Genomic DNA, 56,430 nt, shown 5'->3' on the forward strand with positions numbered 1-56,430 from the left:
GTGGCGGCGGGGAGGCCTTCGCGGAGGGGGGCTGCGGCATCGACGGGGAGGTCGGCGCGGTAGGCGGCGGTGCCGATGGAGCCCAGTACGGCGATGCCCAGGGCGCCGCCGAACTCGCTGCAGGTTTCCATGACTGCGGAGGCCGAGCCGGCGCGTTCGGGGGAGACCGAGCCGACGATGGTTTCGGTGACCAGGGACATCACCATCACGAGGCCGGCGGCGAGCAGGCCGGCGCCGGTGAGGATGACCGCGAGCGAGGACTCGACCCGGACCTGGGTCAGTACGGCGAACCCGCCCGCCGCGAGGACGAAAGCGCCGCCGGTCACGTAGGCACGGTCGAACCGCTTGGCCAGCGTGGTTGCCAAAGGCGCCGCACCACCGACGACGAGCGAGGGGGCGAGCGACCAGAGGGCGGCCTTCAGCGGTGACAACCCCTGCACCAGCTGCAGGTACTGCGTCATGAAGATCGCATTGCCGACCAGCGCCAGCATGCCGATCGTGTTGGCGGCCAGCGAGCCGCTGAAGGCGCGGTTGCGGAACATCGCGAGCTCGATCATCGGGTACGCCGCAGTCCGCTGCCGTTGTACGAACAGCACCCCGAAGACCAGCCCGGCCACGATCGCCAGCACCGGCAACGACGCCGTACCGTGCGCGGCCAGCTCCTTGATCCCCCAGATGATCGGCAGTACGGCGGCCAATGACAGCACCGAACCAATGAGGTCGAACCGTCCCCCGGTCGGCGCCTTGAACTCGGGCAGCAGCACCGGCGCGAGGACCAGCAGCAGCACCATCGCCGGGATGTTCGCGAGGAACACCGAGCCCCACCAGAAGTGCTCCAGCAGGAACCCGCCGAACACCGGGCCGAGCGAGATCCCGCCCATCATCACCGCGCTCCAGAAGGCGATCGCCTTCTGCCGCTGACCGGCGTCGTGGAACATGTTGCGGATCAGCGCCAGCGTCGACGGCATCAAGGTCGCGCCGCCGATCCCGAGCACCGCCCGTGCGGCGATCAGCTGCTCGGGATTCTGCGCGTACGCCGCGGCGATCGAGGCGAGCCCGAAGGCGATCGCCCCGAAGATCAGCAGCTTGCGCCGGCCGATCCGGTCGCCGAGCGAGCCCATCGTGATCAGCAGACCGGCCAGCACGAACCCGTAGATGTCGAAGATCCACAGCTGCTCGGTCGCGGTCACCCCGAGATCACCCGCGATGTACGGAACAGCGAAGTACAGGACCGACACATCCATCGACACCAGCAGCAGCGGCAGTGCGAGCACGCCGAGCGCGATCCACTCCTTGCGTCCCGCGCGTTCCGTCGTACTCATAAACCCCTCCAAGGATCTGTCTATGGCGCACACTGTGTGCGCCGTACACAGACCATAGCGAGATCTGTCTATGATGTAAACAGTCCCGACCTGAGAGGTGTCCGAGCATGGAGCTACCGCGCGTACTGGAGCAGCTGTGGGGTCTCGAAGGACCGGCGCGGCCCGGACCGAAGCCGACGTTCCAGCTGAGCGACATCGCCGCGGCCGCGATCGAGCTGGCCGACGCGGGCGGGCTGCCGGCGGTCTCGATGAGCAAGGTCGCGTCCGCGCTCGGCTTCACGACGATGTCGCTCTACCGGTACGTCGATTCCAAGGACGACCTCTACACGGTCATGCTCGAGTACGCGTTCGGCGAGGCGCCCGTCCTGTACGGCGAGGACTGGCGCAGCCGGATGGAGTCGTGGGCGGCGGCGTTCCGGGACGGCCTCCGCGCGCATCCGTGGATCCTGCAGGTGCCGATCACCGAGCCGCCGCTGTCACCCAGCCAGCTGACCTGGATGGAGTCGGCGCTGCAGGCGTTCCACGACACGCCTCTGACCGCCGGCGAGAAGTTGTCGGCGATGCTGCTGGTGAACATCTACGTCCGTGGCGCCGTCCAGCTCACCATCCACCAGTTCACCGCGACCCCCGAGGAAGCCGCGGTGGCGGACCGGCGCTATGCCGAGCGGCTGCAGTTCCTGGCGACCGAGGAGCGATTCCCCGCGATCGCCGCGGGGCTGCAACGGCCGGCAGAACTGGAGATCAACTTCGAGACCGATGGATTCGCCGACGGCCTGGAAACCATCCTCGACGGCATCCAGGCCGGGATCGACAAGGGGTGACTCAGACGTCCAGTTTGTCGGCGACGCCGCGCAGTACGGTCGCGACCTGGCGGGACGCCTTGCCGTCGGGCTGGCGGCCGCGGCGGTAGTTCTCGCCGAGGTTGTCGAGGAGCTTGATCAGGTCCTCGATGACGAGCTGCATCTCCTCCGGCTTCGGCCGCATCGCCTTCGCCACCGACGGCGGCGGGTCGATCAGCCGGACCTGCAGAGCCTGCTCACCCTTGCGGCCCTCGACGACACCGAACTCGACCTTCTGGCCGGGCTTGAGGTTGGTCACTCCGGCCGGCAGCGCCTCGGCGCGGACGTAGACGTCCCCGCCCTCTTCCTTGCTGAGGAAGCCGAACCCCTTCTCGGAGTCATACCACTTGACCTTGCCTACGGGCACGGGAACCTCTTCAGAGTCAATCGTCGGAAACCGGACCGGACGGGCGGCCCGACCGGTTACCCAGGGTACGTGAACGGGACGCTCAGCGCCCGTGGGAAATTATCGGTACTTGTCCGGATCAGGCAGCCGCTCGTTCATCGAACCGGACCGGAACCCGCGGGGATCGACCCGCGCCGCCGTGAACCCTTCGGCCATGACCGCATCTACCAGGTCCTGGTGATCCACCCGAGCGACCAGGTCGTGGTCGATCTCGATACTCGCCGCCTCGCCCAGATCGCGGACGCGCACGTTCTGCACCCCGTACGGCGCCAGCCGCGACCGCAGTGCCGCCTCGGCCCGGTCGACCCGGGCCAGCAAGTTCGGCGTGATGCGGATCCCGTAGGCGATCCGGCTGGACAGGCAGGCCGCGGCCGGTTTGTCCGACGTCGCCAACCCCCAGCTGCGCGAGGCCTCGCGGATCTGCGCCTTGGTCAGCCGCGCGTCCTTCAGCGGGGTGATCGCACCCCGCTCGTGCGCGGCCCGGATCCCCGGCCGGAACCCGGCGATCGCATCATCGGCGTTCGTCCCGGTCGCGATCGCGGTGATGCCGAACTCGTCGGCGATCGGCTGCAGGGTCTCGACCAGTTCGGCCTTGCAGAAGTAGCAGCGGTCGCCCGCGTTGGCCTGGTAGCCCTCGCGCTCCATCTCGTGCGTATGCGGCGTCACATGCCGGACGCCGAGAGCGTCGGCGAACCGCGCAGCCGGCTCCAGCTCAGCATCCGGGAGGCTCGGCGAGATCGCCGTCGCGGCCACCACATTGGCCGGGCCGATCGCCCGGGCCGCGGCCGCCAGCAGGAACGCCGAGTCGGCGCCACCGCTGAACGCGACGACCAGCTTGTCGTAGCTCGACAACCGCTTCATCAGCGCTTCCAGCCGCTGCTCGAGCACATACGCCTCGAGCCAGGCAGGGAACTCGGTCAGATCAGTCAGTACGACGTCCGCGCCGTACGCCCGCAGCTCGTCAGCGGTGAACGGCCCGGTCGCAACCGCCACCGCGACCGCTCCGGCCGCCTGCGCTCCGTCGATATCGGCGGTGTGGTCGCCGACGAAGATGCCCGCCTGGTGCTCGCGTAGCGCCGTACCCTTCTCGGCTCCGTGCAGGTCACCGACCGGCTCGTCGACATCCAGCCCGAGGTGCTCCAGGTGCAGCTTCACGGATGGCGTGTGCTTCGCCGAGACCACCATGGTCCGGCCGCGCAGGGCCCGGATGGCGGCCAGCGACTCGGCCACGCCCGGCAACGGCAGGCTGCCGGTGATCGCGTGCGACGGGTAGTGCTCGCGGTACCGCTTGACCATCGCGTCGACCTGCTCCGGGGGGAACCAGTTCGCCATCTCCCAGGTCAGGGGCGGCCCGAGCCGGCTCACCACGAGCTCGGAGTCGATGGGGACGCCGGTCTCCGCGGCCAGCAGGTCCCAGACCAGCTGAATCCCCGGGCGCGAGTCGATCAGCGTCATGTCCAGGTCGAACCCGACCACGAGCTCCGGTACGTCGAAGGTCGCGGTGGCGGGCTGGATCTCGGCGGTTGACACGTCCCCAACCCTACGTCCTGCCTCTGACGAGGCGGTCTCGCATCCCGAAACGCGTCCTATGTCTAGTAAATCAGTTGGATTATAGGGATTGACCCTTTGGAGGAAACCATGACCGCTCAGCTCGAAGCACCCGAGATCACCGTGGCCAAGGCCGGTGGCGCGATCGGCGCCGTGATCGGCAACGTCCAGCTCGGTGGCGACCTGGCCCCGGAGACCGTGACCGCGATCCGGCAGGCGCTGCTCGACCACAAGGTGATCTTCTTCCGCGAACAGCACCACCTGGACGACGCCGGCCAGCTCGCGTTCGCGAAACTCCTCGGTACGCCGACGCTCGCGCACCCGACCTCGAAGAGCCTCGACGACGCGGCGAACGTGCTGCCGATCGACTCCGACTACGGCAAGGCGAACAGCTGGCACACCGACGTCACCTTCGTCGACCGGATCCCCGCGATCAGCATCCTGCGCGCGGTCACCCTGCCCCCGTACGGCGGCGCCACCACGTGGGCGAACACGGTGGCGGCGTACGCGAATCTGCCCGAGCCTTTGAAGGCTCTGGTCGATCGACTGTGGGCTGTGCACAGCAACGTCTACGACTACGCCGGTCACGCGGACGAGGGCCGGATCGGCGGGGTGGATGTGAAGGTCGAGACGCATCGCAAGCAGTTCCAGTCGAAGCTGTTCGAGACCGAGCACCCGGTCGTGCGAATACACCCAGAGACCGGTGAGCGGTCACTGGTTCTCGGTCACTTTGTACGGCGGCTCGTCGGGCTCAGCAGCGCTGAAACGACAGCGTTGTTCCAGCTGCTCCAGAACCGGATCACGAATCTCGACAACACCGTCCGGTGGCAGTGGCAGCCGGGGGACCTCGCGATCTGGGACAACCGTGCGACCCAGCACTACGGGGTCGCCGACTACGACGACCAGCCGCGCCGACTGCACCGCATCACCCTGGCGGGCGACGTACCGGTGAGTGTTGACGGTGTCCGCAGTACGCCGCGCACGGGCGATGCGACGCACTTCTCCTCACTTGACAACTAACGCCACATTGTCCGACCTCTTGACACTCTGGATGCTTTTGTAAACCATCAGGGACATGGACTCGTTCGCGGACCGGACCAAACGGCGGCTGCACGACGAGCTGCTGGATGCTGCGTACGACGCGATCGTTGCGGGTGGGTACGACGGACTCCGGATGGCCGAGGTGGCCCGCCGTACCGGGGTGTCCCGGCAGACCGTCTACAACGAGTTCAGCGACAAGTGGGGACTGCTGCAGGCGGTCACCACCCGCGAGACGGAACGGTTCCTGCTGCAGGTGAACGCGGCACTCGCCGAAGCGCCCGACCCGATCGCCGGTTTGCAGGCCGCGGTCGAGCGGGCGCTCGCACTGGCCGGGGAGAACCCGCTGGTGAAGGCGATGCTGGGACAGCCGGGATCGGACCAGGCCAGTCAGCTGCTGACGACACGGGGGCAGCAGCTGCTGGAGGTGAGTCACCAGGCGCTGGATGCCCACGTCCGTGAGCACTGGCCAGAGGTGCCACCAGAGGACGCGACCAGCTGCATCGACATCGCTTTGCGCGTTGTCCTCAGCCACATCATCACGCCTGGGCCCCCACCCTCGGCAGTGGCCGTGCAGCTGGCTCGCGTCCTCAGTCCCTTCTTAGTCCAGTCCAGGAGGCAGTGATGACGAATCCGTTGCACAGGCAGGGTTTCAACTCCCTGAAGTCAGGTGGCTTCAACTGGGACGCACTGCCGCTACGGCTGTTCGACAAGGGCAACCGCAAGTTCTGGAACCCCCGTGACATCGACTTCACCCAGGACGCCAAGGACTGGCAGGAGATGAGTCCGAACGACCAGGACAACGCACTGATGCTCTGCTCACAGTTCATCGCCGGCGAGGAGGCGGTCACCGAGGACCTGCAGCCGTTCCTGCAAGCCATGGCGGCCGAGGGCCGGTTCGGCGACGAGATGTACCTGACGCAGTTCTGTTTCGAGGAGGCCAAGCACACTGCGGTCTTCCGGCTCTGGCTGGACGCCATCGGCGTCACTGAGGACCTGCACCGGTACGTCGAGACCAATCCGGGCTACCGGGCGATCTTCTACGAGGCCCTCCCCGTGGCACTCAAGTCACTGGCCGACGACCCGTCACCAGCCAACCAGGTACGCGCCTCCGTCACCTACAACCACGTGGTCGAAGGGACGCTCGCCCTGACCGGGTACCACGCATGGAACCTGCTGTGTACGGCGCGCGGCGTACTGCCGGGCATGCAGGAGCTGATCCGCCGGATCGGTGACGACGAACGTCGCCACATGGCCTGGGGCACGTTCACCTGCCGCCGGCACGTGGCTGCCGACGAGTCGAACTGGAAGGTCGTCACCGACACCATGGAGGAGCTGCTGCCGCATGCGCTCGTCCAGATCCAGTGGGCCCTCGACAACTCCCCCGAGCTCCCACCGGAGATCAACCCGACCGCACTGATGACCTACGCCGGCGACCGGGCCACCCGCCGCCTCGGCGCCATCGAGTCCGCAGTCGGCGCAGACGTGGCCGGCATCGACCTGGACTACTCCCCGGAGCGACTGGAGGACGTCTTCGGCGACGAGGACTCAGCCGCGCTCGCCGCGGTCCGCTAGGGCTTTCGCACTTCGGTGTCGGCGGCCGTCACCAGGCGGCCGTCGGCAGCGTGCACTTCGAGCGGCTTGAGCGGTTTGCCGTCGCGGCGGTCGAGCAGCTCGGAGTGTGGCTCGCCGGGTTCGAAGGCGAACGCCTCACCCCACTGGCGCAGTGCCACGATCACCGGGAAGAGCGCTTCACCCTTCGCGGTCAGCGCATAGTCACTGTCCAAAATCCCCTGCTCCACAAGGCCTTTCAGACGCGCGCTGAGAATGTTCTTCGCGATTCCCAGGCTGCGCTGGAACTCACCGAACCGGCGGCTGCCGTCGAAGGCGTCGCGCACGATCAGCAGCGACCACCAGTCGCCGACCGCATCCACCGACCGCGCCACCGGACAGCTCTCCTCGTCGAACCGCGTCCGCTTGACCATCACCACACCTCCTTGGTTGCAAAATGCTACCACTCGGCCTTACGGTTGCAACATGAAACCAAGACTGTATCTGGCGGTGTCCGCCGCGATCGCGGTGTCGACCGTCTACTTCGCCCAGCCGCTACTGGTCACGATGGGACAGGACCTCGGCCTGTCCACGAGTACGGTCGGGCTGTTCGTGACGGTCACCCAGATCGGCTACGTGCTGGGCCTGTTCTTCCTGGTCCCGTTGGGCGATCGGCTGCCCCGGCGCCGGTTGATCCGGACCCAGTTCGTCCTGCTCGCCGGCGCGCTACTGATCGTGGGCTTCGCCCAGAACGCCGTCATGCTGCTGATCGGGCTCGCCGCGGTCGGTGGGCTCGCGGTGGTCACCCAGTCGGTGGTCGCGTTCGGCGCATCGCTGAGCGCCCCGGCCGAACGCGGCCGGACCGTCGGTGCGATCACCACCGGCGTCGTCCTCGGCATCCTGCTGGCCCGCACCGCGTCCGGGGCGCTCACCGACGTGGCAGGCTGGCGGGCGATCTACCTCGTGGCCTGCGCCTTCTGCCTGCTGATCGCCGCAACCCTCGTCCAGTCCCCGCCGCAACCGCGCACCGATCTGTCGTACGGCGCCTTGCTCCGCTCGATCATCGACCTGTGGCGCGAGGAACCGCTGTTCCGGGTCGCCGGGCTGCGGGCCTTCTTCATCTTCGCCTCATTCAGCACCCTGTGGAGCGCTGTCGCCCTGCCGCTGACCGACCAGGGCCTGTCACACACGGCGATCGGCGCGTTCGGGCTGATCGGCGCCGCCGGTGCGATCGTGTCCGGCCCGGCCGGACGACTGGCCGATCGGGGCCATGGGCAACGAGTTACGTCGATCGCCGCCCTGTTGCTGGTGGCCAGCTGGGCCGTCATCGTCTGGACGCCGAAGTCCCTGCTGGCACTGGCGATCGGCGCCGTCGTCCTCGACCTGGCGACTGGCGCGATCCACGTCACCAACCAGAGCCGGATCTATCCGCTCCGCCCCGACGCAGGCAGCCGCTTGATCGGCGGCTACATGATCTTCTACTCGATCGGCAGCGGCCTAGGCGCGATCGCGTCGACCTGGCTCTACGTTCGCGCCGGCTGGACCGGTGTCAGCGTGCTCGGCGCAGCATTCGGTGTCGGGGCCTTGCTCACGGCAGTCCCAACAGGCCGACTGACTTCTCGCGCATCTCGATCTTCCGGATCTTTCCCGTCACAGTCATCGGGAAGTCGTCGACCAGCAGCACGTACTTCGGGATCTTGAAGCGGGCCAGTTTGCCGGTGGCGAACTCCCGCACGGCGTCGGCGTCGAGTGGGTCCGCGCCGGGCTTGAGTTTGATCCACGCGCAGAGCTCTTCGCCGTACTTCTCGTCCGGTACGCCGATCACCTGGACGTCGGCGATCGCCGGGTGCGTGTAGAGGAACTCCTCGATCTCGCGCGGGTACACGTTCTCGCCGCCGCGGATGACCATGTCCTTGATCCGGCCGACGATGTTCACGTAACCGTCGTCACGCATCACTGCGAGGTCGCCGGTGTGCATCCAGCGCGCCTGGTCGATTGCCTCGGCGGTCTTCTCCGCTTCGTCCCAGTAGCCGAGCATGACGGAGTAGCCACGAGTGCACAGCTCCCCCGGCTCACCGCGCTCGACCACGAGACCAGTGGCCGGGTCCACGAGCTTCACTTCGACATGCGGCATCACCCGCCCGACAGTCGACGTACGGCGGTCCAGGTCGTCGTCACGCCGGGTCTGCGTGGACACCGGCGATGTCTCGGTCATGCCGTAGCAGATGGCCACTTCAGCCATGTGCATGTCGGCCACACACCGCTTCATCACCTCAACCGGGCACGGCGATCCAGCCATCACCCCAGTGCGCAGCGTGGACAGGTCGTAGTCGCTGAAGTTCGGTAACCCCAGTTCGGCGATGAACATCGTCGGTACGCCGTACAGCGCCGTACACCGCTCGTCCTGCACAGCCTGCAATGTCGCAGCGGGGTCGAACGCCGGACCGGGGATCACCATGCACGCACCGTGCGTTGTGCAGCCCAGGTTCGCCATCACCATGCCGAAGCAGTGGTAGAAGGGCACGGGGATGCAGAGGCGGTCCTCTGCGGTGAAGGCGATCGTCTCGGTGACGAAGAAGCCGTTGTTGAGGATGTTGTGGTGGCTGAGGGTTGCGCCCTTCGGGAAGCCTGTGGTGCCGCTGGTGTACTGGATGTTGATCGGGTCGTCGAAGGCCAGCTCCTCGGTGCGCTGCTGCAGCTCCTCGTCGCTCACTCGGTCCGCTGCGTCGCGGAGGCTGTCCCAGTCGCCAGTGCCGATGTAGACGGTCTCTTCGAGCGCTGCGCAGTCCGGACGCACCTCGTCGACCATGGCTCGGTAGTTGCTGGTCTTGAACTCGGTGGCCGAGATCAGCAGCCGCACACCGGACTGGTTGAGCGCATAGGCCAGCTCGTGCGTCCGGTACGCCGGATTGATGTTCACCAGGATGGCGCCCACAGTGGCGGTCGCGTACTGCGTGATGGTCCACTCCGCGCAGTTCGGCGCCCAGATGCCGACCCTGTCGCCCTTCGCGATCCCCCGCGCCAGCAGGCCCTTGGCGACCCGATCCACCTCGGCACCCAGCTCGGCGTACGTCCAGCGCCGGCCGGTCTGCACCTCCACCAGCGCGTCCCGGTCGCCGTACTGCTCGATCGTCCGTCTCAGGTTGGCGCCGATCGTCTCGCCCAGCAACGGCACGTCGGAGACTCCCGAGGCATAGCTAGCGGACATTCGCGCCTCCTGATAGGTCGTTGCGCTGAGTCTAGGACTGTCAGCGGAAGAGCTGCAGGGTTCGGTGCCAGGGGTTGGCGCGCAACCGGGGGTTCAGGAGAGCCACGGCCACGCAGTACTTGCTCACGCTGATCGGCCGAACCCCCAGCTCACGCAGTACGTCGTCCGCCGCGCCGGCCCGGCCTGCAGTCTTGCTCTCGACCAGTACGACGTCCGGCCGCACCTGCACGCTGTGGCGTGGCGCTGAGAACCGCAGGTCGGTGTCACAGGTCAGACGGGCGTGTCCGGTCGGATCCACCAGCGTGCTGCGCCGATAGGTCGTGGCGAGCGCCGGACCGAGCCGTGGCTCCGGCGGTACGCCGTACTCGGTCTGCAGCCGCTCTGTCAGGAAATCCCAAGCCTGCGGCGTCAACCGGGCGCGGTCCGGGAGCGGATAGTCCACGCGGGACTTGATCGTTTCGGCCCGGGCGCCCTTGAGCTTGATCTCCAGACTGCACTCGCCACTGTCCAGGTAGGCACGCGTCCTGAGCTTGTAGCGACGGCGTCGGCCCTGCAGGTGCTGTCGGTAGAGCTCATGGTCGGCCGTGTCGAAGTAGACCGACTCGTAGCGGAAGCTGCAGCGGCCGTCGATCCACAGTGCGGCGAACGTGGAACGCAACCGCGCTGTCAGCTCAACAAAGGTCTCCAGCGGCACGAGGTACTTGCGGTCGACTCTGACCTGCAGCGCGGCCTCCGCCAGCACCTCGGGCAGTGTGATCACCGGAAACGGCTCCAGCGCACCTGCCATCGCTGCGGCAGTCCTGGTCGTGCTCATGCGGCGAACTGATGGACGGGCGCCGGTCGTGCCGCGCGGGACACCTTGGTCCGGCTCCGGTACCGGACGTCGACCACAGTCGTGTCGGTGACCAGGTCAAGATCCAGTACGACGAAGTACTTCACCTCGGCCCCGAGTAGCTGCTCCAGGACCGGCCGGATCTCGCTCACCTGCGGGTAGGCGCGGTCGAGCACCACCTTCTGCCGGTGCGAGCGGCTGATCAGTCGCGGGTGGTCGACGGTGTACATGACCGCTACCAGCAGCAGACTCAGCACCGGAGCCAGCCACACCGGTCCGGGGTGCAGGCCGTTGACCAGCCCCATTGCGAGCGCCACGAAGTAGTACGCGACCTCCTCCTGGGTGATCGAGTCGGAGCGCAGCCGGATGATCGACAGGATGCCGAACAGTCCGAGTCCCAGGCCCGCACCGGCCCCGCTGTCGGCCAGCATCGCGGTCACAGCCAGTACGCCGATGTTCAGGGCGACGTAGGCCAGCAGCAGATCGCGTCGGTGGTAGCGCCGGAAGTAGATGCCGTAGGCAAGTAGCGCGACGGCCAGCAGGTCAGCCGGTATCGCGATGGCCAGACCACTCATGGTTCCTCCTTGGGGGACTTGGTGATGTCTCCACCCTGGTCCGCAACCGTGAGACCGGTCTGAGCCGCTGATGAGAGGGTTCTAAGGCAACAGCCGGTAGCCCATGCCGCGAACAGTCTCGATCCGTTCCTGGCCGAGCTTGCGGCGCAGGTAGCGGATGTAGACGTCGACCACGTTCGAGCCGGGGTCGAAGTCGAAGCCCCAGACCTGTGAGAGCAGCTGCTCGCGGGACAGCACCTGATCCGGATGCCGGCAGAACATCTCCGCGAGCAGGAACTCCCGGGCGGTCAGGTCGACACTGCGGTCGCCGACGACTGCACGCCGGGTGCGCAGGTCCAGTTCGAGGTCACCAACGCGCAGGACCGTGGCGTCCGGCGTACCGGGGCTGTCGGTGCGCAGGCGCAACCTGATCCGGGCCAGCAGCTCCTCGAACGCGAACGGCTTGGCCAGGTAGTCGTCCGCACCGCCCTGCAGTCCGGCCACCGTGTCCCGCACGCTGTCCCGGGCGGTCAGGATCACCACCGGCATCGAGACTCTGGCCTCCCGCAACCTTCTGAGCACTGTGAAGCCGTCCACTCGTGGCAGTCCGATGTCCAGCACCAGCAGGTCGTACGCACCACTGACAGCCTCTGTGTACGCCGTTTCGCCGTCGCCTACGACTGTGGTGACGAACCCGTTGCCCCGCAGGCCTCGTTCGACGAAGGAGGCGATCCGTTCCTCGTCTTCTGCGATCAGAATCCGGCTCATCCACGCACCTCCGGCAGAGTCAGTTCGAAGCGAGCCCCTGGAGCGCTCTGCTCGGCCACTCGGACCTCGCCACCATGTGCCTGCGCAATGGATCGGACGATCGACAACCCCAGCCCAGCGCCTTCGGCTCGGACCTGGTCGTCACCACGGACGAACCGGCTGAAAATCCGCTCGGCGTCGGCGGCTGGTACGCCACTGCCCGAGTCGGCGACCCACAGCAGCACCTGTCCGTTCTGCAGCCGGGAGCCGACGGCAATCCGGTCGCCCGCCTGTGTGTGCCGGACGGCGTTCGCGACCAGCTGCATGAGCGCCTGGGTGAGCCGCTGACCATCGGCGATCACCACCGCATCGGCTGTCTCGTCCACTCGCCACTGCCGCTCTGCCAGCGGACGTGCCTTGGCCACGACCTCTACAACCAGCTCGGTCAGGTTGACCTCACCCGGCGCCAGGAAGTCGGGGCGGTCGCTCTTGGCCAGCACCAGCAGGTCATCGACCATCCGGTTCATCCTGGACAACTCGTCGAGTACCAGTGCCTTCGTCTGCTCCTGGTCGTCCGGGTCGTCACTCATGAGCTCCAGGTGTCCCCGGATCACGGTGATCGGCGTCCGCAGCTCGTGGCCCGCGTTGTCGGCGAACTCCCGCTGCGTGAGGAAGGCCGCCTCCAGCCGGTCCAGCATCGTGTTGAACGTGCGAGCGAGCTGAGCGACGTCATCCGTGCCGACTACCTGGATCCGGCGCCGCAGGTCGGATTCGCTGATCTGTTCGGCAGTACTGCGCAGTTGGCGGATCGGAGCGAGCACTCGCCCGGTGATCAGCCAGCAGGCGACAGCTGCCAGAGCCAGGGTGATCGCACCGACCACCGCCAACGCCCGGGCCGCGTCCTCCGACGGCTGCGCGATCAGGTCGCGGAACTCGATCACCACCAGCTGCGCCCGGACCGGCTGGTCGCCCACCCGCACCGGCAGGACGCCGTACCGGACCTTGCCCGCTGAGCTGTCAGCCCACCCGTACGTCGGTTCGGTGGCACCGGCGATGCGCTGGATGAAGGCGGTGTCGGTGTCGAGGCGTGCGGGCGGAGTGCCCTGCCCACGCCGGTACGGGCGGCCGTCGACGATGGTGAAGAACGCCTCGGAGTCGTCGGGCAGGTTCAGCTGGAGCCAGCGCTCCAACAACTCCTCCGGTGTTCGGAGGGCCGTTGCGTCCGGAGTGGTGGCGAACCCGCGGAACTTGGCCGCCTCATGGCTCAGCTCCCGGTCCGCCGAGGCATCGGAGCGAGCGGACAGGACCTGCCAGGTCACGAAGACGACCATGACCATGGCCAGTGCGAGCACGCCCAACATCCAGGAGATGATCCGAACGCGCGCACTGGGCACCGGGCGCCTCAACCGCGTCTCCGGTCAGCCATCGTCGTCCGGGCCGTCGTCATCCGTGTCGTCCGGACCGTCATCGACATCGTCGCCTGCTGTTCGCACCGGAGCGGGTGACACCGGCCCCGCCCCCGGAGCGGTCGGCCGCGGCCGCGTCGACGGCGGTTGCGCGGTCGGGCCCGCCGTACCGGGGGTGACGACAACGGTCTCCCCCAGCTCCGGGCCGGACTGCTCGGCCAGCCAGCGCGGCAGCACGAAGCCGGCCACCGCCAGCACGACGGCGACCAGTCCGTAGACCACTCGAGGAGATCGCACTCTCACACCCTGCGATCCGAGCTGAAGAACCGCATGAGCGGAACATTACAGATCTCTCATACAGGCAACGGCTTCTGCAGGTGCACGTGCGGCAGGAAACAGGGGGTGGACGGCAAGCAATGTCCTTGCCAACTCTCCGTCACATCGGTCGCGCTGAGTCATTGGACCGTTACAGTGGACGGGAGAGGTGTGAGGCGATGGGCCGATCCGCCGAAGGTCAGCACCGCAGCGACCGTCCGCCCGGACGTACCGCCGAAGCGGCACAACGGACCGCTGCGGTGAGCGAACGCGTCCGGGACCTGGGCAACGTCCTGGCGAGCACACTCGCGATCGATGTGCACGGCACCGATCTGCAGACCCTCAAACGCGCGCCCCGGCGCGCCCCGCCCGCCGTCGAGGCAGCCGATCTGACAGCGCGTCCCGGACCCGTCTGGGACGCGTTCCTGCCCCAGGAGCCCGGACGGTTCCGCTGGTGGGGCGCCGAGCGCCGGTATGCGCGGCGGCTGGCCGCGGCCGAAGACCGGTTCGCGGAGGCGATCGAGCGGCACCGCGCCGCCGAGGAGAACCGCCGTGACCGGGTGACCCGTGCTCAGCGCGAGCAGGTCGAGCAGCAGCGCCGGCTGGACGACGCCACCGCTGAGCAGCACGCTCGCGTCGATGCGTACCAGCGCGCAGTGGAGAGCCACGACCGCGCTGCGGTGACCCGGTACTTCACGAAAGCATTGGAGCGAGTGACGGAACCGCTGGACTTCCCCCGTCGGCGTCGGGTTGGCTACGTGCCGGAGTCCACGTTGCTGGCGATCGAATGGGACCTGCCGGACATGAGCGTCGTACCGGCTGAGGCGTCGTACCGGTATGACCGCGCGGCCGACGCAGTAGTCGCGGTACCGCGACCGGAGAAGGAGGTGCGGCTGCTCTACCAGCAGCTGGTCGCTCAGCTCGCACTGCGCGCACTGCACCTCGTCTTCGGCAGTGATCGGTACGGCGTCGTCGACACCGTGGTGTTCAACGGCATGGTCGAGTCGGTGGATCTGCCGACCGGGCAGACCGTCCGGCCGTGTCTGATCACGTTGCGGGCAACGCGTGAGCAGTTCCAGGCGCTGGTGCTCGACCAGCTCGACCCGGTCGCCTGTGTACGTCACTACTTCGCCGCTGAGGTCTCACGGCACCCAGAAGAGCTACAGCCGGTCGAGCCGGTGCTGGACTTCGACCTGGCCGACCCGCGCACGGTCGAGCCGATCGACGTCCTCAGTGAGATCGACAGTCGGCCCAACCTGCTGGACCTGAGCCCCGAGTCCTTCGAGCACCTGGTCCAGAACCTCCTCACCCGGATGGGTCTGGAGACTCGCCTGTTCCGGCTGGGCACCGACGGCGGCATCGACTGCGTCGCCTACGACCCGCGCCCCATCACCGGCGGCAAGTTCGTCGTCCAGGCCAAGCTCTGGACCCGCACCGTCCCACCCTCCGCCGTACGCGACCTCTTCGGCACGGTCCTCGACGCCGGCGCCACCAAAGGCATCCTCATCACCACCAGCGGCTTCGGGCCCACCAGCTACCAGTTCGCCACCGGCAAACCGCTCCAACTCATCGACGGCACCGCCCTGCTCGCCCTCTGCCACCTCCACGACATCCCGGCCCGCATCATTCCCAGGGCTAGCTGACACAGAGCTAGTTGAGCGGCGACTCGTAGATCTGGATCTCGGTGCCGGTGGGGTCCTCGCCGTCGTCAGGAGCTGTGTAGAGGCGGAGCTTGTCCTGAGTGGTTTCCAGGGCTACTGGGTTGCGGGTGGCGTTGCGGCCGGTGGGAGAGAAGTAGGGGAAGGGGATCTCGTGCAGGATGCGGTTGCTGCGGAGGTCGAGGAGTGCGAGACCGCCTAGGTCGTAGGAGCCTTTGGGGCCGGGGAGACTCGTGACGCCGCCGCAGAGCTGCTTGCCTCGGGAGACGTAGTCGCAGTCCTGGTAGTCGAGCAGGTGGCTCTCGTTGGCGACGCGTTCGAGGCGGTGGCCGGTGGGGGTCCAGTTGTAGAGAGTGCGCGAGCCCCAGCTCACTCCGTGAACCTGTCCGGTGGTGCGGTCGCGGACCACCCCGCCGACGTGGTCGTTGGCGCGGAAGCGCTCGGTGACCCGGTAGGTCTTCGGGTCGACTGTGTACACGATCGCCCGCGAGTTGGGCCGGTACTCCGCTACCGGGATCCACACGTCACGTCCGTCGAAGTCGATGCCACCCGGGTGGTACGCCGTACCTTCGCCGAGGCGGATGTCCTTCTTCAGGTTGCCCTGCCGGTCCAGAACGAACAGGTGCCCGATCCCCTTCCCCGGTGAGCGGTCGTAGCCGTCGACGGGCACCGGGTATTTCACCGGCGGTTCCAGGACCTCGACACTCGACAGGAAGATCAGATCGCCGACCAGGGCGAAGCCCTGCGGGTGGTACGTCGGGAAGCGCAGTGGGATGCGCGCGACCTGGGTCCACGCCGTACTGCGATTGGTGGCGACGAAGGCCCGGGTGACGTCGGCGTCCCGTCCGGTGGCTTCGGCGGTGCTGAGGCCGGTGAGCAGGAGACCGGCGAGCACGGTGGCGGTGACGATTCGGCTACGCATGACACCACCTGAGCAGACTCCGGTGCCTTGCGGGAAGTGTCAGACTAACTGTCATGGAAACTGGGGTAACGGTTGTCGGATCAGGTCAGGTCAGCACGGCGCCCGACGTACTTCGGGTGTCCTTGAGTGTCGAACACGTCGCACCGGATGTGGCTGCCGCCGTCGCGCAGGTGGCCGAGCGCACGGACGCTGTGATCGCAGCGCTGCGTGGGCAGGGTCTCGAGGCGGACGACATCAATACGACGACAGTGAACGTCTACCAGGAATACCGCGAGCCGGGGACCGCCGCGGCGTTTCGCGGCTCGCACCAGCTCACCGTGACCACCAAAGACCTCACCGGCTTCGGCACGCTGCTCAATGCGGCCGTGGACGCAGCCGGCAACAGTCTGGGGCTGCAGTCGCTGCAGTTCGACGTACAGGACAAGTCTGCGCTGTTGACGCGTGCCCGCGAGCTGGCTTTCCGCCAGGCGCAGGAAAAGGGCACAGAGCTCGCGCATCTGGCCGGATACTCGCTCGGCTCGGTCACTGCGATCAGCGAGACCTACAGCCACGCCCCCATCCGCGAGGTGGCCATGGCCGGTGCAGCCAAGGCCTTCGACGCCGCTGCGATCAACATCACCCCGGGCGATCACTCCGTCGAGGTATCACTTGAAGTCCACTTCTCCTGGGCCTGACCCGGCGCGTCATGGGCCACCTGGTCAACCGCAGAGCGACTACTCTCACCGCATGCCTGGTAGCAACCGCCGTCGCCGCGCTGAACGTCGTACTGATCGTGCTGACGGTTCGGGGCTGACATGACGCGCGTTTTTGCCGTCAGTGACATCCACGGGCATCCGGAGAAGCTGAAGGGGTCATTGCTGGCGGCGGGGCTGGCCGATGCCGACGGCAACTGGTCGGGCACGGATGCGCGGCTGTGGGTGCTCGGTGACTTCTTCGACCGGGGCCCGGACGGGATCGGCGCGCTGCGCTACGTCCGCGGTCTGGTCGAGCAGGCACCGGCCGGTGCGGTCAACGTGCTGCTCGGCAACCACGAGATCCTCGCGCTGGGCATGCGCAAGTTCGGCGACACCTTCGTCCCGCACGAGGGCATCACCAGTCGCAGCTTCGAGCGCTCCTGGGCGCTGAACGGCGGCCAGGACCGCGATCAGGAGCTGTTCACCGACGACGACGCCGCCTGGCTGCTAGAGCAGCCACTGCTCGCCCTGGACGCCGACCACCTGCTGATGCACTCCGACACCGCGGAGTACGTCGAGTGGGGTGACACTCTCGACCAGATCAACACCCGCGCCCACACCGACCTGCACAACGACGACATCGTGGTCTGGTGGGAGATCTGGCGCCGGATGACGTCGCGCTACGCGTTCCGCGGTGAGAGCGGTCCGGAGGTGGCCCGGATCATGCTCCAGGCCCTCGGCGGCCGGCGGATCGTGCACGGCCACAGCATCGTCGCCGACATGCTCCACATCTCCCCCGAGTTCCTCACCGGCCCCCACCTGTACGCCGACGGCCTGGTGCTCGGTATCGACGGCGGCGCCTTCGACGGTGGCCCGTGCCTGGTCGTGGAGCTCGAACAGCCGTAGGGGAATGCGGTCGGCCGGCCTGTGGTTGGCACGGGTTATGGCTGACAAGACTCGGAAGTTCCCAGGCGCGGACCACCCGATCACAGTGGCGAAGAACCCGGACCGAGTGGTGGTGAAGCTCGGTGACCAGGTGCTCGCGGACACCCGTGATGCGCTGTCCCTGCAGGAGTCGACGTACCCGGCGGTGCAGTACATCCCCCGGGACGACGTCGACTTCACCCTGCTCGAGCGCACCGAGCACTCGACGTACTGCCCGTACAAGGGCGACGCGTCGTACTACAGCGTCCTGCCCGCGGGCGAGGCCGGTGTGAACGCGGTCTGGACCTACGAGCAGCCGTACGACGCGGTCGTCGATATCCGCGACCACGTGGCGTTCTATGCGGACAAGGTGTCGATCGAGATCATCGCCGACTGACGCTGCCCTGCAGGAACGACCGCAGGACGGGTGCGAGGAACTCCGGCGGTACGACGTGGTTCTGGTCGGCGAGTTCGATCAGCGCGGCCGCCCGGAGTTGCTTCACGACCCGGTAGCCCGCGTCGATCATGAACGGCGGTGAGGCGGTGCCGGCCAGCACCAGAGCGGGCTGGGTGATCTTTGCCAGCAGCTCGACCGGCAACCGCCCACCAGGAGCGCCGTAGTCCATCACGGCGAAATCGTAGGCGAGTGTCGGCGCCAACTCGGCGACACCGGGCCCAGCGGCAAGCTCGACGGCCTCTGCCTGCGTCATGCCGGCCATCAGCAGGAAGTGCTCGACTGCCTCCTGATTGCGGCCTTCCCGCAGCAGCTCGAGGACCTGCGCACCGTCCTCGCTGGAGTCGACGTCGTCCGGCCCGTACGGCGGCTCGTGCAGCACCACCTTGGTGAACGGGAGCCCGCTGCTCGCGGCGACCGCCGCCAGCCCGGCGCCGGACGAGTGTCCGTAGATCGCGGCCTGGCCCCCGATCGCGGCGAGGAGCGCCGCGATGTCCTCCACCTCGCGCTCCACCCCGTACGGCGCGTTGTCGCCGGAGTCACCGCGGCCACGCCGGTCGTAGGTGATCAGGTCGAACTCACCGGCCAATGCAAGCGCCAGCGGCTTGAGCGCGTTCCGGTCGCACAGTGCGCCCGGCACCAGGATCACCGGCTCCCCGCTACCCAGTCGCTCGTAGGCGATCGCCGTACCGTCAACAGACGTCACATGCTCCATCGAAGTCCTCCAGCTCGTCGTCTCTACCCCTAGGTCGAAGCCGACGACCGGACCTCGACACACACACCACCGCGGACCTTGAGCACGGTTCAACCACTCGCACACCCCAAACGCGGTCGACGCGTGCCCAAGGTCGCCCGGGCGGATCACCTTGAGCACGGTCCAGTCGCTGGGGCAGCGCGAACGTGGTTGATGCGTGCCCAAGGCGGCGCCACGATCACCTTGAGCACGGTTCAACCACTCGGGCAGCGCGGATGCGGTTGACGGGTGCACAAGGTCGGCCGACCAGCCCACCTTGAGCACGGTTCAGTCGCTGGGGCAGGGCGGATGTGGTTGGTGGGTGCTCAAGGTGGCCGTTGGGGTGGGAGACAATTGCGTGGCGCTGCCCCCGGAGCGGTGGTTCACTGCGTGCCGTGATCACTAGCGTTGACGAGTACCTGCATGCCGCTCCGCTCTCTGGGGCCGAACCTGAGGAGGTCGGGCCGTTCACGCTGTTCCGCAGTACGACGATCTGGCCGTACTACGCGCGTCCCCGTGCCGGTGTGACCGTCGAGCCGGCAGATGTCGAGGCCGTGCGAGCCCGGTGCGCCGAACTGGAGCTGCCGCTGAACTTCGAGTGGGTTGTCGAGGCGTGCCCGTCGCTGGGTCCAGCAGCGACTGCGGCCGGGCTGACGGTGATCGAGCACCCACTGCTGGTGATGGACCGGGCGGACTTCAAGCCGGTGACGGTGGACGCACGGGTGGAGATTCTTCCGGCCGACGCCGCTCTGGTCCGAGAGGGACGGGCTGTTCAGCAGCTCGCCTTCGGCGACCCCGGAACCGCAGTCGGCGCCGGCGGCCACTCTGAGCGGGACGCTGCCGCGGCTGAGCTCTCCGACAAGCTAGTCGCAGGAGTGACGGACCGGATCAGCCGCGGTGTGACGGTGTCGGCCGGAGCGTTCACCGACGACGGCATGGTCGCCACCGGGCAGCACCAGCCGGTTGGGACAGCGTCGGAGATCGTGGGTGTCGCCACACTGCCCTCGATGCGGAGGCGCGGTCTGGCGGCCGCAGTGACCTCAGCGCTCACCGAGCACGCCTTCGACAACGGTGTGGAGCTGCTACTGCTCTCAGCGGAGAATGACGCGGTGGCAGCGGTCTACGAGCGGATCGGGTTCCGCCGGATCGGGTTCGCTGGGGCCGCGGAGTGACATGCGGTTAGTGATCGGGTCGGATGCGCCGTACCGTTGGAGGGATGACCACGTCCGAGCGCTACCGCCCACGCACCCTCGCCGAGGCGCTGCGAACTTGGGACGACGCTGCCCTCGGGACGTTGCTCCGGCACCGGCCTGATCTGGCGACGCCGCTCCCGGCCGACACCAGCCAGCTGGCAGCTCGGGCCACCACGAACGCCTCGGCGGCGCGGGCGATCAATCGGCTCGACGAGTTCGGTGTCGACCTGTTGGAGTCACTGTCGGCGCTGCCGGAGCCGGTCACCCTGGCCGACCTGGCTGCTGGCGTCGACCAGCCGGTGGAGATCGTTCAGCCCCGGGTGGCCGAGTTGCTGGACCTGGCGCTGGTCTGGGGTACCGAGGACGACCTGCGGCCGATCCGGGCCGTCCACGAGCTGCTCGGCCCGACGCCCGCAGGTCTGGGCCCGATCACCACGCGGCACTTCGGCGATCTGGACAAGCTGATCGCCGAAGCCGGCCCGGAAGCACGTGAGGTGCTCGACAAGCTCACCTGGGGTCCCCCGACCGGAACGGTCGAAAAGGCCGAGCGTCCGGTGACTATCGCGTCCGCCCGGACCCCGGTGGAGCGGTTGCTCGCCCGCGGTCTCGTCGTACCGCGTGATCCGAACACGGTGGTCCTGCCACGGCAGATCGGTCTGCATCTGCGTGGCGGGCGTGTGCTCGCGTCGACGCGGCCCACACCGCCTCCGCTGGACGGCAAGACGGTGACGGCGTCGATCGTCGACCGAGCTGCAGCCGGTGCGGCGCTGGACCTGGTGCGTCAAGTCGACCGGGCGCTGGAGCAGCTTGGCCTCGAACCGCCGCCGGTACTGCGTACCGGCGGCATCGGTGTCCGTGAGCTGCGCAGCCTGGCCGGAAAGATCGGTGCGGAGGAGTCCAACACCGGTGCCGTGCTTGAGATCGCGTACGCCGCCGGACTGGTCGCGTCCGTCGAGGTCGGGACCAACGAGCTCTGGCTACCGACCAACGCGTACGACGACTGGCTTGAGCTGGACCTCGCACATCGCTGGGCCCAGCTCGTGACGGCCTGGTTCGGCGGACTGCGGGCAATCGGTCTGATCGGTCGCCGCGACTCAGGCGGTTCTACAGCTGCCGCGCGCGAGCGGCTCATCAACGCGCTGGCACCCGACCTGGAGCGTTTGCTGGCTCCTGAGGTCCGAGTGCTGACCCTGAATGCACTGGGCGAAACTCCGGCAGGTATCGCACCCGCCACACACTCGGTCGTGACCTGGGTGGCCTGGCATCGCCCGCGGCGCGGTGGGCAGTTCCGCGACGAGCTGGTCGAGTGGGCGATCAACGAAGCCGCCCTGCTCGGACTGACCGGTCTGGGCTCGCTGGCGACGCACGGGCGGCCGCTGCTCGAGCAGGAGCCCACAGTCGACGAGCTGGCCAAGGCAATCAGCCCGCTGGTGCCAGAGCCGGTGTCCGAGATCCTCCTGCAGGCCGACCTGACCGCGGTGGCTCCCGGCCCGCTGGTGCGATCCGTGCAGGACGACCTGTCCGCCATGGCGGATGTCGAGTCGCAGGGTGGCGCTGCGGTCTACCGCTTCAGTGAGGGCTCGGTACGGCGTGCCTTCGACCTCGGACGGACTGCCGACCAACTGCACAAGTGGCTGGCCGAGCACTCCCGCACACCGGTCCCACAGCCGCTGGCCTACTTGATCGACGACGTTGCCCGACGCCACGGCGTACTGCGATTGGGTACGGCGTCGACGTACCTGCGGTGTGATGACGAGGACGTGCTCACCCACCTGATCAGTTCGAACCTGCCCGGTGTTCGCTTCCGCCGGCTGGCACCGACCGTGGTCGTGTCACCGTCGCCGCCAGACGTGGTGCTGAGCCGACTGCGTGATGCCGGACTGGCTCCGCTGGCCGAGACCTTCGACGGCGTGGTGCACGTGAGCACGGCTGCGACTCGACGTGGTGACCCGCCACGCCGCCGTACCAGCCGGGACTTCGCCGACAGCGCAGTGGACCTCACCGACGACCAGGTGAAGGCCGTCATCGAGAAGGTGCGCGCTGGCGACCGCCTGGCCGCAGACCGACCGGCCGACGACGTCGCCTCCGAGCCCACGGCTCCTGCCGAAACTATCGCCGTCCTCACCAACGCCGCCGAGGCTCACAGCCGCACCTGGATCTCGTACGTCGACCACAACGGCACAGCCTCCGAGCGCATCGTCGAGCCCACCCGCGTGGCCGACGGCTGGCTGACTGCCTACGACCCGAGCACGAACCAGCCCCACACGTACGCCCTGCACCGCATCTCCAGCGCCCGCGCAGTCGAAGGCTGACCAGCGGTTTGGCGGGGAGGGGCACAATGGAGGGTCGGGCATCGAGCGTGGGGAGTAACGGGTGACGGACGGGCCGTTGATCGTGCAGTCGGACAAGACTCTGCTGTTGGAGACTGCACATCCGGATTCTGGGGAGTGCCGGAAGGCTATTGCGCCGTTCTCCGAGCTGGAGCGGGCTCCTGAGCACGTGCACACCTACCGGCTGACTCCGCTCGGTCTGTGGAACGCACGGGCCGCCGGGCACGACGCCGAGCAGGTGATCGACGTACTGCTGCGCTTCAGCCGCTACCCGGTGCCGCACTCGCTGCTGGTGGACATTGCGGAGACGCTGGATCGCTACGGGCGGCTGCGGCTGGAGAAGCACCCACAACACGGGCTGGTGCTCGTGACGACCGACCGGCCAGTGCTGGAGGAGGTGCTGCGCTCGGCGAAGGTGAAGCCGATGCTGGGCGCGCGGGTCGACGACGACACCGTGCTGGTGCACCCGTCGGAGCGCGGTCACCTCAAGCAGACGCTACTGAAGCTCGGCTGGCCGGCTGAGGACCTCGCCGGGTACGTCGACGGTGAGGCGCACCAGATCGAGCTGGTGAAGGACGGTTGGGAGCTACGGCCGTACCAGGAGCAGGCGGTCGAGTCGTTCTGGCACGGTGGCTCGGGCGTCGTCGTACTGCCCTGCGGTGCCGGCAAGACGATCGTCGGAGCTGCCGCGATGGCACAGGCGTCCGCGACCACGCTGATCCTGGTCACCAACACGGTGTCCGCGCGGCAGTGGAAGGACGAGCTGCTCAAGCGCACCAGCCTGACCGAGGAGGAGATCGGCGAGTACTCCGGTGCCCGCAAGGAGATCCGGCCGGTGACGATCGCGACGTACCAGGTGATGACCACGCGCCGGAAGGGCGTCTACACCCACCTGGAGTTGTTCGACGCCCGCGACTGGGGCCTGATCGTGTACGACGAGGTGCACCTGCTGCCCGCACCGATCTTCCGGATGACCGCCGACCTGCAGACCCGCCGCCGGATCGGTCTGACCGCCACTCTGGTTCGTGAGGACGGTCGCGAGGGTGATGTGTTCTCCCTGATCGGCCCGAAGCGGTACGACGCACCCTGGAAGGACATCGAGGCTCAGGGCTGGATCGCCCCGGCCGACTGCATCGAGGTGCGGGTCGACCTGGAGCAGACCGAGCGGTTCGTGTACGCGACCGCCGAGCCCGAGGACCGCTACCGCCTGGCCGCATCGACACCGGCCAAGTCCCGGCTGGTCAAGCGCATCGCCGAGCACCACGACGGCGAGCCACTGCTCGTGATCGGCCAGTACATCGACCAGCTCGACGAGCTGGGCGAGCGGCTGAACTGTCCGGTGATCAAGGGCGAGACCACGGTCAAGGAGCGGCAGCGCCTGTTCAACGCCTTCCGGACCGGCGAGATCAACCGCCTGGTCGTCAGCAAGGTCGCGAACTTCTCCATCGACCTCCCCGAGGCCTCAGTGGCCATCCAGGTCTCCGGCACCTTCGGCTCCCGCCAGGAAGAGGCCCAGCGCCTCGGCCGCGTCCTGCGCCCCAAGGGCGACGGCCGCACCGCCCGCTTCTACTCCATCGTCGCCCGCGACACCATCGACGCCGAGTTCGCCGCCCACCGGCAGCGCTTCCTCGCCGAACAGGGCTACGCCTACACCATCGTCGACGCGGAAAACCTGTTCGCCTGAGAGCTGAGCTCAGAGGTCGTCGACGTCCACCAGGCCATCCTGGACGGCGCGGGCGACCAGGCTGGCCTTCGTCCGCGCCGGGCGGCCGACGTTGGCGTACTTGATCCGCACCCGGTCCAGGTACGAGTTGACCGTCCGGACGGACAGACCGAGGCGCTGCGCGACCAGCTCCTTGGACTCCGACTGGAACCACTCGATGAGGACGTTCTCCTCGCGCACCGACAGCTGCGGCCGGTCGGGCCGAGCGTTTGTCCCCAGAGCGCCGGCCAGGGCAGGCGGCATGTAGGGCCGGTCATCAGCCGCTGCGAGAGTCGCCTCGACCAGGTGCTGCCGGCCTTCGCTCTTGGTGAGAAAGGTCGCCGCTCCCAGGTCCAAGCAGTTGAGCGCAGTCTTGTCGTCGTCCCGCATCGAGTAGACGACCACCTGACGACCGGCATCGACCAGTCTGCGCAGACTGCCGAAGGCAGGGCCGCCCTGGCCCAGCTGCAGATCAAGCACGACCACATCAGCCGTACTGCCCGGCTCGGTCCAGGCCTCGCGCACGGAGTCACCAGCCGCGACTACCGTGATGGGTCGCGGGGATGCGGCGTACCAGGCCTCGATTCCGGCCAGGATCGCCGGATGGTCGTCGATCACCACCACACTGACCGGTCCGCTGTCACTCATGTCAGGCCACTCTCGCTAGCGCCGGCTGTCTCCAACTGGCTTCCACCCACACACTTGCGCCGCGCGTCGTCCTGACGACAGTCACCTGCACGTCCGTGGCCTGCTTGTCCGCTTCAGCGGTCTGTCGAGTGGCGCCATCCTCGCTGACCACGCTCACCCGTACGGCGCCGGGTGTCCATACGACTGTCACCCGGGCCGTCGAGCGGGTTCGGCCGAGAGTGACGGCCACCGGGTCCACCAGCTCCCGCCGTACTGAGACCGGGACCTCAGCCGGCCGGCCTCGGACTGCCAGGCTTACTGTCACCCCTTGGTGCTCGGCCACCTCGATACAGGCCCGCACCTCGTTCAGCAACGCGTCGGAGACGGCATCGCTTTCGGCGAACAGGCGGCGCATCCGGGCTGCTTCCACACCGCAGCGCAGCCTGACCTCCTCGTCATGCGGACTCAGTACGCCGTGTCCCAGGCCGACGAGCAGCGGCACAGTCGTCGCCGTCAGTGCGCGGTACCGGTCCTTGTGATCACGCTGCATGTCCTCTTGGATGCGTTCCCGGGTCCGCAGTTCCTCCTCCTGCTCAGCCGCGATCCCAGCGGCCGGTGCGGTGCCATGGAGCAGCCTGGTCAGGAGGAACCCGACCGAGAGCTGGAAGCCACAGTCGGAGATCGCACGGATGCCCAGGCCGATCGCCTCCGCGGTGGTCGGCGCCCCCGCCAGCAGCACCACGATCACAGTGATTCCGACATGCACTCCGAGGAACGCGGCGAACCACCTGAGGCGCAGGTCTGCCAGGAGAAACAGCGCATACCAGCCGACCAGCCCGAACGACCAGTCCGCCGCACCTGCCAACCGGTCCGGCGGCAGTGTGAACGCGCCGATCACCGAAACGGCCAGCACCGCACCGAGGCTGCACCAGCGCACCGGCGGCGGAATCTGCTTGCCACGCAGCAAATAGAACGCACCGATCCCGGCAACGGCCGCAAGGCAGCCGAAAGCCGCCGTCTGCGCCCAGGCCGGGCGGTACACATCCTGGTACGACACGAGTCGGTGCAGCGAGAGCGTGAACTGCGAGAACAGGCTGATGAGCAGCGCGGCCAGTTGTGCCCCGTGCAGTAACTGCTTGCGGATGAGCTGGACGAGAGCCGTGCGTGCCCGGGCGCGAGGTGGTTGCAGGGTGCCTGCCGGCAACTGCTGGGCCGGAGCATGCCAGCGCCACTGCACGCGTGTTCCGTTGCCAGGAAGAGAAGTGATAGCAGCGGAGCCGCCGACTGCCTGCATCCGGCCGATGATGGAGCCTTTGATGCCCCGGCGCCGCGGCGGAACGGATTCGGGGTCGAAGCCTCGCCCTGCGTCGGTCAGTTCGACAACGACGTCGTCGTCCGCACGCCAGGCCCGCAGCTCTGCTTCCCGCACCCCGGCATGGCGGGACACATTGCTGACGGCCTCGCGAACCCCGTTGAAGATCGCGAGCGCAGGGCCCGACGGAATCACCAGCGGGCTGTCGATCGTGGTCGTCAGTCGCACTCTGGCCGGCCCTTCGCCTGCTGGCACGCAGGCGAGCAGCGCCGCGAGATCGACGCTCCCGGTGCCGAAGGCCGGCACCGCGGACAGAGCTTCCAGATCTTGACGAGCACGTGCAGGCAGCCAGGACCAGTCCCGCCCATCACCCTGGGACACCATCAGCAGCGTGGCACTCGCCGTGTCGTGCAACGTAGCCAGGTACTCGCGTTCGGCTGCTCTCCGCGCAGCGGCGACCTCAGCCTCCCGTCGAGCCGCTGCACTGAGCGCGGCCGACCGATCAGCGGCTCTGGCCCGCGCCCGGACGATGAGGTAGGCGGCCCTCGACAGAGCACCCAGTACGGCGAGCCGCAGCAGGGGCATCGCGTCCGGACTGTGCCCCGACAAAATGTCCCCCAGCTCGCAGGCGGCAGCTCCCAACACGCCCAGCGCAGCACCGGCCCACGGACGCGTCGCCCACTCGTGCTGGAAGGTGATGATGCAGATGCCGATGATCGCCTCGACCATCATCTCCGCCACGTCGCCACCGAGCACTGGCTGCGACAGACCGGTCAGCACGACCACGGACCCATCTGCAAGCCACAGCAGGGACACCATTCCCAGTGCGGCCGACGGCAGCGGGCGGCGCAGCGTGTAGAGGCGGACTCCGCAGGCGAGGAGCGCAGGTGCCAGGAGCGCCGTCGCCAACGGCATGTCGGCCCGGTCCGCCGATACCACGCCCAGCGCGCTGCACAGGGCGACCACGGTGGATCGGAGCCAGACGCCGTACCGCTCGAGCGTCCGATTCAGCAGACGCTCGCTGGAGCCGGGCCCGTCCATCGGCTCTCCGTTCCGCGCCCGGCTCACGGCACCAAGGGTAGACCGGTTTGTGGGGCAAACGACCGGCACACTCTGTGACCGGCCGCCACTAGCGTCTGCAGAGTCAGGTGCCTTCAGCAACTAGACGGCCCTGCTCGCCCACACCTCCTCGCCCAAAGGAACACGTATGTCTTCGCACAGCATCGGCCGACGAGTCCTCCGGAAGGCCGCCGCCCCGGCCACCGCAGTAGCGCTGGCACTGGGTCTCAGCATCGCCCTCGCCACGCCCGCCACCGCCAGCGGTACCTACACCGGCAAGCCCTTCGTCTACGGCGACAGCCTGCTGACCAGTGACTGGGACGACGAGGGCATCGTCGATGTCAGCACGCACCGCACCTCCGACGTCACCTGCCTGTGGCAGACCATCCTGCACGCGGACGGGTACCTGCCGGCTTCCGCCGTGGACGGCATCTTCGACGACCAGACGCGCCTCGCCACTGTGAACTGGCAGCGCAGCCGCGGGGTGAACCCCGACGGTTCGGTCGACCGGGCGACCTTTGCCCGGGCCGGGCAGCGGATCGTCGACAACGGTTTCTCCAGCGGAAACCGCAACGGCCGGTACCAAGGCACGGCCGGCAGCTTCCTCGTTCGCCGGCCGGCCGAGGGCGGTAACTGGACGTTCATCCCGCCCGGCCGGGGCTTCGTCGCGGCCGCTTACAACTGGCGAACCTGCTAGTGGTGGCGTCCTGACTACGGCTCGACGGTCAGCCGGGTGTGGATGCCGTTGAAGTGCGACTTCATCGAGCGAGCGAAGGCGTCCGGGTCGCCGGACCGGAGTTTGTCGAGCAGGTCGCGGTGCCAGGCGGCGGCGTCGGTGGGTGAGTAACGAGCGCCCGGCAGCCGGACGTCGACCTGGGCGAAGGTGCGCCAGAAGACACTGAGCAGGTCGATCACCAACGCGTTGCCCAGCGGTTCGTACAGCGCCTGGTGGAAGGCCCAATCCTCGTCGGGGAAGTACTCCCCCTCGGCCGCCTTGGCTTCCATCCGGCCGACGATCGGCTCCAGCGCGTCGTACCCGTGCTGGCTGAAGTACGCGACCACATCGTCGGCCAGACCGACTTCCAGGGCCTGGCGGACCTCCAGGACGTTCTGTACGTCCCGGAGGTCGCCGGCCATGGACTGGGACATCCGGAAGGCCAGACCGTCCTCCAGCGACTGCAGCGACACTTCACCGACATACGTGCCGTAGCCGTGGCGGATCTCGATGATGCCGACCGCCTGCAGTGCCTTCATCGCCTCACGCAGGGGGTGCCGGCCGACGCCGAGCTGGGCCATCAGGTCCTGTTCGTTCGGCAGCGGGTCGCCCGCCTTCAGGCCGCGCTCGAGGATGTAGGACTTCATCTGGTCGCGGATGAAGGTCTGATTCCCCGCCGCACCGCGTGGCCTCTGCACTGACAGTCCACCTCCCGTAAAGATCGTCAGTGTAATCCGGCCTCGTCCAGCAAAGGGCGAAGTGCGGCGATCTCTTCCTCGTCGAGTGGGACGGAAGGGTACGCAGTGATCGGGCAGTCGATCACGCCGAGCAGGTAGAGCGCAGCCTTGAACGCACCCAGCGCTGCCGAGCTGGCGCCCATCCGCGACCGGTCTGCCACGTCGACGATGTCGAACAACCGGATCAGCCGCTCCTGCTCGTCCCACGCCTCCGCACTGGACGCACCGAACAGCCGCACGTAGCCGGCCGGGTCGACGTTCCCCAGGCCCGGTACGACGCCGTCCACACCGAAGGCCAGTGCGGAGTCGACCGCTACCTCGGACCCCGTCATGATCGCGAACTCGTTCAACCCAGCCTCACGCCGTTCCATCACCAGCCGCCGCAGACTGGGCTCCTGACCGCTGGAGTCCTTCACCCCGGCAATGACCCCCGCCTTGGCGAGTGAAATGACCAGTGCGGTCGGCAGCTTCGTCCCAACCCGCACCGGGATGTCATAGGCATACAAGGGCGTCTCGCCCGCCAGTGCGGCCAGCCGCGTGAAGTGTCGCTCGATCTCCGCGGGATGAGTTGCGGCATAGAACGGAGCAGTGGCGACCAGCCCGTCCACACCGGCCTTCAGAGCCGCTGAGACATGCGCACCGACCCGTGCGGTCGAAGTGTCGATCACACCGGCCAGCACCGGCACCTGACCACTCACCTCACCCACAACGGTCTCGAGCACGACCTGCCGCTGCTCGTCGGTCAGAAACGTCCCTTCACCAGAGGTGCCGAGAACGAACACGCCATTGACTCCCCCGGTCAGCTGGTACTGGATCAACCGGGCCAGCGATCCAGTGTCCACGTCGTACGACGGAGTGAGTGGTGTGACGAGCGGAGGTACGACACCAGTCAGCAAGACGAGCTCCCAACGATCAAAGGGCGAATTTGGCGAAACACAGTGCAGCGAATGACGAGGTCTCACCGGCCTCGTAGAAGATCCCCACCGACCCGTCGGCCAGCAGCACCAGATCGGAGTACCCGGCCATCCCGGGATGCACGACCAGCAAGGGCTCCCAGGACGCACCGGCGTCGGAGCTCACGAAGACGGCCAGCTCTCGCCGGACCGCCGGGTCGGTCGGTGTCGAGAGCAACAATCGCCCGTCGGGCAGCGCCAGCACGCTCCCCTGGATCCCTGGCGCGGTGACCTCCGGGATCCCCTTGTACGGCGCCTCGAGCGTGGCACCGCCGTCCGACGACCACGCGTGGACCCGGGCCGGTCCGGTGCCGAGGTGGTTGCGAGCGTTGAAGTACAGCCGGCCATCGGGGAGTTCCGCGACCGCAGTCTCATTGGCGTTGATCTCCGGCTCGTCGTTGCGATCGACGAACCCCACCGACCAGGTGTGTCCGCCGTCGTCGCTCGCGATGCAGTGACCGCCGTTCACGCCGTTCGGCAGTGCCGAGTGGTTCGCCGGGACCACCAGGCGCCCACTGCGCAAGGCGATCGCGTGACACGGTCCGGTCGCGTACCAACCCCAGTCCGCCGGTTTCACCTGCGCGGTGATCTCCACGGCCGCACTCCACGTCGTACCGGCGTCGGCAGAGCGCTGGACGAACACGCGCCTGCCGTCCTCAGGGTCGCTCCCCCGCGCCAGTGACGACTCCGCTGCCTCGGCGCCGTTCTGCACTGACACCAGGACGACATCCCCGCTGGCCGGGTCGAACACGGGCGCTGGGTTGCCACAGGTCTTGCCGGGCACCGCCAGCACGACCTGCAGCGGCAGCCAGGTCCGACCGCCGTCCAGCGACCGCCGCAGTACCAGCTCGATCTCTCCCGAGTCGCCAGGTCCGTGCCGCCGGCCCTCACAGAAGGCGAGGACCAGCTCGCCGCGCGCTATCACGGCCGGGATCCGGAAGGTGTGGAATCCGCTTCCGGCCGGCTCGAAGACGATCCCGAGTCTTGAAGACATAGGACGTACTATGTCATCGTGAGGCCTCCCCTTGACAGTGCTTGTCTGAAAAAAGGTGAGGCCTGAAAATGTCCATCAGCAGACGCACGTTCCTCGGCGGTGGACTGGCCGCCGCCGCTGTCGCGATGACCGGCTGCTCGTCCGGCCCGAAGAACACGGCGGCCGCCAACCGCGCCGTCGCCCTGCCGACGTACACGAAGTACGCCGGAGTCACTCCGGACCTGCCCGGCGACGGCGTGGTCCTGGACGCGTTCCTGAAGTACCCCGCGAAGCCGATCCGCGCGATCACCGAGGTCCCCGGCGACGGTCAGCCGATCACGTTCCTGACCAACATCCCCGGCGCGATCCCGCCCGCGGCGGACCGGAACCAGTTCTGGCAGGCCCTGAACGACCGGCTCGGTTCCGAGCTGCAGATCAGCATGGCGTCCAACGACGAGTACAAGGACAAGTTCGCCACCCGGATCGCCGGCGGCGACCTGCCGGACATCCTCAACATCCCCGTCGACACCGCGCAGATCCCGGGCCTGGTGAAGGCCAAGTGCCTGGACCTCACCGAGCACCTGTCCGGTGACGCGATCAAGAAGTACCCGTTCCTGGCCAGCATCCCGACCGACTTCTGGAAGGGCTGCGTCTTCAACGGCGCCATCTATGGCGTGCCGGTACCGCGTGGCATGTCCCGGACGTCACTCGCGCTCTACCGCGAGGACCTGCTGGCTGCGAAGGGCATCAAGAACCCCGCACCGAAGAGCTTCCAGGAGTTCTTCGACCTGGCCACGGAGCTGACCGCGGCCAAGCAGAACAAGTGGGCGTGGACCCGGGTGCCGCTCTCCACCATCCGCCAGATGCTCGGCGTACCGAACGTCTGGAAGCAGGAGGGCGGCAAGTTCAGCTCCAGCTACGAACACGAGGCAAACCAGGAGGCGCTCGAGGCGGCGCGCAAGATGGTCGCCGCCGGAGTGATCAACCCGGATGCGTTCAACGACAAGGCCAGTGCGCGCAAGCAGTGGTTCAACGGCGGCACTGCGGCTTTCGACTACGACAGCTTCGTCGCCTGGAACCAGTACTACGCCGACAACATCGCGGGCGACTCGTTCGCAGTCAACGCACTCGATGTCCCCGGCTTCGACGGTGGCGAGGGCAGTCCGTGGATGGGTGGTGCGCTGAACAACGTCACCGCCTTCAGCAAGGACAGCAAGCACTCGGCCGACACCCTGCTCAAGATCGCCAACTGGATGGCCGCACCGTTCGGCACCGAGGAGTACCTGTTCCGCAAGTACGGCGTTGCCGGTCGCCACTACACGTTGCAGGGCACGGATCCGGTGCCGTCGAAGACTGGTGTCATCGAGACCGGTATCGGACTGCAGTACATCAGCGACTCACCTCTGGCGCTCTACTGGGCCGGTAAGCCCGATGTGCCGCGCAAACAGCACGCAGCACAGCAGAAGGTCGCCAAACGCCCGGTGCGCGATGCCTCCTACGGCCTGTACTCCGACACGCAGTCGAAGAAGCAGGCGCAGCTCGCGAAGACCATGACCGACCTGGAGTCCCAGATCGTTCAGGGCAAGAAGCCTGTCGCGGACTGGGCGCGTGGAGTGGCGGACTGGAAGTCCGCGGGCGGTGACAAGATCCGCACCGAGCTCGAGCAGGCACTGGCCGACACGGCAGGGAAATAGATGAGCCTCTGGCACCGGCTGGGCCGTGACCGGGTGCTGCTGCTGTTCGCGCTACCCGGCGCTGCCCTGATCATCGCGTTCCACTACGTGCCGTTGCTCGGCAACGTGATCGCGTTCAAGGACTACCAGCCGTTCCTGGGCATCGGTGGCAGCGACTGGGTCGGCTGGTCGAACTTCTCAGTGATCTTCAACGGCGATCCGGCGTTCCTGCGCGCCCTGAAGAACACACTGATCCTCACCGGCCTGCAGTCGGTGTTCGTCTTCCCCGCGCCGATTCTGCTGGCTCTGATGCTCAACTCACTGTTCTCCGAGCGCATCAAGCGGATCGCCCAGAGCATCCTCTACCTGCCGCACTTCATGTCCTGGGTGATCGTGGTGGCGCTGTTCCAGCAGATGCTCGGCGGGAGCGGTCTGCTGAACAACTACCTGCGCGCACACGACCTGGGCACGCTGAACATCATCGGCAACTCGGAGCTGTTCCATGTCCTGCTGACCTCGCAGATCATCTGGAAGGACACCGGCTGGGCCACCATCCTGTTCCTGGCCGCGCTGTCCCAGATCGACTCGCAGCTGTACGAGGCGGCCAGTGTGGACGGCGCAAGCCCGAGGCGGCAGCTCTGGCACGTCACTCTGCCCGGACTGCGCGGAATCATCATCCTGCTGTTCATCCTGCGCCTGGGCGACTCTCTGACCGTCGGCTTCGAGCAGATCATCCTGCAACAGCAAGCCGTCGGCCGTGACGTCAGCGAGGTCCTGGACACCTACGTCTACAACAACGGCGTGCTCGGTGGCGCATGGGGCGTCGCAGCCGCGGTCGGCCTGGTGAAAGGCCTCGTCGGCGTCGCCCTGGTGCTGGCTGCGAACAAGGTCGCCCACATCTTCGGTGAGCAGGGGGTGTATAGCCGTTGATCCGGGTACTCAAAGGCGTTGTGCTGCTGGTGTTCTGCGCTGTCGTGATCATCCCGTTCGTCGCAGTGATCTCCACGAGCATCGCACCGAACAAGCAGATCACCGAGTCCGGCGGACTGGTCCTCTTACCCGAGTCGGTCGACTTCGCGGCGTACCGGTCGTTGTTCGCCGGCGGTGTGGTGACGCAGGCGCTGGGAGTCAGTGTCTTCGTCACTGTGGTCGGCACTCTGCTCAGCCTGACCGTGTCGTGTCTGCTGGCCTACGCGCTGGCCCGGCCGAGCTTTGTGGCCGGGCGGCCGATTCTGCTGGTGGTGCTGTTCAGCATGCTGTTCTCGCCCGGCATCATCCCGACCTACCTCGTGGTGAAGGGCGCCGGCCTGCTGGACAGCATCTGGTCGCTGATCGTGCCAACGATGATCAGTGCGTTCAACGTGATCGTGCTGCGGGCGTTCTTCATGAACCTGCCGGGTGAACTGACCGAGAGCGCCCGGATGGACGGCGCCAGCGAGCTCAAGATCTTCGGGTACGTCGTCCTGCCGCTGTCGAAGGCGGTGTTGTCGGTGGTCGGGCTGTTCTACGCAGTGTCGTACTGGAACGCGTTCTTCTCCGCACTGCTCTACCTGAACGACAGCAGGCTCTGGCCACTGCAACTGGTCTTGCGGACGTACGTCATCAACGACACCCAGCTGGGCAGTGCCGAGCTGGGAACGGAGCTGCTGCCGCCGCAGGCCTCGATCCAGATGGCGATCCTGGTGGTGTCGATCGTCCCGATCCTGCTGATCTATCCGTTCCTGCAGCGGCACTTCGCCAAGGGTGTGCTGACCGGAGCCGTCAAGGGCTGATCTCGGCGCCATGACGGTCGTGTCACGGACGGTTCCTCGGGGGTTGCCCAGGGCAACGTCAGGGTTGCGCCTGGGCAAAACCTGAGGGAACGGCGGGTACCGTCGAAAGGTATGGGGACGCAAGCGCTGGAGGGCGTGGGGGTACTAGGGGAACAGCGTCGGGCGACAGTCTGGCGAGTGATTCGAGAGGCGGTGCTGCTGGCGACGCTGTTCGGCGTCTACAGTGCCGGGCGGCAGATCGCGGCCAGACATACCGGGTCCGCCTTCGACCACGCTCGCGAGGTGCTGTCGTTTCAGAACTGGCTCCACCTGCCCAACGAGGCGGCGATCCAGCAGGGGGCACTCCACTTCCCGCACCTGGTCCAGTCAGCAAACCTGTACTACGCCTCGGTGCACGCGCCACTCACAGGCGCCGTACTGCTCTGGCTGAGCATCTGGCGACCGAAGGCGTACTCGAACGTGCGGTGGACGATCGCTGCGCTCACCGGACTCGCCCTGATCGGTCACATCGCGTTTCCGCTCGCACCGCCGCGGATGATGCCCGGCTTCGTCGACACCGGTCTTGCGTTCGACCAGTCCGTGTACGGCGCGGATCGGGCCGGCAGCGTGGTGAACCAGTTCGCCGCCATGCCGAGCCTGCACGTCGGCTGGGCGGCCCTGATCGCCGTGTCGATGATTCTGATCACCCGGTCCCGCTGGCGCTGGCTCTGGCTCGCCCACCCGATCATCACGTTCGCAGTGGTCGTGATGACCGCCAACCACTACTGGCTGGACGGACTGGTCGCGCTGGTGCTGCTGGCTGCCTGCTTGCCGCTGCTGCTCCGGCGAGGGCTACAGCGCGGGCTGCAGGGTGACCTGCCGAGGACGCGTAATTCGGTACCGATCCGGCAGGTGCTCAAGTAACGTAGCCGGGCTCCCCACCCCCTGCCGGAGGTCACTCATGCCCGCAGACACGTCCGACACCCTCCAGGCCGAGAAGGACTATCTGAAGACCTCCCGGGCCGCACTGGCCCAGATGCGGGAGAAGACCGGCGCACTGGAGATCCACAGCGCGGACCGGGTCAGCGAGGAGTACCTGAAGGCTGCGATCTGGCGACGGATGAAGGAGCTGGAGGACGACCCGGAGGTCCCGCTGTTCTTCGGGCGACTGGATTACGTCGACCCCGCCCCGGAGACCTTCCACATCGGCCGCCGGCATGTGAACGACGCGATGGGCGAGCCGATGGTGATCGACTGGCGGGCCGACATCTCGGTGCCGTTCTACCGGGCCAGCCGGACCGAGCCGATGGGGGTCGGCGCCCGGCGCCGGTTCGGCTTCACGCACGGCGAGATGACCGCTTTCGAAGACGAGGACCTGACCTCCGCCGCTCCTGTCGAGGAGCACAGCGACATCCTCGACGCTGAGATCGAGCGCCCGCGCTCCGGCCCCATGCGGGACATCGTGGCGACCATCCAGCCCGAGCAGGACGTCATCGTCCGCGCCGGCGTCGAGGACACGATCTGCGTGCAGGGTGCGCCCGGTACCGGGAAGACCGCGGTCGGTCTGCACCGAGCGGCGTACCTGCTCTATGCCTACCGGGACCAGCTCAGCCGGGCCGGAGTGCTCGTGGTCGGCCCCAACGCGAGCTTCCTGCGCTACATCGGCGACGTGCTGCCCGCGCTGGGCGAGATCGAGGCCAAGCAGACCACCGTCGAGGAGCTGGTCGCCCACGTCAAGGTGGGTGCGCCCGGTCCGGCGGCACTCGACGTACTCAAGGGCGATGCCCGGATGGCGGAGGTGCTGCACCGGGCAGTGTGGTCGCAGGTGCGGACACCCGAGGACCCGCTGGTCGTGCCGCGTGGTTCGCACCGGTGGCGGGTGGCGGCCTACCAAGCCGAGGAGCTGGTGACCGAGCTCCGGACCCGCGGTGTCCGGTACGGCGCCGGTCGGGCGATGTTGCCGCAGCGGCTGGCGCACGCCGTACTGCTGCGGATGGAGGCGGCCGGTGACTCACCGGACGACCGCGTGCAGGACGCTGTGGCACGCAGCCGCCCGGTGAAGCAGTACGCCGAAGCTCTGTGGCCGGCGGTCGACCCGGCCAAGCTGTTGTTCCGCCTCTTCACTGAGCCGGAGCTACTGGCTCAGCACGCCGAGGGCATCCTGACTGCGGACGAGCAGGCGATGTTGATCTGGGCGAAGGCGCCGCGATCGGCCGGTGCGGCCAAGTGGTCGGTTGCAGATGCCACCCTGATCGACGAGATCGCCGATCTGGTCGACCGGACGCCGTCACTCGGCCATGTGGTGCTGGACGAGGCACAGGACCTGTCCGCGATGCAGCTGCGTGCTGTCGGCCGCAGGTGCTCGACCGGATCGATGACGGTGCTCGGTGACATCGCCCAGGGCACCACTCCGTGGGCCACTCCGTCCTGGGACGAGGCCCTGAATCACCTGGGTAAGTCCGGAGCCCACACCGAGGAGCTGACCGCCGGTTTCCGGGTCCCGGGCCAAGTGATCGAGTACGCCGCTCGCCTGCTCCCGATCATCGCTCCCCACCTGACACCGCCCACCGCTGTACGGCGTGCGCGCGGTGAGCTCACCATCACCCGGGTCAGTGACAGTCTGGCGGCCGCTGTGACCACAGTGAACGAGGTGTCGAGCCGGCTGGGCTCCATCGGCATGATCGTCCCCGATGCGCTCGTCCCGGCCGCTCGGAAGGCGCTGCAGGAGCAGGGGCTCACGTTCGCCGTACTGGGTGATGAGGACGACGCCGAGTCGCACCTGGACGTCGTACCGGCGTCACTGGCCAAGGGTCTCGAGTTCGACCACGTGGTCCTGGTGGAGCCGGCCGGCATCGTGGCCGGCGAGGCCGATGAGCGCACCGGCCTCCGTCGGCTCTACGTCTGCCTGACCCGAGCGGTCACGTCGCTGGCAATCCTGCACGACCAGGACCTACCGGACGTCCTAGCCGCAACTTAGCCGCGAAGTCGTTCGGCAGCGACAGCCGGAACACCTTCGCCCACGCCGAGGCGACCTGCTTCGGCAGCGGCCCGGTGGTGTAGCGCAGGTTGTACTCGTCGAAGATCGCCCGCACCTTGGGCGCGATCTCCTGGTACCGGTTGCTGGGCAGGTCCGGGAACAGGTGGTGCTCGATCTGGTACGACAGGTTGCCGGTCATGATGTGCATCGCGCGGCCGCCGCTGATGTTGGCCGAGCCGAGCATCTGCCGCAGGTACCACTCGCCGCGGGTCTCACCGTCGATCGACTTCTTCTCGAACGTCTCGACACCCTCGGGGAAGTGCCCGCACATGATCACCGAGTGGGACCACACGTTGCGGATCATGTTGGCGACCGCGTTCGCCGCCAGGGTGTGCAGGACCGACGGCCCGGACAGCAGCGGGTGCACGACGTAGTCCTTGGTCATCTGGCCGCGGATCTTCTTCAGCACCTGCTTGGCGCGCGCCTTGAAGGCAGGGTCCTGGCGGCGTTCCTTGGTGGCCAGGTTCTTGCCCAGCTCCAGGTCGTAGGCCGCGATGCCGTACTCGAAGAACAGGGCGTTGACGAAGTTCCAGAACGGCTGCGCCAGATAGAGCGGGTACCAGCGCTGGTCCTCGTCGACCCGCATGATGCCGTAGCCGAGGTCGTTGTCCTTGCCGACCACGTTCGTGAACGTGTGGTGCAGGTCGTTGTGCGCGTGCTTCCACTGCTCGGCCGGTGAGGCGTGGTCCCACTCGTAGGTGGTCGAGTGGATCTTCGGGTCCCGCATCCAGTCCCACTGGCCGTGCAGGATGTTGTGGCCGATCTCCATGTTGTCCAGGATCTTGGCCACCGACAGGCCCGCCGTGCCGATCAGCCAGGCCGGCGGGAAGATCGAGAGCAGCAGCACCGCGCGGCTGCCCAGCTCCAGCTTGCGCTGCACGCTGATCACCTTGCGGATGTACGCCGCGTCGCGGGCGCCGCGGCTGGCGATCACCTCGGCCCGGATCTCGTCCAGGCGGCGGCCGATCTCCTCGATGTCCTCGGGAGACAGGTGGCCGATCGGGTTGGCGGCCTTCTTCTGCAGAACAGTCATATGAGTCTCTTTCTCAACAGTCGATGTCGCAGGCGCCGGCCGCGGCCGAGATACAGGTCTGGACGAGTACGCCGTCACCGGGTGCGGCGGTGGTGACCTCTCCGGTCCGGAGGTCGCGCACCGCGCCGGAGCGCAGCGGGAGCACGCAGGAGAAGCAGATGCCCATCCGGCAACCGGACGGCATCAGTACGCCGTTCTGCTCGCCGGCGTCGAGAATCGGCGTCGCGCCGTCGAGCTCGACCGTCGTACCGGTCGCCGAGAAGGTGACGCTGCCGCCCTCGCCGGGCTCGACCAGCGGGGTCCGGAACCGCTCGGTGTGCAGCACGCCCGACCACTGCTCTTCCAGAGCATCGAGCAGACCTGCCGGCCCACAGGCCCAGGTCTCGCGCTCCGCAAGGTCCGGTACGACGTCTGCGAGAGCCGCGACGTCGAGCCTCCCCTGGGTATCGGTGTGCTGCTCTACCAGCCGCAGGTGCCCGGCCGCGGCATAGTCGCGCAGCTCGTCGCCGAAGAGCACCGCGTCGGCGTTGGCCTCGGAGTGCACCAGAACCGCATCCTCGAACCGGCCGAGGCCGGCCCGCAGCATCCCCATCACCGGGGTGATGCCACTGCCGCCGGTGACGAACAGGATCTTGGCCGGCGCCGGGTCCGGCAGCACGAAGTCCCCGACCGCCTGGTCGAGGTGCACGAGCTGGCCCGGCCGCAGTTCCTGCGCGAGATGCGCGCTAACCACGCCGTCCGGGACGGCCTTCGCGGTGATCGTGATCAGCCCGTCGCCCGGCGCGGAGGTCAGTGAGTACGAGCGCCACAGCCGGACGCCGTCGACCTCGAGGCCGATCCGGACGTACTGCCCCGGCCGGTGGCCGCGCCAGGCATTACCGGGCCGCAGCACGACGGTCACCGCGTTGGAGTTCTCGGGGCGGACTTCGACCACGCGGGCGCGCAGGTCTGCGCCTGCCCGGAGCGGCCGGAACATGTCGAGGTAGTCAGCGGGGTCACGCGGGTGGGTCGCCGCCGCCGCAACCTGCCAGGCCCGATCCCGCAGCCGGCTGCGGAAGGTCGTCCGCGCGCGGGGGTCAGAGGCAAAGGTCGTCATGCGTTCCAGCATCCTCGACGCACGGTGTAGTTTCATGACCAGAGACGGTGAATCTTCACCCTGGCTTTGTTCGGAGGGAATAGTTTGCCCGGCACTGACTCAATGAGACAAACCAGCCGGACGGCCCGCGGAGCCGCCGAACTCGACCTCGGCGAAGCGGCCATCGAGCTCCTCCGCGCACGCCTGCCGGAGATCGCCGGCCGGACGGTGACCGCGATCATCGTCGAGGTCCCCGGCTACACCAACGCGCTGGCCGGGCCGATGGGAGCCAAGATCGAGGGCGCGGTCCAGTTCGCCCTCGGCGGGTTTCTCCGGCTGGCCAGCAGTGGAGGACCCGGTACGCCGCTCGCGCCCATGCTCGAAGGCGCGTACGCACTCGGCCGCGGCGAGGCCCGCAGCGGCCGGAGCATGGACGCCCTGCTCGCCGCCTACCGCGTCGGCGCCCGGGTGTCCTGGCGAGAACTCTCCCGTACGGCGGTCGAGGCCGGCCTGCCCGCCGACACCGTGGCCAAGTTCGCCGAACTCGTCTTCGCCTACATCGACGAACTCTCCGCGGCGAGCGTCTCCGGCCACACCGACGAACTGGCCACCACCGGCCGGGTCCGGGAACGTTATCTGCAGGCGCTGAGTCGCAGCCTCCTGCACGGCGACACCAGCGAGCACCTGATCGGCAAAGCCGAGCAAGCCGACTGGGATCCGCCGCGGACGCTGACCGCCGTGATCCTGCCGAGCGCACACCTGCGGGGCATCCTCGGCGCCCTGGACCCACGAACCCTGCACCCGGACGACGACCTGGCCGAGCTCGGCGAGGAACTGCTAGGTGAAGAGGACCCGGCCGAGGTCGGCGTGCTGCTGATCCCCGATGCGGACGGCTCCGCGCGAACCACCCTGCTGCGGAGCCTCCGCGGCCGCCAAGCCACCGTCGGCCCCGCCCAACCCTGGACGACTGTCCGTACGTCGTACCTGCGCGCTCTGCACGCCCGCAGGCTCGGACTGACCGCGGAGGCCGACGCGTCCGTCGACACCGAGAGCCATCTGGCCACGCTGGTCGCTACCTCGGATCCGACAGCTCTGGCGGATCTCCGTCGCCAAGTGCTAGCTCCCCTCGAGGACCTGCGGCCAGCCACGGCGGACCGCCTCACCGAGACGTTGCGCGAGTGGCTGCTGCACCTGGGACGCCGCGACGACGTCGCCGCAGCCCTGCACATCCACCCACAGACAGTCCGCTACCGCATGACCCAGCTCCGTCAGCTCTACGGCCCACGCCTGGACGACCCGCAGGTCGTTCTCGACCTGACGATCGCCTTGTCGGTCTCAGAAACCGCGGGACCCACCTGAGCGACGTGACGACCGCCGCGACGAGCCACCACCACTGGACCGGGTACGCGACGAGTAGGACCGTCTCCGGCTCGATCCGCTCGACCAGCCGCTGCTGTTGTCGTCGTTGTCGTTGTCGTAGGAAGACCCGGCGGACGACGACCAGTTGCTGGCCGACGAACCGATGCTGGAGGTGAAGCGTCCGAACCGCGCACCTGCGCGACGGGAGCCCCACCGCGAGCGCATGTCCTGGCCGGCCCGACGGGCTTCCTGGTCGGGGAACCACCAGGACGGTCCCGCACCCTGCGACCAGTAGCCATCGATATAGGCAGCCATTTCCTCACCGAACGACCAGTACGGCATGGGGGCCCGCCGCAGGGTAACCATCCGGATCTGCGGCTGCTCACCGGCTTCGTCACGCTGCTTGCAGGCCGCGCAGATATTCACGCTCCGCTCGGTGCCGCCTTCGGGCTGCCACTGCACCTCGGCCGTACTGGGCCCGTGGCGCGGATCGAAGAAGCACGGCGGCGTCGGCTCCGGGATCGGCTTGCCCGCCCGCACAGCGTCGAGGCACACGAGCCCGTAGCGCGCAGAACCGAGCAGGGTCGTCACTGCCTCGACGTCGGGGTCGCTCTTGGCAGCATCCAACCGGTGGCGTGCCTTCTCGACTGCGTCGAGCACGTCCTTGGACAGCTTCGCCTGCTGCGGGTCGTTCGTCGCAGGGAGCGCAGCCACCTGCTGCGACAGCTCGATGATCTCTTCGTTGAGCATCGGCCGCGTGACTGCCAGGTGCGCCTTCTCGTCACGGCGTCGCTCCCGGTGTGCTCCAAGGGTGACCGCGCCCCACCACAAGGCGAACACTCCGGCGATTCCACCTGCCCAGGGCGCCACATCGACGTACCAGGGCTTGTTGATCACCTGTGCACGCTCGATGAAGCGCTCCAGCATGCGCTCGTAGTTCGGCGCGCAGCAGTCGACAGCCTCGTCCACCGCGTCACCTACGTGGTACGTCGGGCCGCGGTCGGCCCGTTGCACCGCATGGAAGCCGCGGCCGCGGCTCTGCGAGCTCGCGTCGACCAGTACCGCGTAGACGCCTTCGACGCCGACCCGGTCGTACAGCTGGTCGGCGAGCTCCTCGCCTTCCCAGGCGAGACTTCTGGAGTACTCGCTCTTCCTGAGCTTCTCCGCGGGGATGACCGCGATCCGGATCGGCGCTGCCGCGTTCTTGGCCGCCGCGTTCAGTTCGGCGACCTCGCTCGAGCTCAGCTCGCTCACGCCCGGGTCGACCCACACCCCGGCGTCACCGAGGTGTGCGGCCACCTCGTTCATGTAGGCGTCCGGTGTGGTCGCCGCCTGGGCTGGCAGCACCGGGAGGACGACTAGGGCTAGTACTGCTATTAGGCGCTTCATCGTCCGCTCCTCACGAGCCGGGCCTGACAGGCCTTGCAGACCGGGATCTCCCGCGGCTGGCCGCCGCCCGGTGTGAACATCCAGTCGGTCACCGAAACGCCGTGTGCCGGATCGAAGAAGCAGCGTGCCCGGCGCGGCGGTGCCGGCGTGCCAGCGACCACTGCCTGCGCACAGGCCAGCCGCCAGCGCCCGTACTCGACGCGGGCACGCACATCGAGCAGCTCGTCATCGTCCAGGTCACCATTGACCACCCGTCCGGCATCGGCGTACGCATCCAGTGCTGCTTGCACATCTGCCGTGGTATCCACGCCATCCAGACGCACGTCCGCCGCATCCAGTTCCTCACCGAACCGCGTGACATCCTCGCGTGCCAAGGCCTGCCGCTCGGCCAGAGTGTCCGCCTCGTCCGGCAGCACCTCGTACGACGGCCGGTACAGCGCCGGCCCTGAGTCCTTGGCCGGACGCGACTTCCACCACCGCCGGACCAGCCCTAGCCCGGCGAGCAGCACCACCAGGGCGCCTACCAACCAGATCCAGCCAGGCGGACCACTGGATGCCTTCGGTACGTCGAGCTGGTCGAGCACCCCGTTGAGCGTGCCGACTGGATCGGAACGGCTATGTCTGGCCAGCTCCTCAGTCAGGATGTTCCCGATCGGGGTGTCGACGCCGACCGCGCTCCCCCAGATCAGCGCACCACCGAAGACGACCAGATAGATGCCGTCCGCTGCCTGCTTGTCGACTAGCGCATCCACGTAAGCCTTGGCTGCAGCACCGTTGTCGCCACCGCCGTTGTTGAGCACTGCGGCCGGCACCACGGCGATCCGGATGGCCGGGACACGCCCCTCGATCCGCGACTTCAGTTCGTCCGCGTCCCGGTCCGGGACCAGCGCGCGCTGCGTGGGATCGACGTACACAGGTGAGTTCTTCCACCCGTCGATGACCGGGGCGGGGTCAGCCGCTCCGGTCATCGTGGTGGTCAGCAGCATGAGTGCGGCCAGCAATCGCATGGCCGCTAGCCTGCACTAACTGGAGGGCGAAGCAGCCACTGCGTCCGCTTCGACATGCTCCAGCTCTTCGATGTCTTCGAGCGCTGGGTCACGTCGGAGGGTCAGAGTCAGCGCAAGGACGATCAGGGACAGTACGGCGGCCAGCGGGGGCAGGTAGCGCAGTCCGGCCACCTGGATCACCAGACCGCCGACCACTGCGGACAGACCGGCGCCGAGGTAGATCGCTGAGGCGTTGAGCGCGATCAGGAGTCCACCGCCCAGCTCCAGCAGCAGGTTCTGGATGGGCGGGTTGAAGGCCCAGGTGAACATGCCCCAGACGAACAGTGCGATGCCCGCACCGACGACACTGCGAGCTGTCAGGTCCAGCGTGCTGACGGCAAGGATGATGCCGATCAGCAGCACGATGAGGGTGCGGATACTGCCGAAGCGGTCGGTGGCGCGGCCGCCGATCAGGTTGCCGACCACTGCGCCAACGCCGTACACGAGCAGGAGTATGCCGGTGACGTTGCCGGTCAGACCGGCCGTCTCCTTCAGCAGCGGCACGATGTAGATGTAGACACTGAAGGCGCCGAGCACTCCGAGCACCGACATCGCCAGCACGATTTGAACGCGACGGTCGGCCAGTCCGGCGAACCGCTCGCGCAGTGCGACCACAGGTGGCGCAGGAAGCTTCGGCAACGCGGTCCGCTCGACCACGGCAACCAGCACTGCTACTACCGCGATCAACGCGAAGACACCCTTGTAGCCAAGGGTCGGGCCGAGCAGACTGCCGGCCGGCACACCCAGCACCAGAGCGAACGTCAGACCGCCGAAGACGATCGCAACTGCTCTACCGCGCTCCTCAGGTGGCAGCAGTCCGGTAGCGAACAGAGTGGCCGCCGGTGTGTAGGCAGCCGCACCGAGCGCAGCCACCACCCGCCCGGCCATCAGCACCGGGTAGTTGGTCGCCACGGCGGCGATCAGGTTGCCCAGCGCGGCCAGAACGAGTGCAGCGATCAGAAGCGTGCGGCGCTCCCACCGGCCGGTCAGCGTGGCCAGGATCGGCGCACCGATGGCGTACGCGAGGGAGAACGCCGTGGCGAGCTGACCAGCGGCGGTCAGCGAGACGTGGAGCTCGGAGCTGACATCGGGCAGCACGCCGGACACGACATACGCGCTGGTGCCGACCGCGAACGCACCAGCACCGAGCAGGTAGATCCGTGCGGACATGAGGTCCTTCCCGGAGAGGATCGAATAGTTCGATGAAGATCGTACTACGAAACTCATCGAACTTCGACACTCGTCGTACTATGGACCCATGACCAGGAAACAGCTCCCCCAGCCGGACCGGGCGGAGATCCGCGTCGAGGCGGTTCTACAGGCGCTCGGGGAGCCGGTGCGGCTGCAGATCGTCCGCGCGCTCGCGGACACCCCGGAGGGCATCGCCTGCGGCGAGATCGAGCTGCCGGTCACGCCGTCCACCCGGGCCCACCACCTGCGCACCCTGCGCGAGGCCGGTGTGCTGACCACCCACACCGAGGGCACGCGGCGGATCAGCAGCCTGCGCCGCGAGGACCTCGACGCGCTCTACCCGGGCCTGCTGACCGGAGTGCTGTCGGCCGACCAGTAGGGCGACTGGCAGACTGGCCCGGTGGTCGAGCTACGCGCGCGCTGGGACGGCCTGGTGCCCGGTCCTGGCGAACTCGCCGACGAGCTGATCACTCGGTACGTCGAGCGCAACAGGCGCGCCTACCGCGACCAGTACCTCGAGGTCGTGCTGACCGCCCTGGAGTCGCTCATCCAGTTGTCGACCGACCCTGCGTCGGTCCGGCTGGCTGCGTGGTTCCATCGCGCGGTCCACGAACCCGGCGGCACTCCGGCCGAGGACGCCGAGGCATCAGCGCGGTTGGCGGAGCGACTCCTGCCGCAGTACGGCGTGGCGGCGATCCGGGTCGCCGAAGTCGCCCGCCTGGTGCGGCTGACCGGCGAACTGGCCGCACCACCGACAGACTCGTACGCACCACCCCGGCGCGACGCGAACGGCGACGTACTGCTTGATGCGGTCAACGCCATCCTGTCCGCCGACCCGGTCCGGTACGCCGTACACGCGGCCGAGGTACGCCGGGATGTGGGTGAGCGCCGCAGCGCACTGGAGCAGCGGTACGACGACATCCGCGAACTGCTCGATGGTCACCTCTACCGGACCCAGTTGGCCAGGCAACGCCTCAGCCCGGTCGCCCGGGTCAACCTGGAGACTGAGCTGGCCGGACTCGACAGCGAACTACCTGCCCCCTGGCGTGGCTGGCAGCAGGCCGCGTTGACCGCGACTGCAACGTTCAGCGCCATCGGAGCCACCGTGGTTGCCATCGCTGCCGCTGGCGCATCCTGGCAGATCCCGACCGCACCCGGGGCACCCGGCTGGCCGCCGGTCGCCTTGGCACTGCTGGCGTTCATCAGCGCACCAGTGCTGTTCCGCTGCGCGCGGAGTTCGAGTCAACGAGCCTGTCTGATCGCAGGCGCCGTACTGGCGATTGCTGTCACCGGACTACTGATCGCCTGGGCACAGGCCCCGCGGACCAACCCAGCGGTTGGTGTCGGTCTCCGAGTGCCGTTGCTGATCGCCGCACTGCTGCTCCTGCTGCTGTCGGGTGGCGCTGCACTCGCAGGCTCCTTGCTACGCACCAAGACCGCACGCTTCCTCCCCAGTCGGAACCTCGGCCAGCAGTTGGCCTGGCTCGCCGTACCGGGGGTCGTTGCACTGACCCTGCTGCTGGTCGTCCAGCCGCTGGCGCGCAACTACGTCCTGAGCACGAATGAGCGAGTCGAACTCTCACCCCGCCCGGCCGGCCTGGCCACGCCGTCCACTCTGAACGGCACGATCGCCTGGATGAGCAAGGCGACGCTCGGCGCCGGTGCGGAAGAGGCGGTCAGCACTCAGTACGGCATCGCCATCCCCCGGCCGAACGGCGTGGTCGACATGCTCGACGCCGCGACGGGCGATCTGCGCTGGCGCTACAGCCGGTCCGACTCGGACGAGCGGCCGACCATCGTGGCGGCTGGTGATGGCGAGTACGTGCTCGCAGAGTTCCCCGATGTGGGCTATCTACTGCTCGACGCCAACACCGGTCAGCGCAAGGCAGCCTGGCCCGGCCGGACGCGTGACCACCTCATCCAGCAGGCACAGCCGCTGCTGACCGGTGAGCGCGCTCTCCACGGTTCCGACAAGCTGCACGGCCTCAATCCGAACGGCCACGAGAGGTGGTCCTTCGAGCCGGGCGACTGCTCCGACCTCGAGGCAGCCGCCTCCATGGACACCGTGGTCGCGTTCCTGGGCAACTGCGGTGACCAACCCGACGCGATGGTCGGACTGGACCTCAAGTCCGGCAAGAAGCTGTGGACCAAGGCTGCGACCGACACCTACCGGCGTCCGGTCGTCGCGGGCGGACTGGTCGTGGTGGCCGAGCCGGGCGGGGACTCCGACGTACCGCAGGCTCTGACTGCGATCGAACCGCGGACCGGCGAGGTCAAGTGGCGCTGGCCGGTGCCACAGACCTGGTCCTGCCGGACGCTGCTGAATGCCGCCGGCCGCTACCTGATCGTCATCGACTGCCCCGGACCTAGCACGGTCGAGAACCGGCACACCGTCGTCACAGCCATCGACACCGCGACCGGCCAGACCGCCTGGCAGGTCACCGCACGAGTGGATCCACGAGCCAAGGTCACGGTCACCCCGGACGGCCGGGTGATCTCGCTCAGCCGGGACACCGAGGCGTGCTGGGCCAACATCATCGAGCGGACCGGATTCCGCCAGGTCCGGTTACCCCTCGGAATCACCTGCAGTCGCGACGCCTTTGCGGTCGGTAATCAGGTCCTGGTGACCGGGGACAACGCTGTCATCGCGCTGCGCTAACTCCGCGTAGTCGCGGCCCGGACGACGCTGTCCGATCCGTGGGCCGGAATCGCCCGGACTGTGACCCACGCCGCAATTGCAACGGTGCAATTCAGATGCTCTCAGCACCCTTCGAAGCGGTGAGGTGACGAGCCGGTATCGCTTTGGCCACGACCGTCTCCGGGAGCCCGAGAACGGTCGGTGCGGGCTCCCCGGTGGTGCGAGACTCCTCGGCATGGACCTGCGCGACCAGTGGAATCGCCTGCTGCCGCACGCGCAGCCGTTGGGCGATGATCTGCTGGCTCGTTACGCAGAGCAACATCGGCACTATCACGACCAGCGGCATCTGACCGAGGTTCTGCGCACGGTGGACGAGCTCGCCGACGCCGCCGACGATGCGGACACCGTCCGGCTGGCCGCCTGGTTCCACGACGCGATCTACGACCCAAAGGCCGACCCCGGTGAGAACGAAGAGGTCTCGGCCCAGCTGGCCGAGCTCGAACTCGCCGCGTACGGCGTCGAGCCTGAGAAGGTCGAGGAGGTCGGACGGCTGGTCCGGCTGACCGCCAAGCACGACTGTGCCCCGGACGACGCGAACGGCGCAGTGCTCTGCGACGCCGACCTGCGCATCCTGAGCATGCCCGCGGACCGGTACGACGAGTACGCGGCCGGCATCCGGCAGGAGTACGCGCATATCGACGACCGCGACTTCGCCCGCGGCCGGATGTCGTTCCTGCAGGGGCTGGCCGAGACCGACCTGTATGCGACCGCTGCCGGCCACGACGCCTGGGAGCGCGCCGCGCGCGCCAACCTCGACCGGGAGCTCGACACCTGGGGCCCTAAGGCGGCCCGGCCGATCGGTGGGCTGGTCCCGATCGTGTACTTCGGCGCTGCGCTCGGTGCGGTCGTGGCTGCGTCGGTCCTGCTCGGCCGCGGCCTCGGGGCCGCGTCGAAGTGGCCGGCCGACCCTGCTGACATCACCGGCTTCCCGGTGTGGACTCCGATCGCCGGAACCGCAGCGGCCGCAGCACTGGGCTGCGCTTGGTTCCGACGCTCACAGCAGCGGTTCCTAGCCATTCCGGCACTGGTGTTCGCAGTGGTCGGTGCGATCGCGGTCGGGATCTGCTGGTGGCGCTGGCCGGCTGCACAGCCCGGTGCCGCGATGTCCGAGCGCTGGCCGTACCTCATGCTCGCGTCGATCACACTCATTCTCTCCGGCGGCCTGCTGGCACTGGCACGTCGGCTCCGCCGCGCACCGCCGTACTCGCAGTCTCCTCCGCAGTGGCTCGGTGTCGCCGCCACTGCTGTCTGTGGAGCGCTGTTGGCGTGGATCGTGGTGTCGGCCGGTGAGCCGTTCGTGCAGGCGCGGCTGGAGACGGCCAACACAGTCAGTACGACGACTACTGCGGAACCGACTCAGCAGCCCGTCCAGTTCGACGGCACGCTCGCCTGGACTCGCGAAGTACCGGCAGCCGGTGCCATTGCCGGTACGGCGGGCGGAGTGGCCGAGCTGCGACCGGACGGCGTGGTCATGTCGGACGCAAACTCCGGCCAGATCCGCTGGCGGTATGCGCGAGCAGATGTCGACGACGCTGCCTCCAGCGGTTCCAAGGGCCTACTGGTCTCCGGTGACGGCCGCATCGTCGCCGCCAACCTCCCGTACGCCGGAAACCGCGCACCGACCGGTATCGACCTGCCGACGTACGCCGTACTGAACGCAGTGACCGGTGAGGTGCTCACCGAGGTTCACACCGACGGGCGGGCGCTGGCGGTCAACCAGGACCAGTTGTTGGTCTCCGAAGGCAACTACGTCGCCGCGCATGGCGTGAGCAACCCGACGCACTGGCGGACGCAGCTGCGCTGCAACGTGACGCAGGGCGAGTTGATGAACGACCAGGCGATCGTGGTCGACGCGTGTGCCGGCAACGGCGCAGTCGTACGCGGCCTGGACCTCAAGACCGGTGACCAGCTCTGGGAGGTCGACCTGGGGCAGCGGTTCGACCTGAGCTCCGAGCTGGACCCGGACACCTGGGTCGGCGACCTGGTCGCCGTACCGGACACCCGTGAGGTCTCCGGTCTGATCTGGACCGCCGCTGCGGGCGGAACGCTCTACCAGTGGTCGGTCGACGTCGGCGAGGGCCGGATCAGCTGGACCACCCCAGTGCCGGGTACGCCGCGGCCCCGGCTCGGACCGGCGTCCTGCGACGCACAGCTCGCCGCAACCCACTCGTCCCTCGTCCTGATCACCTGCCGGAACGCAACGGACCCAGCGCAGCCGCAGACGTACGACATCGCTGCGGCGAACCCGGCCGACGGCACTCCGCAGTGGCATCACCTGCTGCAGGTGCCACCGAAGCTGCAGCAGCCCGGGTACCCGCGGGACGGCTTCGCACTGCTGCCGGACGGGCGAGTGATCACGCTGATGCCGCAGCCGAACGGCAGCTGCTCACCGGTGATGATCGGTACCGCCGGCATCCAGCCCCGGCCGATTCTGCCCGGCCCGACAGCCGCCTCGGTCGCCCGCTCCGAAGAGGTCACCTGCAACAAGCCGGTGACCACAGTGGCCGGTGCCCGGCCGATCTTCTCCGACGGCACCCGGCTGTTCGCCCTCAACTGACCTGCTGGGAATTACCTTGCGGTAGCGCGTGTTACTTCCTACCGTGATCCGCATGTACCGCGTGGTTTTCGAGCTGCACCTGTCAGGCACCTGCCTGACGGGCGCTCCCACGTGGGCTGCCGCGTCAGTCGATAGCCGACCCTCTTCCTGCTGATCACAGAACCCGCGGAAGAGGGTGGCCAGTGACCGGCCCCCTTCCGCGCGGTGACAGCGCCGGAAGGCCAGCCGGAGGGTTCTGACTCACGGAATCTTCTGACCAGCAAGGGAAAACTCATGGCCAAGAGCCAGTTCGTGCGGTCCAAGCCGCACCTCAACATCGGGACGATGGGTCACGTCGACCACGGCAAGACCACGCTGACCGCCGCCATCACCAAGGTGCTCGCCGAGCAGGACCCGGCCGCCAACCGGTTCGTTGCGTTCGACGGGATCGACCGGGCGCCGGAGGAGGTCGCGCGGGGTATCACCATCAACATCAGCCACGTCGAGTACGAGACCGCGTCCCGCCACTACGCGCATGTCGACATGCCCGGGCACGCCGACTACGTGAAGAACATGATCACCGGTGCCGCCCAGGTGGACGCCGCGATCCTGGTCGTGTCCGCACAGGACGGTGCGATGCCGCAGACGCGGGAGCACGTGTTGCTCGCGCAGCGCGTCGGTGTGCCGTACCTGGTGGTCGCGCTGAACAAGGCGGACACCGTCGACGACCCCGAGCTGCTCGACCTGGTCGAGCTGGAGGTCCGTGAGCTCCTGACGGAGTACGGCTTCCCGGGCGACGACGTACCGGTGGTGCGCGTTTCCGGCCTGAAGGCGCTGGAGGGCGACGCCCGGTGGACCGCTGCGATCAGCGAGCTGCTGGACGCGGTCGACAGCTACGTGCCGACACCGGAGCGGGAGCTGACCGAGCCGTTCCTGATGCCGATCGAGGGTGTGCTCACGATCAGCGGCCGGGGCACGGTCGTCACCGGTGCGGTGGAGCGCGGCACGCTGCAGGTCGGTTCAGTGGTCGACGTGGTCGGTCTCGGCGAGACCATCAGCAGCACGGCGATCGGTCTGGAGACCTTCGGTAAGACGCTGGACGTCGTACAGGCCGGTGACAACGCAGCGATCCTGCTGCGTGGCGTGAAGCGGGACGAGGTCCGTCGCGGCATGGTGGTCGCAGTGCCGGGCACGGTGCGTCCGCACCGCGCGTTCCGGGCCACGCTGCACGCTTTGTCCACCGCCGAGGGTGGCCGGCACACGCCGTTCGCCTCGGACTACCGGCCGCAGTTCTACTTCCGGACCACGGACGTGTCCGGCGGCATCGACCTCGGTACGACCACACAGGTCATGCCAGGTGACACGGTCGACCTGGCCGTGGAGCTGGTGAAGCCGATCGCCATGAACGTCGGCCTCGGCTTCGCAGTCCGCGAAGGCGGTCACACCGTCGCCGCAGGCACAGTCACCGAGCTACTCGACTGAACCGCACGGCCCTCGATCTATCCGGTCGGGGGCCGTTTGCGGTGTCTGAGCCCTGCTGCGGTGATGCGGCTGACCAGCTCACGGCTGGACACCGGTACGGCGCCGGCCGCGATCAGGTCGTCGTACCGATCACTGGGTACGTCGTAGTGGTCGCGATCGAACCCGCGGGCCGGGATGCCGGCTGCCTTGGCGAAGGCGTGCAGCTCCTCGTGCGACTCGTCGCTGACCAGGTGCGACCAGAGCCGGTCCCAGGCAGGCCAGGCGGGCGGGTCGATCAGGATCATCCGCGGGAGTCCTGTGCGTCGAGCAGGTTGCGCCAGGAACGGACGAAGCGCGAGTTCACATAGGCCTTGGTCCACGAGCCGTCCTGCCGGACCGACGAGCCGACGTGGAAACGCCGTACGCCCGACTGGTACAGCCACGGCACGTGCTCGGGCTTCAGCGCGCCACCTGCCATCATCACGCTCGCCACAGCCGGATCGGCCTTGGCCAGCTTGCATAGGTCGTCGAGCCCGTGGCCGACGCCCAGCGACGACCCTGCGGTCAGCACACAGTCCAGACCGGCCAGCGAGCGCAGTGCACGCCAGGCAGCCGCCTGCTCCAGTACGGCGTCGATCGCGCGGTGGAACGTCCACGGCGTACCGGCGAACGTGCTGGCGAGTGCAGCCACCGACTCGACGTCCACCACGTTGTCCGGGGTCAGGAACCCCAGCACGAACCCGTCCGCCCCGGCGGACAGGTAGGACTGCGCCTGCGCGGTCATCCGGTTCAGCTCGGCGCCGTTCGTGGTGAACGAGTCGGACAGCCGCAGCATCACCCGCAACGGCAGATCGGTCGCCCGGCGGATCGCACTGACCGTCGAGACCGACGGCGACAGCCCGTCGGCCTCCATCGACGCGCACAGCTCCAGCCGGTCCGCACCACCCTCTTGTGCCGCCTCCGCATCCGCCGGATGCAGGGCGATCACCTCCAGCAACGAAGCCATGGCAGCCATCATCCCAGGAAAGACAGTTGCACTCGCACAGAACCTTCTGTATCGTTTTTCTAGATCGATTTAGAAGAACGATTCAGAAGGTGGGTGCCGAGATGGCCGGAGTGACGCTGAAGACCGTGGCCAAGGCCGTGGGCGTCTCGCCGTCGACGGTGTCGAACGCCTACAACAAGCCCGACCAGCTCTCCACCGCGCTCCGCGAGCGGATCCTGGCGACCGCGCAGGAGCTCGGGTACGCCGGCCCTGACGCCTCCGCGCGCGCACTGCGCAGCGGCAAGGCCGGGGCGATCGGGGTGCTGTTCACCGACAAGCTGTCGTACGCATTCTCGGACCCGTTCGCGGTCGGCTTCCTGGCCGGACTGGCGGAGGTGGCCGAGGAGTTCCGCACCAGCCTCCTGCTGATGCCGCTGGGCGGGGACGACACCGAGGACGACAGCGCAGCCGTCAAGCAGGCTGCGATCGACGCCGCAGCGATCTTCTGCGTGCCACATGGCCATCCGGCACTGGACATCCTGGCCGCACGCGGCGTCCCGGCAGCAGCCACGGACTCCGGCAACTACACGGACAGCTGGGTCGCCATCGACGAGGTGGCTGCGGCTGCCGGACTGGGTGAGTACCTGACCCGCCTCGGTCACCGCGACATCGTCGTACTGCTCGACAACGCGCAGGCGCCTGGCCGCTTCACCGAACTGGAGCCCGACGAGGTCGCCAGCGGCAACCCCACACTCAGAGTCGAGGGGCTGCGGAAGGCGATGCCGGAAGCCCGCATCCGACTGGTGTCCGGTGGCTACAACTCATTCGACTCCGGAGTGGCCGGCGCCGGCTGGGTGCTGGACTCCCAGGACAGGCCGACCGCGATCGTCGGACTGAGCGACGTACAGGCGCTTGGGGCGATGGAGGCGGCGCGGGTGCGCGGACTGGTTCCCGGACGCGACCTGACCATCACCGGCTTCGACGACATCCCGGCCGCCGCACAGGCCGGGCTGACCACCATTCACCAGCCCATCAAGGACAAGGGCCGGATGCTCGGGCGGGTACTGCTCGACCCCGACACCACTGCTCGCCAGATCATGCTGCCCACCGAACTGGTCGTCCGCTCCAGTAGCGGACCCGCACCGAAGACGCTCTGAGGAAGGAGCAACCATGACGTACTTCATCGCTGGTAACACCGCCGTCGAGAACACTCGCGCACTGGCACAATCAGCGCTTCCGAACGCTCCCCAGGAGCCGTACGAGGAGCCGTCGCGCCGCATCGCCGCCGTCCGCGTCCGCCTCGGCGCTGCACTCCGATCGGTCGCCGCTCGCGAGCTCCGCCTGGCTGAGCGCCTGGACCCCAGCCCTACCTGCGGCAGTTAACTGGGGTTTGTCGGTGGCGTCTGGCACTCTGAAGGGCGATGAGTGAGCCAGGGGTACTACTGACCGCGCGAGCCATGGTCCTGCACGACCTGGCCGCGCGGGGCTTCAACGACGCCGTCATGGTGACCGTGGTCGAGGACGCGGTCGCCGAGCGGCAGTGGTGGCTCGACCAGTGGCCGGACGGCGCCGAACACATCGCCGGCCTGGTCGCCCAGGACGTGCAGGACCGCCTGGTCGACTCCCGCATCCGCTGGCCGCGCTGCACCGCCTGCGACGACCTGAACGACCACGAACTCCGCATCGAGCCGGAGCTCGGCCCCGACCCGCACTGGGTCTGCGAGCGCGCCGGCATCACCGTCGCGCCGCTCGGTCACCTCACGTAGATCAGCACAAACCCCGATCCGTAGGAGAGCTCTGTCCGGGTAATACCTGATTGCTCTACATGTAGCCAGACTACTATTGTCTGCCTACATGAGATGGCTAGCATGAGATGGCTGGGGGTTCTACGAGGCGTCGCGGTGCTGCACGCAGTGGCGATGTGCGTGCAGCCGATCGTGATCGGCATCTACCTGAACGGCGCGACGACCGGGCTGAAGGTGCATGAGCCGGTCGGACTGGCCGTGAGCTTCATCGGGATCGCCCAACTGCTGGTGGCACTCGTTCACTGGCGGCTGGGCGGCCGCGGCGTCGCCGCACTGGTCTCCGCGCTGATCCTGTTCGGCGAGAGCGTGCAGATCGGGATGGGCTACTCCAAGCAGCTCGCGATCCACATTCCGCTGGGCGTCGCACTGATTGGTACGTCGGTCTGCTTCGCCGCCTGGATCTGTCGCCGGACTGTCCGGACGGCGGTGCCAGCATGACGCTCACCGCCCAGCCAAGAGTCCGGCGCCCCAAAGCCTCGCTCTGGGCGCTGCGCATCATCCTGCTGCTCCACACTGCCCTGGTCGGCGCACAGCCGATCCTGGCCGGCTACTTCCTGGCCGGTGAGGTCGACGCGATGGATGCGCATGGCCGGATCGGTTCGACAGTCTGGATGACTGGCTTCCTGCAGGTGGTGATCGCGGGCGTCTACTGGCTCGGTGGCGGTGGACGCCCGTGGCCACTGCTGTGGTCCGCAGTACTCGTGGTGGCGGAGTTCGTCCAGCTCACCTTCGGCTACCTGCAGAACTTCGCCGTCCACGTCCCCCTCGGTACGGCGATCGTCGCCGTCGTCATCTGGATGACCATCTGGTCGTTCCGTCCGGCCGCACGCCGTGGCCGCCAGGAGGTCAAGCAGTGAAGCTGTCCCGGCGCACCTTGCTCGCAGCCACCGGAGCTGCCGTCACCCTGACCAGCTGCGGGCTGGACCCCTCCCCCGCGCAGTCCGGAGAACTCCTGCGTAGCAAGGCGAAACTCCCTGAGCCCTTCACTGTCCCGCTGCCGATCCCACCGGTCAAGAAGCCCACCGCACCGGACCGGTACCGCGTCGTACAGCGCAAGGCCAGTCTGGAGATCCTCCCTGGCCTCAAGACCGAAGTACTCGGGTACGACGGCCTGTTCCCCGGGCCCACGTTCGACGTGCGGAGTGGCCGGACCACTGTGGTCGAGCAGGTGAACGAACTCGACGTACCGACCGTTCTGCACCTCCATGGCGGTCACACGCCCGCTGCGAGTGATGGCTGGCCATTGGACCTGCTGATGCCAGCAGGCGGTCACCACGACCACTCCGGTCACCACACCATGCAGGGCGGCGACGTGAAGACCGGTAGCCGCATCTACACCTTCCCGAACACGCAGCGCGCAGCCACGCTCTGGTACCACGACCACCGGATGGACTACACCGCACCGCAGGTCTACCGCGGGCTGTTCGGCCTGCATCTGATTCGCGATGAGGAAGAGGACCGCCTCCCGCTGCCGCATGGCGACCGTGAGATCCCACTGGTGATTGCGGACCGCGCCTTCGCCGAAGACGGCTCATTCATCTACCCTGCCGCCAAGGGCCGCCCGGGAGTCGAATCGGCTTACATGGAAGGCGTTGTGGCCGACGTGACGCTGGTGAACGGCGCACCGTGGCCAGTGCACGAGGTGGACGCAGTCCGCTATCGACTGCGGATCCTGAACGCGGCCAATGCACGCCGGTACGAGCTGGGGTTCGACCGCGGTCCGGCGAAGTTCGTGCAGATCGGCAGCGATGGCGGACTACTCGGTGCGCCGGTCGAGCACGAGACGCTGGTGATCGCACCGGCTGAACGATTCGACGTGATCGTGGACTTCTCGGCGTACAAGCCTGGCGACGAAGTCACTGTGGTCAACCGGCTCGACGAGAACGCGCCAGTACTGCGGTTCAAGGTCACCCGCCGCGCCAGCGACGACAGCAGCATCCCGGCCAAGCTTTCGACGTACTCGGCCATCGAGGCGCCCAAAGGCATCGTCAAACGCCAGTGGCGCTTCCGCCGCGGCAACGCCGGCGGCCACCACGGCTGGACGATCAACGGCAAGGCCTTCGACCCGGTGAACATGCAGGCCCAGGTGAAACTCGACCAGTACGAGATCTGGTCGTTCGTCACCGACGTGCACCACCCCGTGCACGTCCACCTCGCACCCTTCCAGGTCCTCAGCCGCCGCGGCCACGGACCCGGCCCGTACGACGCCGGCTGGAAGGACACCGTGGACGTGCGGCCGGCCGAGGTGGTCGAGGTGCTGGTCAAGTTCACCGCCCACAAGGGCAAGTACCTGATCCACTGCCACAACCTCGAGCACGAGGACATGGCGATGATGGCGGCCTTCGAAACGATCTGATCCCCGAGGGCTCGACGACGGGGACTTGACGACGGGCGCAGCCTTTCCCTATATTCAACACATCGGTTGATCAAGGGAATGGTTGATAAAGATGTCGGTTGACGATGGACAGCTCGATCGGGCCTTCGCCGCACTCGGCGACCCGGTCCGGCGGGCGATGATCGCGCGACTGTCGCGTGGTCCGGCCACCGTCAACGAGCTGGCCGAGCCGTTCCCGATCACCACCCAGGCGGTGTCGCGGCACATCCAGGTGCTCGAGGCCGCCGGGCTGATCACCCGGACCCGGGACGGCCAGCGCCGCCC

Annotated in this window: 54 protein-coding genes (1 of these 54 only partly in view); 30 read left to right on the forward strand and 24 right to left on the reverse strand. The window is 67.8% G+C overall.

The genetic code is table 11. The features are described 5' to 3' along the window. The coding region (locus E1261_RS07950) for an MFS transporter (RefSeq protein WP_132404239.1) at positions 1-1,322 on the reverse strand (1,322 nt) is incomplete at its 3' end. A gap of 107 nt (positions 1,323-1,429) precedes the next feature. On the opposite strand from E1261_RS07950, the gene E1261_RS07955 reads away from it, so the two are divergent. Continuing rightward, the gene (locus E1261_RS07955) at positions 1,430-2,143 is read left to right on the forward strand and encodes a TetR/AcrR family transcriptional regulator C-terminal domain-containing protein (RefSeq protein WP_132404242.1); all 714 of its coding nucleotides are present in this window, start codon (positions 1,430-1,432) and stop codon (positions 2,141-2,143) included. 1 nt (position 2,144) lies between these two features. Here the strand turns inward: E1261_RS07955 and E1261_RS07960 are convergent, their stop codons facing one another. Together E1261_RS07960 and larE are read right to left on the reverse strand one after the other, a co-directional pair. Next, positions 2,145-2,528: a cold-shock protein gene (locus tag E1261_RS07960; protein ID WP_132404245.1), complete on the reverse strand. Its 384-nt coding sequence runs from the start codon at positions 2,526-2,528 to the stop codon at positions 2,145-2,147. A gap of 99 nt (positions 2,529-2,627) precedes the next feature. After that, positions 2,628-4,097, reverse strand: a complete 1,470-nt coding sequence (gene larE, locus E1261_RS07965; RefSeq protein WP_132404248.1) for an ATP-dependent sacrificial sulfur transferase LarE — start codon at positions 4,095-4,097, stop codon at positions 2,628-2,630. Between the two features lie 108 nt (positions 4,098-4,205). Between larE and E1261_RS07970 the strand changes: the two genes are divergently transcribed. The 3 genes from E1261_RS07970 to E1261_RS07980 are packed head-to-tail and all read left to right on the forward strand — an operon-like array spanning position 4,206 to position 6,728. Then, positions 4,206-5,135 carry a TauD/TfdA dioxygenase family protein gene (locus E1261_RS07970; protein WP_132404251.1) on the forward strand — a complete coding sequence of 310 codons (930 nt, stop codon included), beginning with the start codon at positions 4,206-4,208 and terminating at the stop codon, positions 5,133-5,135. A gap of 55 nt (positions 5,136-5,190) precedes the next feature. Further along, entirely contained in the window at positions 5,191-5,778 is a 588-nt protein-coding gene (locus E1261_RS07975) for a TetR/AcrR family transcriptional regulator (protein ID WP_132404254.1), read from the forward strand. Then, on the forward strand, positions 5,778-6,728 hold the full coding sequence (locus tag E1261_RS07980) for a R2-like ligand-binding oxidase (RefSeq protein WP_132404257.1): 951 nt from the start codon (positions 5,778-5,780) through the stop codon (positions 6,726-6,728). The genes E1261_RS07975 and E1261_RS07980 overlap by 1 nt, the downstream gene beginning before the upstream one ends. Here E1261_RS07980 and E1261_RS07985 read toward each other — a convergent pair. Then, positions 6,725-7,138, reverse strand: coding sequence for a winged helix-turn-helix transcriptional regulator (locus E1261_RS07985; protein WP_132404389.1), 414 nt, complete (start codon positions 7,136-7,138; stop codon positions 6,725-6,727). The genes E1261_RS07980 and E1261_RS07985 overlap by 4 nt on opposite strands. 52 nt (positions 7,139-7,190) lie before the next feature. Here E1261_RS07985 and E1261_RS07990 point away from each other — a divergent pair, with 52 nt between their 5' ends. Continuing rightward, positions 7,191-8,405: an MFS transporter gene (locus E1261_RS07990; RefSeq protein WP_132404260.1), complete on the forward strand. Its 1,215-nt coding sequence runs from the start codon at positions 7,191-7,193 to the stop codon at positions 8,403-8,405. Here E1261_RS07990 and E1261_RS07995 read toward each other — a convergent pair. The 6 genes from E1261_RS07995 to E1261_RS08020 form a co-directional block, all read right to left on the reverse strand. Continuing rightward, a complete protein-coding gene (locus E1261_RS07995; protein WP_132404263.1) occupies positions 8,293-9,912 on the reverse strand; it encodes an AMP-binding protein in 1,620 nt (539 codons plus the stop codon). The genes E1261_RS07990 and E1261_RS07995 overlap by 113 nt on opposite strands. A gap of 40 nt (positions 9,913-9,952) precedes the next feature. After that, complete coding sequence (locus E1261_RS08000; RefSeq protein ID WP_132404266.1) at positions 9,953-10,726, reverse strand: polyphosphate polymerase domain-containing protein; 774 nt, start codon at positions 10,724-10,726, stop codon at positions 9,953-9,955. Then, positions 10,723-11,319: a DUF4956 domain-containing protein gene (locus tag E1261_RS08005; protein WP_132404269.1), complete on the reverse strand. Its 597-nt coding sequence runs from the start codon at positions 11,317-11,319 to the stop codon at positions 10,723-10,725. Before E1261_RS08005 ends, E1261_RS08000 begins: the two co-directional genes overlap by 4 nt. 81 nt (positions 11,320-11,400) lie before the next feature. Then, entirely contained in the window at positions 11,401-12,066 is a 666-nt protein-coding gene (locus tag E1261_RS08010) for a response regulator transcription factor (protein ID WP_132404271.1), read from the reverse strand. Further along, positions 12,063-13,406, reverse strand: coding sequence for a sensor histidine kinase (locus E1261_RS08015; protein WP_132404274.1), 1,344 nt, complete (start codon positions 13,404-13,406; stop codon positions 12,063-12,065). Before E1261_RS08015 ends, E1261_RS08010 begins: the two co-directional genes overlap by 4 nt. A gap of 57 nt (positions 13,407-13,463) precedes the next feature. Continuing rightward, positions 13,464-13,748, reverse strand: a complete 285-nt coding sequence (locus tag E1261_RS08020; protein ID WP_238176074.1) for a hypothetical protein — start codon at positions 13,746-13,748, stop codon at positions 13,464-13,466. Between the two features lie 278 nt (positions 13,749-14,026). Between E1261_RS08020 and E1261_RS08025 the strand changes: the two genes are divergently transcribed. After that, complete coding sequence (locus E1261_RS08025) at positions 14,027-15,409, forward strand: restriction endonuclease (RefSeq protein ID WP_238176075.1); 1,383 nt, start codon at positions 14,027-14,029, stop codon at positions 15,407-15,409. A 7-nt stretch (positions 15,410-15,416) separates the two neighbouring features. On the opposite strand, the gene E1261_RS08030 is transcribed toward E1261_RS08025, so the two are convergent. Continuing rightward, on the reverse strand, positions 15,417-16,346 hold the full coding sequence (locus tag E1261_RS08030; protein ID WP_132404280.1) for a DUF6454 family protein: 930 nt from the start codon (positions 16,344-16,346) through the stop codon (positions 15,417-15,419). A gap of 53 nt (positions 16,347-16,399) precedes the next feature. Here E1261_RS08030 and E1261_RS08035 point away from each other — a divergent pair, with 53 nt between their 5' ends. The 3 genes from E1261_RS08035 to E1261_RS08045 all read left to right on the forward strand — a co-directional run bounded on the left by E1261_RS08035 (position 16,400) and on the right by E1261_RS08045 (position 18,341). Beyond that, on the forward strand, positions 16,400-17,020 hold the full coding sequence (locus tag E1261_RS08035) for an SIMPL domain-containing protein (RefSeq protein WP_132404283.1): 621 nt from the start codon (positions 16,400-16,402) through the stop codon (positions 17,018-17,020). A 120-nt stretch (positions 17,021-17,140) separates the two neighbouring features. After that, positions 17,141-17,926: a metallophosphoesterase gene (locus tag E1261_RS08040; protein ID WP_132404286.1), complete on the forward strand. Its 786-nt coding sequence runs from the start codon at positions 17,141-17,143 to the stop codon at positions 17,924-17,926. Positions 17,927-17,963: 37 nt separating this feature from the next. Beyond that, complete coding sequence (locus E1261_RS08045) at positions 17,964-18,341, forward strand: DUF427 domain-containing protein (protein WP_132404289.1); 378 nt, start codon at positions 17,964-17,966, stop codon at positions 18,339-18,341. Here E1261_RS08045 and E1261_RS08050 read toward each other — a convergent pair. Then, positions 18,328-19,113 carry an alpha/beta fold hydrolase gene (locus E1261_RS08050; RefSeq protein WP_132404292.1) on the reverse strand — a complete coding sequence of 262 codons (786 nt, stop codon included), beginning with the start codon at positions 19,111-19,113 and terminating at the stop codon, positions 18,328-18,330. The two genes, E1261_RS08045 and E1261_RS08050, sit on opposite strands and share 14 nt — an antisense overlap. Positions 19,114-19,526: 413 nt before the next feature. On the opposite strand from E1261_RS08050, the gene E1261_RS08055 reads away from it, so the two are divergent. From E1261_RS08055 to E1261_RS08065, 3 genes are all read left to right on the forward strand, one after another. Then, the gene (locus E1261_RS08055) at positions 19,527-20,303 is read left to right on the forward strand and encodes a GNAT family N-acetyltransferase (RefSeq protein WP_132404294.1); all 777 of its coding nucleotides are present in this window, start codon (positions 19,527-19,529) and stop codon (positions 20,301-20,303) included. Positions 20,304-20,347: 44 nt separating this feature from the next. After that, positions 20,348-22,636, forward strand: a complete 2,289-nt coding sequence (locus E1261_RS08060) for a helicase-associated domain-containing protein (RefSeq protein WP_132404297.1) — start codon at positions 20,348-20,350, stop codon at positions 22,634-22,636. A gap of 61 nt (positions 22,637-22,697) precedes the next feature. Then, the gene (locus E1261_RS08065; RefSeq protein WP_132404299.1) at positions 22,698-24,338 is read left to right on the forward strand and encodes a DNA repair helicase XPB; all 1,641 of its coding nucleotides are present in this window, start codon (positions 22,698-22,700) and stop codon (positions 24,336-24,338) included. Positions 24,339-24,347: 9 nt separating this feature from the next. On the opposite strand, the gene E1261_RS08070 is transcribed toward E1261_RS08065, so the two are convergent. Next, entirely contained in the window at positions 24,348-25,004 is a 657-nt protein-coding gene (locus tag E1261_RS08070) for a response regulator transcription factor (RefSeq protein ID WP_202874466.1), read from the reverse strand. A gap of 1 nt (position 25,005) precedes the next feature. After that, positions 25,006-27,363 carry a sensor histidine kinase gene (locus tag E1261_RS08075; protein ID WP_202874468.1) on the reverse strand — a complete coding sequence of 786 codons (2,358 nt, stop codon included), beginning with the start codon at positions 27,361-27,363 and terminating at the stop codon, positions 25,006-25,008. 139 nt (positions 27,364-27,502) lie between these two features. Here E1261_RS08075 and E1261_RS08080 point away from each other — a divergent pair, with 139 nt between their 5' ends. Beyond that, on the forward strand, positions 27,503-28,051 hold the full coding sequence (locus tag E1261_RS08080) for a peptidoglycan-binding domain-containing protein (protein WP_132404302.1): 549 nt from the start codon (positions 27,503-27,505) through the stop codon (positions 28,049-28,051). A gap of 14 nt (positions 28,052-28,065) precedes the next feature. Here E1261_RS08080 and E1261_RS08085 read toward each other — a convergent pair whose 3' ends face one another. From E1261_RS08085 to E1261_RS08095, 3 genes are read right to left on the reverse strand one after another with little or no spacing between them, the layout of a single operon-like run. Then, complete coding sequence (locus tag E1261_RS08085; RefSeq protein WP_238176076.1) at positions 28,066-28,767, reverse strand: FadR/GntR family transcriptional regulator; 702 nt, start codon at positions 28,765-28,767, stop codon at positions 28,066-28,068. A gap of 26 nt (positions 28,768-28,793) precedes the next feature. After that, positions 28,794-29,702: a dihydrodipicolinate synthase family protein gene (locus E1261_RS08090; protein ID WP_202874470.1), complete on the reverse strand. Its 909-nt coding sequence runs from the start codon at positions 29,700-29,702 to the stop codon at positions 28,794-28,796. A gap of 16 nt (positions 29,703-29,718) precedes the next feature. Next, complete coding sequence (locus tag E1261_RS08095) at positions 29,719-30,753, reverse strand: sialidase family protein (RefSeq protein ID WP_132404305.1); 1,035 nt, start codon at positions 30,751-30,753, stop codon at positions 29,719-29,721. 68 nt (positions 30,754-30,821) lie between these two features. On the opposite strand from E1261_RS08095, the gene E1261_RS08100 reads away from it, so the two are divergent. From E1261_RS08100 to E1261_RS08120, 5 genes are all read left to right on the forward strand, one after another. Then, positions 30,822-32,426: an extracellular solute-binding protein gene (locus E1261_RS08100; RefSeq protein ID WP_132404308.1), complete on the forward strand. Its 1,605-nt coding sequence runs from the start codon at positions 30,822-30,824 to the stop codon at positions 32,424-32,426. Then, positions 32,427-33,335, forward strand: a complete 909-nt coding sequence (locus E1261_RS08105; RefSeq protein WP_132404311.1) for an ABC transporter permease — start codon at positions 32,427-32,429, stop codon at positions 33,333-33,335. After that, positions 33,332-34,177, forward strand: coding sequence for a carbohydrate ABC transporter permease (locus E1261_RS08110; RefSeq protein ID WP_132404314.1), 846 nt, complete (start codon positions 33,332-33,334; stop codon positions 34,175-34,177). Before E1261_RS08105 ends, E1261_RS08110 begins: the two co-directional genes overlap by 4 nt. Positions 34,178-34,354: 177 nt before the next feature. After that, entirely contained in the window at positions 34,355-35,080 is a 726-nt protein-coding gene (locus E1261_RS08115; RefSeq protein ID WP_238176077.1) for a phosphatase PAP2 family protein, read from the forward strand. 37 nt (positions 35,081-35,117) lie between these two features. Beyond that, positions 35,118-37,133, forward strand: a complete 2,016-nt coding sequence (locus E1261_RS08120; protein WP_132404317.1) for a HelD family protein — start codon at positions 35,118-35,120, stop codon at positions 37,131-37,133. Here E1261_RS08120 and E1261_RS08125 read toward each other — a convergent pair. Continuing rightward, positions 37,075-38,226, reverse strand: coding sequence for a fatty acid desaturase family protein (locus E1261_RS08125; protein WP_132404320.1), 1,152 nt, complete (start codon positions 38,224-38,226; stop codon positions 37,075-37,077). The two genes, E1261_RS08120 and E1261_RS08125, sit on opposite strands and share 59 nt — an antisense overlap. A gap of 13 nt (positions 38,227-38,239) precedes the next feature. Continuing rightward, positions 38,240-39,322 carry a ferredoxin reductase gene (locus tag E1261_RS08130; RefSeq protein WP_132404323.1) on the reverse strand — a complete coding sequence of 361 codons (1,083 nt, stop codon included), beginning with the start codon at positions 39,320-39,322 and terminating at the stop codon, positions 38,240-38,242. 102 nt (positions 39,323-39,424) lie between these two features. Between E1261_RS08130 and E1261_RS08135 the strand changes: the two genes are divergently transcribed. Next, a complete protein-coding gene (locus E1261_RS08135; RefSeq protein ID WP_132404326.1) occupies positions 39,425-40,660 on the forward strand; it encodes a PucR family transcriptional regulator in 1,236 nt (411 codons plus the stop codon). Here E1261_RS08135 and E1261_RS08140 read toward each other — a convergent pair. The 3 genes from E1261_RS08140 to E1261_RS08150 are packed head-to-tail and all read right to left on the reverse strand — an operon-like array spanning position 40,637 to position 44,265. Continuing rightward, on the reverse strand, positions 40,637-42,049 hold the full coding sequence (locus tag E1261_RS08140; RefSeq protein WP_132404329.1) for a hypothetical protein: 1,413 nt from the start codon (positions 42,047-42,049) through the stop codon (positions 40,637-40,639). The genes E1261_RS08135 and E1261_RS08140 overlap by 24 nt on opposite strands. Continuing rightward, positions 42,046-43,056, reverse strand: coding sequence for a hypothetical protein (locus E1261_RS08145; RefSeq protein WP_132404332.1), 1,011 nt, complete (start codon positions 43,054-43,056; stop codon positions 42,046-42,048). Before E1261_RS08145 ends, E1261_RS08140 begins: the two co-directional genes overlap by 4 nt. A 15-nt stretch (positions 43,057-43,071) precedes the next feature. Continuing rightward, the gene (locus E1261_RS08150; RefSeq protein WP_132404335.1) at positions 43,072-44,265 is read right to left on the reverse strand and encodes an MFS transporter; all 1,194 of its coding nucleotides are present in this window, start codon (positions 44,263-44,265) and stop codon (positions 43,072-43,074) included. A gap of 88 nt (positions 44,266-44,353) precedes the next feature. Between E1261_RS08150 and E1261_RS08155 the strand changes: the two genes are divergently transcribed. From E1261_RS08155 to tuf, 4 genes are all read left to right on the forward strand, one after another. After that, positions 44,354-44,665 carry an ArsR/SmtB family transcription factor gene (locus tag E1261_RS08155; protein WP_132404338.1) on the forward strand — a complete coding sequence of 104 codons (312 nt, stop codon included), beginning with the start codon at positions 44,354-44,356 and terminating at the stop codon, positions 44,663-44,665. A gap of 21 nt (positions 44,666-44,686) precedes the next feature. Next, complete coding sequence (locus E1261_RS08160; RefSeq protein WP_132404341.1) at positions 44,687-46,945, forward strand: outer membrane protein assembly factor BamB family protein; 2,259 nt, start codon at positions 44,687-44,689, stop codon at positions 46,943-46,945. Between the two features lie 214 nt (positions 46,946-47,159). Then, the gene (locus E1261_RS08165) at positions 47,160-49,541 is read left to right on the forward strand and encodes an outer membrane protein assembly factor BamB family protein (protein WP_132404344.1); all 2,382 of its coding nucleotides are present in this window, start codon (positions 47,160-47,162) and stop codon (positions 49,539-49,541) included. A gap of 273 nt (positions 49,542-49,814) precedes the next feature. After that, entirely contained in the window at positions 49,815-51,002 is a 1,188-nt protein-coding gene (gene tuf, locus E1261_RS08170) for an elongation factor Tu (RefSeq protein WP_132404347.1), read from the forward strand. Between the two features lie 17 nt (positions 51,003-51,019). Here the strand turns inward: tuf and E1261_RS08175 are convergent, their stop codons facing one another. After that, complete coding sequence (locus E1261_RS08175; protein ID WP_132404350.1) at positions 51,020-51,286, reverse strand: DUF4031 domain-containing protein; 267 nt, start codon at positions 51,284-51,286, stop codon at positions 51,020-51,022. Then, positions 51,283-51,987 carry a copper homeostasis protein CutC gene (locus tag E1261_RS08180; protein ID WP_132404353.1) on the reverse strand — a complete coding sequence of 235 codons (705 nt, stop codon included), beginning with the start codon at positions 51,985-51,987 and terminating at the stop codon, positions 51,283-51,285. Before E1261_RS08180 ends, E1261_RS08175 begins: the two co-directional genes overlap by 4 nt. An 89-nt stretch (positions 51,988-52,076) precedes the next feature. On the opposite strand from E1261_RS08180, the gene E1261_RS08185 reads away from it, so the two are divergent. From E1261_RS08185 to E1261_RS08215, 7 genes are all read left to right on the forward strand, one after another. Further along, entirely contained in the window at positions 52,077-53,123 is a 1,047-nt protein-coding gene (locus E1261_RS08185) for a LacI family DNA-binding transcriptional regulator (RefSeq protein ID WP_238176078.1), read from the forward strand. Between the two features lie 13 nt (positions 53,124-53,136). Continuing rightward, the gene (locus E1261_RS08190) at positions 53,137-53,349 is read left to right on the forward strand and encodes a hypothetical protein (protein WP_132404356.1); all 213 of its coding nucleotides are present in this window, start codon (positions 53,137-53,139) and stop codon (positions 53,347-53,349) included. A 38-nt stretch (positions 53,350-53,387) separates the two neighbouring features. Continuing rightward, a complete protein-coding gene (locus E1261_RS08195) occupies positions 53,388-53,732 on the forward strand; it encodes a hypothetical protein (RefSeq protein ID WP_132404359.1) in 345 nt (114 codons plus the stop codon). Positions 53,733-53,834: 102 nt separating this feature from the next. Then, on the forward strand, positions 53,835-54,209 hold the full coding sequence (locus E1261_RS08200; protein ID WP_132404362.1) for a hypothetical protein: 375 nt from the start codon (positions 53,835-53,837) through the stop codon (positions 54,207-54,209). Then, positions 54,206-54,628 carry a hypothetical protein gene (locus E1261_RS08205; RefSeq protein ID WP_132404365.1) on the forward strand — a complete coding sequence of 141 codons (423 nt, stop codon included), beginning with the start codon at positions 54,206-54,208 and terminating at the stop codon, positions 54,626-54,628. Before E1261_RS08200 ends, E1261_RS08205 begins: the two co-directional genes overlap by 4 nt. Then, complete coding sequence (locus E1261_RS08210) at positions 54,625-56,127, forward strand: multicopper oxidase family protein (RefSeq protein ID WP_132404368.1); 1,503 nt, start codon at positions 54,625-54,627, stop codon at positions 56,125-56,127. The genes E1261_RS08205 and E1261_RS08210 overlap by 4 nt, the downstream gene beginning before the upstream one ends. 91 nt (positions 56,128-56,218) lie before the next feature. Next, positions 56,219-56,430, forward strand: the 5' portion of a protein-coding gene (locus E1261_RS08215; protein WP_132404371.1) for an ArsR/SmtB family transcription factor. The gene runs 127 nt beyond the window's last position; the window shows 212 of its 339 coding nt (coding positions 1-212); it begins with the start codon at positions 56,219-56,221; the stop codon falls past the right edge of the window.

Source organism: Kribbella albertanoniae, from assembly GCF_004348455.1.
Classification (GTDB): Bacteria; Actinomycetota; Actinomycetes; order Propionibacteriales; family Kribbellaceae; genus Kribbella; species Kribbella albertanoniae.

What these genes read in the sequence shown, in the direction of transcription:
- E1261_RS07955 (WP_132404242.1), top strand. Translation starts at nt 1,430, where the DNA reads ATGGAGCTACCGCGCGTACTGGAGCAGCTGTGGGGTCTCGAAGGACCG.
- E1261_RS07970 (WP_132404251.1), top strand. Translation starts at nt 4,206, where the DNA reads ATGACCGCTCAGCTCGAAGCACCCGAGATCACCGTGGCCAAGGCCGGT.
- E1261_RS07975 (WP_132404254.1), top strand. Translation starts at nt 5,191, where the DNA reads ATGGACTCGTTCGCGGACCGGACCAAACGGCGGCTGCACGACGAGCTG.
- E1261_RS07980 (WP_132404257.1), top strand. Translation starts at nt 5,778, where the DNA reads ATGACGAATCCGTTGCACAGGCAGGGTTTCAACTCCCTGAAGTCAGGT.
- E1261_RS07985 (WP_132404389.1), bottom strand. Translation starts at nt 7,138, where the DNA reads ATGGTCAAGCGGACGCGGTTCGACGAGGAGAGCTGTCCGGTGGCGCGG.
- E1261_RS07990 (WP_132404260.1), top strand. Translation starts at nt 7,191, where the DNA reads ATGAAACCAAGACTGTATCTGGCGGTGTCCGCCGCGATCGCGGTGTCG.
- E1261_RS07995 (WP_132404263.1), bottom strand. Translation starts at nt 9,912, where the DNA reads ATGTCCGCTAGCTATGCCTCGGGAGTCTCCGACGTGCCGTTGCTGGGC.
- E1261_RS08000 (WP_132404266.1), bottom strand. Translation starts at nt 10,726, where the DNA reads ATGAGCACGACCAGGACTGCCGCAGCGATGGCAGGTGCGCTGGAGCCG.
- E1261_RS08005 (WP_132404269.1), bottom strand. Translation starts at nt 11,319, where the DNA reads ATGAGTGGTCTGGCCATCGCGATACCGGCTGACCTGCTGGCCGTCGCG.
- E1261_RS08010 (WP_132404271.1), bottom strand. Translation starts at nt 12,066, where the DNA reads ATGAGCCGGATTCTGATCGCAGAAGACGAGGAACGGATCGCCTCCTTC.
- E1261_RS08015 (WP_132404274.1), bottom strand. Translation starts at nt 13,406, where the DNA reads ATGTTGGGCGTGCTCGCACTGGCCATGGTCATGGTCGTCTTCGTGACC.
- E1261_RS08030 (WP_132404280.1), bottom strand. Translation starts at nt 16,346, where the DNA reads ATGCGTAGCCGAATCGTCACCGCCACCGTGCTCGCCGGTCTCCTGCTC.
- E1261_RS08035 (WP_132404283.1), top strand. Translation starts at nt 16,400, where the DNA reads ATGGAAACTGGGGTAACGGTTGTCGGATCAGGTCAGGTCAGCACGGCG.
- E1261_RS08040 (WP_132404286.1), top strand. Translation starts at nt 17,141, where the DNA reads ATGACGCGCGTTTTTGCCGTCAGTGACATCCACGGGCATCCGGAGAAG.
- E1261_RS08045 (WP_132404289.1), top strand. Translation starts at nt 17,964, where the DNA reads ATGGCTGACAAGACTCGGAAGTTCCCAGGCGCGGACCACCCGATCACA.
- E1261_RS08050 (WP_132404292.1), bottom strand. Translation starts at nt 19,113, where the DNA reads ATGGAGCATGTGACGTCTGTTGACGGTACGGCGATCGCCTACGAGCGA.
- E1261_RS08060 (WP_132404297.1), top strand. Translation starts at nt 20,348, where the DNA reads ATGACCACGTCCGAGCGCTACCGCCCACGCACCCTCGCCGAGGCGCTG.
- E1261_RS08070 (WP_202874466.1), bottom strand. Translation starts at nt 25,004, where the DNA reads ATGAGTGACAGCGGACCGGTCAGTGTGGTGGTGATCGACGACCATCCG.
- E1261_RS08080 (WP_132404302.1), top strand. Translation starts at nt 27,503, where the DNA reads ATGTCTTCGCACAGCATCGGCCGACGAGTCCTCCGGAAGGCCGCCGCC.
- E1261_RS08095 (WP_132404305.1), bottom strand. Translation starts at nt 30,753, where the DNA reads ATGTCTTCAAGACTCGGGATCGTCTTCGAGCCGGCCGGAAGCGGATTC.
- E1261_RS08100 (WP_132404308.1), top strand. Translation starts at nt 30,822, where the DNA reads ATGTCCATCAGCAGACGCACGTTCCTCGGCGGTGGACTGGCCGCCGCC.
- E1261_RS08105 (WP_132404311.1), top strand. Translation starts at nt 32,427, where the DNA reads ATGAGCCTCTGGCACCGGCTGGGCCGTGACCGGGTGCTGCTGCTGTTC.
- E1261_RS08120 (WP_132404317.1), top strand. Translation starts at nt 35,118, where the DNA reads ATGCCCGCAGACACGTCCGACACCCTCCAGGCCGAGAAGGACTATCTG.
- E1261_RS08125 (WP_132404320.1), bottom strand. Translation starts at nt 38,226, where the DNA reads ATGACTGTTCTGCAGAAGAAGGCCGCCAACCCGATCGGCCACCTGTCT.
- E1261_RS08130 (WP_132404323.1), bottom strand. Translation starts at nt 39,322, where the DNA reads ATGACGACCTTTGCCTCTGACCCCCGCGCGCGGACGACCTTCCGCAGC.
- E1261_RS08135 (WP_132404326.1), top strand. Translation starts at nt 39,425, where the DNA reads ATGAGACAAACCAGCCGGACGGCCCGCGGAGCCGCCGAACTCGACCTC.
- E1261_RS08140 (WP_132404329.1), bottom strand. Translation starts at nt 42,049, where the DNA reads ATGAAGCGCCTAATAGCAGTACTAGCCCTAGTCGTCCTCCCGGTGCTG.
- E1261_RS08145 (WP_132404332.1), bottom strand. Translation starts at nt 43,056, where the DNA reads ATGCGATTGCTGGCCGCACTCATGCTGCTGACCACCACGATGACCGGA.
- E1261_RS08150 (WP_132404335.1), bottom strand. Translation starts at nt 44,265, where the DNA reads ATGTCCGCACGGATCTACCTGCTCGGTGCTGGTGCGTTCGCGGTCGGC.
- E1261_RS08155 (WP_132404338.1), top strand. Translation starts at nt 44,354, where the DNA reads ATGACCAGGAAACAGCTCCCCCAGCCGGACCGGGCGGAGATCCGCGTC.
- E1261_RS08165 (WP_132404344.1), top strand. Translation starts at nt 47,160, where the DNA reads ATGGACCTGCGCGACCAGTGGAATCGCCTGCTGCCGCACGCGCAGCCG.
- tuf (WP_132404347.1), top strand. Translation starts at nt 49,815, where the DNA reads ATGGCCAAGAGCCAGTTCGTGCGGTCCAAGCCGCACCTCAACATCGGG.
- E1261_RS08175 (WP_132404350.1), bottom strand. Translation starts at nt 51,286, where the DNA reads ATGATCCTGATCGACCCGCCCGCCTGGCCTGCCTGGGACCGGCTCTGG.
- E1261_RS08180 (WP_132404353.1), bottom strand. Translation starts at nt 51,987, where the DNA reads ATGGCTTCGTTGCTGGAGGTGATCGCCCTGCATCCGGCGGATGCGGAG.
- E1261_RS08190 (WP_132404356.1), top strand. Translation starts at nt 53,137, where the DNA reads ATGACGTACTTCATCGCTGGTAACACCGCCGTCGAGAACACTCGCGCA.
- E1261_RS08195 (WP_132404359.1), top strand. Translation starts at nt 53,388, where the DNA reads ATGAGTGAGCCAGGGGTACTACTGACCGCGCGAGCCATGGTCCTGCAC.
- E1261_RS08200 (WP_132404362.1), top strand. Translation starts at nt 53,835, where the DNA reads ATGAGATGGCTGGGGGTTCTACGAGGCGTCGCGGTGCTGCACGCAGTG.
- E1261_RS08205 (WP_132404365.1), top strand. Translation starts at nt 54,206, where the DNA reads ATGACGCTCACCGCCCAGCCAAGAGTCCGGCGCCCCAAAGCCTCGCTC.